At 43.1% G+C, this 54,237-nt stretch carries 37 protein-coding genes and 4 tRNA genes (1 of these 41 only partly in view); 18 read left to right on the top strand and 23 right to left on the bottom strand.

The window, feature by feature from the left end:
• The first annotated feature begins 529 nt into the window (after positions 1 to 529).
• Positions 530 to 4,339 carry a methionine synthase gene (gene metH / locus AC2FA3_RS05210; protein ID WP_490508631.1) on the top strand — a complete coding sequence of 1,270 codons (3,810 nt, stop codon included), beginning with the start codon at positions 530 to 532 and terminating at the stop codon, positions 4,337 to 4,339.
• Positions 4,340 to 4,661: 322 nt separating this feature from the next.
• Positions 4,662 to 6,194 (top strand): hypothetical protein, encoded by a 1,533-nt coding sequence (locus AC2FA3_RS05205; protein WP_490508630.1) that lies wholly within the window; start codon positions 4,662 to 4,664, stop codon positions 6,192 to 6,194.
• A gap of 75 nt (positions 6,195 to 6,269) precedes the next feature.
• Here AC2FA3_RS05205 and AC2FA3_RS05200 read toward each other — a convergent pair whose 3' ends face one another.
• From AC2FA3_RS05200 to AC2FA3_RS05190, 3 genes are read right to left on the bottom strand one after another with little or no spacing between them, the layout of a single operon-like run.
• The gene (locus tag AC2FA3_RS05200; RefSeq protein ID WP_490508629.1) at positions 6,270 to 6,416 is read right to left on the bottom strand and encodes a DUF2256 domain-containing protein; all 147 of its coding nucleotides are present in this window, start codon (positions 6,414 to 6,416) and stop codon (positions 6,270 to 6,272) included.
• A gap of 37 nt (positions 6,417 to 6,453) precedes the next feature.
• Positions 6,454 to 6,624 carry a DUF2256 domain-containing protein gene (locus AC2FA3_RS05195; protein ID WP_149490976.1) on the bottom strand — a complete coding sequence of 57 codons (171 nt, stop codon included), beginning with the start codon at positions 6,622 to 6,624 and terminating at the stop codon, positions 6,454 to 6,456.
• 56 nt (positions 6,625 to 6,680) lie between these two features.
• Positions 6,681 to 12,890 (bottom strand): DNA repair ATPase, encoded by a 6,210-nt coding sequence (locus AC2FA3_RS05190; RefSeq protein ID WP_490508628.1) that lies wholly within the window; start codon positions 12,888 to 12,890, stop codon positions 6,681 to 6,683.
• 176 nt (positions 12,891 to 13,066) lie between these two features.
• Here AC2FA3_RS05190 and AC2FA3_RS05185 point away from each other — a divergent pair, with 176 nt between their 5' ends.
• On the top strand, positions 13,067 to 13,189 hold the full coding sequence (locus tag AC2FA3_RS05185) for a hypothetical protein (RefSeq protein WP_490508627.1): 123 nt from the start codon (positions 13,067 to 13,069) through the stop codon (positions 13,187 to 13,189).
• Between the two features lie 30 nt (positions 13,190 to 13,219).
• On the opposite strand, the gene AC2FA3_RS05180 is transcribed toward AC2FA3_RS05185, so the two are convergent.
• The 6 genes from AC2FA3_RS05180 to AC2FA3_RS05155 form a co-directional block, all read right to left on the bottom strand.
• Positions 13,220 to 15,277, bottom strand: coding sequence for a flotillin family protein (locus AC2FA3_RS05180; protein WP_490508626.1), 2,058 nt, complete (start codon positions 15,275 to 15,277; stop codon positions 13,220 to 13,222).
• 159 nt (positions 15,278 to 15,436) lie between these two features.
• Entirely contained in the window at positions 15,437 to 16,093 is a 657-nt protein-coding gene (locus AC2FA3_RS05175) for a hypothetical protein (protein WP_490508625.1), read from the bottom strand.
• Positions 16,094 to 16,436: 343 nt separating this feature from the next.
• Positions 16,437 to 17,429: a hypothetical protein gene (locus AC2FA3_RS05170; protein ID WP_490508624.1), complete on the bottom strand. Its 993-nt coding sequence runs from the start codon at positions 17,427 to 17,429 to the stop codon at positions 16,437 to 16,439.
• 254 nt (positions 17,430 to 17,683) lie between these two features.
• Positions 17,684 to 18,178, bottom strand: a complete 495-nt coding sequence (locus AC2FA3_RS05165; RefSeq protein ID WP_201546314.1) for an META domain-containing protein — start codon at positions 18,176 to 18,178, stop codon at positions 17,684 to 17,686.
• A gap of 376 nt (positions 18,179 to 18,554) precedes the next feature.
• Positions 18,555 to 19,661, bottom strand: a complete 1,107-nt coding sequence (locus tag AC2FA3_RS05160; protein WP_490508623.1) for a lipase secretion chaperone — start codon at positions 19,659 to 19,661, stop codon at positions 18,555 to 18,557.
• Positions 19,662 to 19,833: 172 nt separating this feature from the next.
• Positions 19,834 to 20,904, bottom strand: coding sequence for a lipase family alpha/beta hydrolase (locus tag AC2FA3_RS05155; RefSeq protein WP_490508622.1), 1,071 nt, complete (start codon positions 20,902 to 20,904; stop codon positions 19,834 to 19,836).
• Between the two features lie 431 nt (positions 20,905 to 21,335).
• On the opposite strand from AC2FA3_RS05155, the gene map reads away from it, so the two are divergent.
• Positions 21,336 to 22,130, top strand: a complete 795-nt coding sequence (map, locus tag AC2FA3_RS05150) for a type I methionyl aminopeptidase (protein WP_201546311.1) — start codon at positions 21,336 to 21,338, stop codon at positions 22,128 to 22,130.
• 172 nt (positions 22,131 to 22,302) lie between these two features.
• Positions 22,303 to 25,023, top strand: coding sequence for a [protein-PII] uridylyltransferase (glnD, locus tag AC2FA3_RS05145; RefSeq protein ID WP_490508621.1), 2,721 nt, complete (start codon positions 22,303 to 22,305; stop codon positions 25,021 to 25,023).
• Positions 25,024 to 25,204: 181 nt separating this feature from the next.
• Here the strand turns inward: glnD and AC2FA3_RS05140 are convergent, their stop codons facing one another.
• Positions 25,205 to 25,873, bottom strand: a complete 669-nt coding sequence (locus tag AC2FA3_RS05140) for a hypothetical protein (RefSeq protein WP_490508620.1) — start codon at positions 25,871 to 25,873, stop codon at positions 25,205 to 25,207.
• 312 nt (positions 25,874 to 26,185) lie between these two features.
• Between AC2FA3_RS05140 and dapC the strand changes: the two genes are divergently transcribed.
• The 6 genes from dapC (at position 26,186) to AC2FA3_RS05110 (ending at position 34,022) form a co-directional block, all read left to right on the top strand.
• Positions 26,186 to 27,460, top strand: coding sequence for a succinyldiaminopimelate transaminase (gene dapC / locus AC2FA3_RS05135; RefSeq protein WP_490508619.1), 1,275 nt, complete (start codon positions 26,186 to 26,188; stop codon positions 27,458 to 27,460).
• A 271-nt stretch (positions 27,461 to 27,731) separates the two neighbouring features.
• On the top strand, positions 27,732 to 29,825 hold the full coding sequence (locus AC2FA3_RS05130; protein ID WP_490508618.1) for a DUF294 nucleotidyltransferase-like domain-containing protein: 2,094 nt from the start codon (positions 27,732 to 27,734) through the stop codon (positions 29,823 to 29,825).
• Between the two features lie 83 nt (positions 29,826 to 29,908).
• Positions 29,909 to 30,520 carry a 3'-5' exonuclease gene (locus AC2FA3_RS05125; RefSeq protein WP_490508617.1) on the top strand — a complete coding sequence of 204 codons (612 nt, stop codon included), beginning with the start codon at positions 29,909 to 29,911 and terminating at the stop codon, positions 30,518 to 30,520.
• Positions 30,521 to 30,585: 65 nt separating this feature from the next.
• The gene (locus tag AC2FA3_RS05120; RefSeq protein ID WP_490508616.1) at positions 30,586 to 32,703 is read left to right on the top strand and encodes a D-alanyl-D-alanine carboxypeptidase/D-alanyl-D-alanine-endopeptidase; all 2,118 of its coding nucleotides are present in this window, start codon (positions 30,586 to 30,588) and stop codon (positions 32,701 to 32,703) included.
• An 80-nt stretch (positions 32,704 to 32,783) separates the two neighbouring features.
• A complete protein-coding gene (locus AC2FA3_RS05115; RefSeq protein WP_490508615.1) occupies positions 32,784 to 33,314 on the top strand; it encodes an ABZJ_00895 family protein in 531 nt (176 codons plus the stop codon).
• A 150-nt stretch (positions 33,315 to 33,464) separates the two neighbouring features.
• The gene (locus AC2FA3_RS05110; protein WP_490508614.1) at positions 33,465 to 34,022 is read left to right on the top strand and encodes a DUF421 domain-containing protein; all 558 of its coding nucleotides are present in this window, start codon (positions 33,465 to 33,467) and stop codon (positions 34,020 to 34,022) included.
• Between the two features lie 118 nt (positions 34,023 to 34,140).
• On the opposite strand, the gene AC2FA3_RS05105 is transcribed toward AC2FA3_RS05110, so the two are convergent.
• Positions 34,141 to 34,587 carry a DUF2147 domain-containing protein gene (locus AC2FA3_RS05105; protein ID WP_201546302.1) on the bottom strand — a complete coding sequence of 149 codons (447 nt, stop codon included), beginning with the start codon at positions 34,585 to 34,587 and terminating at the stop codon, positions 34,141 to 34,143.
• 249 nt (positions 34,588 to 34,836) lie between these two features.
• Between AC2FA3_RS05105 and rlmH the strand changes: the two genes are divergently transcribed.
• Together rlmH and AC2FA3_RS05095 are read left to right on the top strand one after the other, a co-directional pair.
• Positions 34,837 to 35,325, top strand: coding sequence for a 23S rRNA (pseudouridine(1915)-N(3))-methyltransferase RlmH (gene rlmH, locus AC2FA3_RS05100; RefSeq protein WP_201546301.1), 489 nt, complete (start codon positions 34,837 to 34,839; stop codon positions 35,323 to 35,325).
• Between the two features lie 98 nt (positions 35,326 to 35,423).
• Positions 35,424 to 36,347, top strand: a complete 924-nt coding sequence (locus AC2FA3_RS05095; protein ID WP_490508613.1) for a DODA-type extradiol aromatic ring-opening family dioxygenase — start codon at positions 35,424 to 35,426, stop codon at positions 36,345 to 36,347.
• A 50-nt stretch (positions 36,348 to 36,397) separates the two neighbouring features.
• Here AC2FA3_RS05095 and AC2FA3_RS05090 read toward each other — a convergent pair whose 3' ends face one another.
• Positions 36,398 to 37,891, bottom strand: a complete 1,494-nt coding sequence (locus tag AC2FA3_RS05090; protein WP_490508612.1) for an amidase — start codon at positions 37,889 to 37,891, stop codon at positions 36,398 to 36,400.
• A gap of 261 nt (positions 37,892 to 38,152) precedes the next feature.
• Entirely contained in the window at positions 38,153 to 41,476 is a 3,324-nt protein-coding gene (locus AC2FA3_RS05085; protein ID WP_490508611.1) for a DNA translocase FtsK, read from the bottom strand.
• Between the two features lie 588 nt (positions 41,477 to 42,064).
• Here AC2FA3_RS05085 and trxB point away from each other — a divergent pair.
• From trxB to AC2FA3_RS05070, 3 genes are all read left to right on the top strand, one after another.
• Entirely contained in the window at positions 42,065 to 43,087 is a 1,023-nt protein-coding gene (gene trxB / locus AC2FA3_RS05080; protein ID WP_490508610.1) for a thioredoxin-disulfide reductase, read from the top strand.
• The gene (gene aat, locus AC2FA3_RS05075) at positions 43,088 to 43,936 is read left to right on the top strand and encodes a leucyl/phenylalanyl-tRNA--protein transferase (protein ID WP_490508609.1); all 849 of its coding nucleotides are present in this window, start codon (positions 43,088 to 43,090) and stop codon (positions 43,934 to 43,936) included.
• A gap of 164 nt (positions 43,937 to 44,100) precedes the next feature.
• A complete protein-coding gene (locus tag AC2FA3_RS05070; protein ID WP_490508608.1) occupies positions 44,101 to 44,538 on the top strand; it encodes a MerR family transcriptional regulator in 438 nt (145 codons plus the stop codon).
• 27 nt (positions 44,539 to 44,565) lie between these two features.
• On the opposite strand, the gene rimI is transcribed toward AC2FA3_RS05070, so the two are convergent.
• The 10 genes from rimI to AC2FA3_RS05020 form a co-directional block, all read right to left on the bottom strand.
• Positions 44,566 to 45,048, bottom strand: a complete 483-nt coding sequence (gene rimI, locus AC2FA3_RS05065; protein ID WP_490508607.1) for a ribosomal protein S18-alanine N-acetyltransferase — start codon at positions 45,046 to 45,048, stop codon at positions 44,566 to 44,568.
• Between the two features lie 197 nt (positions 45,049 to 45,245).
• Positions 45,246 to 46,436: an elongation factor Tu gene (tuf, locus tag AC2FA3_RS05060; protein WP_201547280.1), complete on the bottom strand. Its 1,191-nt coding sequence runs from the start codon at positions 46,434 to 46,436 to the stop codon at positions 45,246 to 45,248.
• A gap of 407 nt (positions 46,437 to 46,843) precedes the next feature.
• Positions 46,844 to 46,918: transfer RNA gene (locus tag AC2FA3_RS05055), tRNA-Thr, on the bottom strand.
• 101 nt (positions 46,919 to 47,019) lie between these two features.
• Positions 47,020 to 47,093: transfer RNA gene (locus AC2FA3_RS05050), tRNA-Gly, on the bottom strand.
• An 86-nt stretch (positions 47,094 to 47,179) separates the two neighbouring features.
• Positions 47,180 to 47,263 (bottom strand) — tRNA-Tyr (locus AC2FA3_RS05045).
• A 65-nt stretch (positions 47,264 to 47,328) separates the two neighbouring features.
• Positions 47,329 to 47,404: transfer RNA gene (locus AC2FA3_RS05040), tRNA-Thr, on the bottom strand.
• A gap of 438 nt (positions 47,405 to 47,842) precedes the next feature.
• Positions 47,843 to 48,871, bottom strand: coding sequence for an FHA domain-containing protein (locus AC2FA3_RS05035; protein ID WP_490508606.1), 1,029 nt, complete (start codon positions 48,869 to 48,871; stop codon positions 47,843 to 47,845).
• 115 nt (positions 48,872 to 48,986) lie between these two features.
• Positions 48,987 to 49,841: an RsiV family protein gene (locus AC2FA3_RS05030; RefSeq protein ID WP_490508605.1), complete on the bottom strand. Its 855-nt coding sequence runs from the start codon at positions 49,839 to 49,841 to the stop codon at positions 48,987 to 48,989.
• A 200-nt stretch (positions 49,842 to 50,041) separates the two neighbouring features.
• On the bottom strand, positions 50,042 to 51,637 hold the full coding sequence (locus tag AC2FA3_RS05025; RefSeq protein ID WP_490508604.1) for a peptide chain release factor 3: 1,596 nt from the start codon (positions 51,635 to 51,637) through the stop codon (positions 50,042 to 50,044).
• Between the two features lie 189 nt (positions 51,638 to 51,826).
• Positions 51,827 to 52,744, bottom strand: a complete 918-nt coding sequence (locus AC2FA3_RS05020; RefSeq protein ID WP_490508602.1) for a hypothetical protein — start codon at positions 52,742 to 52,744, stop codon at positions 51,827 to 51,829.
• 345 nt (positions 52,745 to 53,089) lie between these two features.
• Between AC2FA3_RS05020 and AC2FA3_RS05015 the strand changes: the two genes are divergently transcribed.
• Both AC2FA3_RS05015 and polA read left to right on the top strand, forming a co-directional pair.
• Positions 53,090 to 53,503, top strand: a complete 414-nt coding sequence (locus AC2FA3_RS05015; protein ID WP_201610384.1) for an organic hydroperoxide resistance protein — start codon at positions 53,090 to 53,092, stop codon at positions 53,501 to 53,503.
• Between the two features lie 266 nt (positions 53,504 to 53,769).
• Positions 53,770 to 54,237, top strand: the start of a protein-coding gene (polA, locus tag AC2FA3_RS05010) for a DNA polymerase I (protein ID WP_490508601.1). The gene runs 2,493 nt beyond the window's last position; the window shows 468 of its 2,961 coding nt (coding positions 1–468); the start codon lies at positions 53,770 to 53,772; its stop codon lies beyond the right edge, outside the window.

Here is a 54,237-nt window from a genome sequence, read left to right as displayed (position 1 = left end):
ATTGAGCTCAAATTCCTAAATACGATCTAAGTATAGCTTATTCTGAAATATCTATGCTAATTGATGACACGCCCTAGTAGCGCCAGTAGTGGCTTTTAACAATGCAAATCAAAGCTTTAGGTAATAATCAGTTGAAATGATATTCATTTGTACCAAGTCGCGTTATGCAATAGAATTTGAGGTGATAACGAGGCTTTCAAGACAGCGCTAATTTAACGCAACACTAATTTAATGGCATGATAATTTAGTGCAACGATGATTGGTCATGGCAATAAATTGTTAATATTTTTCAATGCTATGACTGTCAGTCATATTGCCGAAGCGGAATAAGCACAATCCCGCGAGTAATAGCCGTTTCGTGCTAGAATAATCCAGATTTGCTGATGAATCTTTAAGCCAACTTTTTATGAATCGTCTTGTTTTACACGCCCTATTCTATGAGTAAGCTAACTTACCAAGCTAACCCTAAAAACCTTGAACGACTTTACCTCTTTACTTTTATCATCTTCACTCTATAAGCAGCGCTCCTATGACTCAACAGACCACAACACCATCGACTTCCTCTTCCGCTGATAGCAATGCCGATTTATCAAATATGGCTGATGACTTTATTCTCACGCCGCCAGCTGTGTTTCCTTATAAGGCGCAGCAGCAAAACGCACGCGCTCGTATTACCGAGCAAATGGCGTCGCGGATTATGATGTTAGATGGCGCGATGGGCACGCACATTCAGAATTATAAGTTGGAAGAGGCGGATTATCGCGGCAAGCGTTTTGCTGACATTGAACAAGATGTACGCGGTAATAATGATTTACTGGTACTCACGCAGCCGCATATGATCAAAGAGATTCATATCGCCCATCTTGAGGCAGGTGCAGATATTATTGAGACAAACAGCTTCAATGGTACGCGCTTATCGATGGCCGATTATAATATGCAACATCTGGTGCCAGAGCTGAATAAAACGGCTGCCAAGATTGCTCGCGAAGCTGCTGATGAATTTACCGCCAAGACGCCAGAGAAGCCACGCTTCGTGGCTGGGGTCATAGGACCGACATCGCGTACTTGTTCGCTGTCACCTGATGTCAATGATCCAGCCTTTCGTAATATTACCTTTGATGAATTGGTGCTTAATTATCGTGAAGCGACGCTGGCATTAATAGAAGGCGGCGTTGATATCCTGTTAATCGAGACCATCTTTGATACGCTAAATGCCAAGGCAGCAATCTTTGCGGTAACAGGTGTTTTTGATGATATTGGTTTTGAATTACCGATTATGATTTCGGGTACGATTACCGATGCGTCAGGTCGTACTTTATCAGGTCAAACAGCTGAAGCTTTTTATAACTCGATTCGCCATGCCAAACCGCTATCGGTTGGCTTTAACTGTGCATTAGGTGCTGATGCGCTACGTCCGCATATCCAAACATTATCTAATATTGCCAATACTTATGTTTCCGCGCATCCAAATGCTGGTCTGCCCAATGAGTTTGGTGAGTACGATGAAAGTGCTAGAGAAACCACAACATTGCTTGAAGGCTTTGCCAAAGCCGGTATCTTAAACATCGTCGGCGGCTGCTGTGGTACGACGCCTGAGCACATTCGCCAAATCGCTAATATGGTGGCCAATTATCCACCGCGCGTGATTCCTGAGATCCCACCTGCCTGCCGCTTATCAGGACTTGAACCTTTTACCATCAATAAAGATAGTCTATTCGTAAACGTCGGTGAACGTACCAACGTGACGGGTTCAAAGAAATTCTTACGTTTAATCAAAACCGAAGCCTATACCGAAGCACTCGATGTCGCCCGTGACCAAGTCGAAGGTGGCGCGCAAATCGTCGATATCAACATGGATGAAGGCATGCTTGACTCTAAGCAGGCGATGATTCACTTCGTTAATTTGGTCTCGGGCGAGCCGGATATCAGCCGTGTGCCGTTGATGCTCGACTCATCAAAATGGGACATTATCGAAGAAGGGCTCAAACGTACCCAAGGTAAATGTGTCGTTAACTCTATCTCATTAAAAGAAGGTCATGCCGAGTTCGTTGAGCGTGCCAAGCTCTGCATGCGCTATGGTGCCGCTGTTATTGTCATGGCATTTGATGAAGACGGACAAGCCGACACTTATGAACGTAAGATTCAGATTTGTCAACGTAGCTATGATGTCTTGGTCAACGAAGTGGGCTTCCCGTCTGAAGATATTATCTTTGACCCCAATATTTTTGCCGTTGCCACTGGTATTACCGAACATAATAATTACGGCGCCGACTTTATCAACGCCACCAAATGGATTACGGAAAACTTGCCCAATGCCATGGTATCGGGCGGCGTCTCTAACGTTTCGTTCAGTTTCCGTGGTAATCCAATTCGTGAAGCGATTAACTCTGTATTCCTCTATCATGCGATTCAAAATGGCTTAACCATGGGTATCGTCAATCCAGCCATGCTTGAGATGTATGACGATATTCCAAAGGAAGCACGTGATGCCATCGAAGATGTGATGCTCAATCGCAACCAAGGTGAGAGCGGTCAAGATGCCACCGAACGGTTGATGACCATTGCTGAAAGCTATCAAGACGGCGGTAAGAAAAAAGACAGTACCGTCGATATGTCATGGCGTGAAGGCACGGTAGAAGAACGGATTGCCCATGCTTTAGTAAAAGGTATCACGACCTTTATCGAGGCGGATACCAAAGAAGCGTGGGAGAAATATCCCAAGCCGCTGGAAGTCATCGAAGGTCCACTCATGGATGGTATGAATATCGTCGGCGACTTATTTGGCGCCGGTAAAATGTTCTTACCGCAAGTAGTAAAATCGGCGCGCGTCATGAAGCAATCCGTTGCTTGGCTGAACCCATATATCGAAGCGGAAAAAGTGGAAGGTGAAAAGAAAGGCAAAATCCTGATGGCGACGGTCAAAGGTGACGTCCACGATATCGGTAAAAATATCGTCGGCGTGGTACTCGGCTGTAATGGCTACGATATCGTCGATCTGGGTGTCATGGTACCGTGTGAAAAAATCCTTGATACCGCTCTCGCTGAAGAAGTCGATATCATCGGGCTATCAGGTCTGATTACCCCAAGCCTTGATGAGATGGTCTATGTCGCCAAGCAAATGCAAGAGCGCGGCATGACCCTACCTTTGATGATTGGCGGGGCAACGACCTCTAAAGCGCATACAGCAGTCAAAGTTGAGCCGCAGTATCAAAACAATGCTGTCATTTATGTAGCTGACGCTTCACGCTCAGTCGGTGTGGTGACTAAGCTGCTGTCCAAAGAAAATCGTCAGGGCCTCATAGATGAGACACGCGAAGAGTACATCAAGGTACGTGAGCGCCTCGCTAAACGCCAGCCAAAAGCTGCCAAAATCTCTTATGCTGATTCGATAGAGCTTGGTTTTAAAGATGATTGGGACAACTATGTACCGCCAGTACCAAATAAACTTGGGCAGGTAATACTAGATGATTATCCCATCACTAACCTACTATCTTATATAGACTGGACACCGTTCTTTATCTCTTGGGGTCTAGCGGGTAAATATCCAAAAATCTTGCAAGATGACGTGGTTGGCGAAGCGGCACGTGATTTATTTGATAATGCGAATGAATTGATGCAAAAGATGATTGATGAGAAATTAATCATCGCCAAAGGTGTATTTAAACTCATGCCAGCTCGTCGTACTGGTGCCGATACCGTCACCGTCTATAACAAAGCTCCGACTGAGGGCGGTACAGCAGAATATCAATTTGAGCATCTGCGCCAACAAAGCGATAAAGCCAGCGGCAAGCCAAACTTTAGCTTAGCAGACTTTATCTCGCCATCGGAAGCACATACTGACTATTTAGGCGGCTTTACAGTTTCAATAGTTGGCACAGAAGCGCTCGCTGAACAATATAAAGAAGCTGGTGATGACTACAATGCCATCATGACTCAAGCCTTGTCTGACCGTTTAGCTGAAGCATTTGCTGAGCATTTGCATGAGCTGATTCGTAAAGAATATTGGGGCTATCAGGCTGAAGAGAGCTTAACCAATGATGAAATGATTAAAGAAAAATATGTCGGTATCCGTCCAGCGCCTGGCTACCCTGCTTGCCCTGAGCATACGGAAAAAGGCAAATTGTTTGAGTGGATTGGTACAGGCGATGCTATCGGTACGATATTGACGGAAAGCTATGCGATGTGGCCTGCGTCTTCGGTTAGCGGCTTCTATTACTCACATCCTGAGAGTGAATACTTTAATGTCGGTAAAATTAGTACAGATCAGTTAGAGAGCTATGCTGAGCGTAAAGGTTGGGATATGAAGACTGCTGAGAAGTGGTTGAATCCAAATTTGTAAGAAAACTCATTTACATATAAAGTTTATTCATACCGCCACACCTCCTATCTCATTTGATAAAAATGCTATAGGAAGTGTGGCGGTATTTTTTTATGTCCACTTTCTATCTGCTGACATTTAGTACTAACGTTACTTACCGACCTTTTTAACCTATTAAAATGAATAAATGCTTTTTCTAGTTGGATTGATGAAAAAATTTTGTTATATTCATAAAAAAACATTTATATATATCATGAATTAAACACTTTGAATAAGGAGGGACAAGGACGTCGTGTGTGTAGCTGCTAAGATTTTACATTTTTCATTCAAGGAGAGATAAAAAATGAAATCATTTAAATTAGCATTATTAGCCATCACTACCTCTCTGCTCTTACAAGGATGTAATGATGACTCCGATTCCTATCAGCCACCTCCACAGCCACCTGATATTAAATCTGAAATAACAGGAATTTGGACTAGCAATGATAGCGAAAGTGATCTTTTGGCTCTAGCTTTCTTCGAAGATGGTTCTTATATTCATGTAGAGGTAGAAAACAAGCCTGAACCTCTATTAAGACAAGCTTTTGCAATCCAGTCAGAAACCGATGCAGATGATGGCATGGAGTGGGGAAAATACACTATAGACAATAAAACAGGAGCATTGAAAGTTAATCAAATTTTCGATGACAATGGTGAAAACGGTCTATCAGAAAACCTGACTCAGTATATTTCAGTATCTGAAGGAATACTTACCATTCAAATTGATGAGAATAATAATGGCGTTATAGATAGCGATGAGTCTTTCAGTTTCTCAAAAGCTAAAAATGACGGATATTTAGGAATTTGGAGAGGCGAGGAAACAGAGGACGAGTTAGAGTCGGTCGCTTTTTTTGAAGATGGCACTTATATTCAGCTTAAAGTTGATGCAGAAAAATCATTAGATAACCCAGAAAACGGTATGGAATGGGGTAATTATACCGTTGACGCTAACACGGGTAGATTGGAAACCAGTCAAATCTTTGATGATAATGGTATCTCAGGATTTTCAGAACCTCTTACACGCTACCTTAAAGCATCTAGTGGCAAACTTACACTTGACGTTGATGAGAATCAGAATGGCGTTATAGATGAAAATGAATCCTTTGATTTTTCGAAAAACAAACCTATTGTAATGCCAACGTCTAAAAAACTTATAGGGCTTTGGCAAAATAAAGATACTAGCAATGATTTATTAGCGTTAGCATTCTTTGATGACGGCACCTATGTTCATATGGAAGTTGACGAAAAGCCACCTTTTGACAACCCTAATAATGAGAAGTCTGGTATGGAATGGGGTAAATTTACTTTAAATGATAAAACAGGAGAATTAAAAGTTAATCAGATTTTCGATAATAATGGCGACACTGGATTATCAGATTTTCTTCTCCGATACGCTCGAGTATCTGGTGACACCCTGACTCTGGAAGTTGATGAAAATAGAAATGGTACAATAGATAATGATGAGTCTTTTAAATTCAAAAAGGCCAAGTCTGAAAAAATATTAGGACTTTGGAGAAATAAAGACACTAACAATGAGCTATTGGCATTAGCATTTTTCGATGATGGCACCTATGTTCACATGGAAGTCGACAATGCACCACCTTTCGATAATATGGATAACGAAATATCCGGTATGGAGTGGGGAAACTATACTATCAATGGCACAACAGGAGCATTAACAGTTAATCAAATACTAGATAACAATGGTAGTACTGGATTGTCAGATGCTCTATCTCGGTATGTAAGAGTAAATGATAAACGACTGACGCTTGAAGTTGATGAAAATAAGAATGGCATCATAGACGATGATGAGTTTTTTCATTTTCAGCGCCACTAATGATCAAAACTAATTATGATTTTGAAAGTAAAGTTTAGCCACTTTAATTAAGTGGCTAAACTCTTTGAGTCATTCTTATTCATTATTTATCTTCCCCCGCCGACACTTCTCAGAACAATAAATCACCTGCTCCCAATCCTTTTCCCACTTCTTACGCCAGCTAAACGAACGCTGGCAGACGGGGCAGATTTTTTGCGGTAGGTTTACTTTTTTATGTGCCATCTTCTGCTCCCTTCTATCTCTACTTCACTATTAACGTTTATCTATCTTCTTTTTTATGGTCCAACCCTTCATACTTTTTCACGCGCCGACATTGGTCGGAGCAATAGACCATACTTTCCCAGTTTTTATCCAGCTTTTTAGTCCAACTAAACTCACGTTCGCAGACAGGACATTCCTTTTTGCGAACGTTTTTCTTTTTGTGCGCCATATTTTTCTCATTGGTTTGTTTGATGCATCAATAGTTTACCTCTATTATCAATACTACTACTCATAATCATCAAATATTTTGTTCAGCCTATTGAGGCTATTGACGATAAGCTTGCCCGATTGATCGGTACTGCTATCAATCGCCAGCTTCTCATCCAGACGCATATTGAGTGGGGCAAGCACCTCTTTGAGCGCATTTGACATTAGCGCCATCTGTGTTGTAATGTCAGGCACATCGATAGCTGGCGTTTGCTTCGCTATGTTCTCCTCATGCTTAAGCAGGCTGTCAGTTAAGCTATGAGACAAGCTATCAGCCATTTTATGTGCCAGTTGCTCAACCGCATCCACCAACTGCACCATCAGCTGTTTTTGCATCTCTTGGCTTTTTTTGAGCTGCTCGCCTTCCCCCTTTTCAGCATTATGATCATGCTTATAGATTTGCCTTAGCTGATTCATGCTCTTCTCAAAGCCATTATCAATGCTGTCGCTGACGACTTTGGCATTATCTACAAAACCCGTAATAAAGCTATCGGCGAGGATTTTTTGTGACTCTAGTTGCGCGTCTAGCTGAGTCTTTAACTGCGCTTTCTGTCCAGCTTGTTGTAAGCGGGCGATTTGCTCTGGATTGTTTTGGGTTAAATATTTCTCAAACTGGCTGCTGATGGCATTGAAGCCATTAGCCAAGTCAACCAACTGAGCGACAATGCGCGCGCCTGTATCACCGTCTTCGCCGCCCATCGCTTTGTTACGTAAGAAGTCAGCCTTGATTTGCGCCCAACGTTCTTTTTCTGCTGCCGTTAAGACAGCACGCATCTCGGCAAGCTTGAGTAAGTTACTCTCAGCGCCTTGGGTTAATAACTGCGATTCACCCAAATAGTGGTCATCTATCAGCTGATTGAGCTCGTTTTCATTCATGACTGCCGATAGTTTTTCGGTCATCTTATTCATATTACGATAACTGCCTTGCAGCTTAAATGTCGGCTCAACGCGGTATTTATCATCTTGCGAGGCGGACGCAATATAGGCTTGATTGACGTCGAGAATAACTTTTTGCACGGTAAACATATGGCGCAAAATAGCGATAATTTCGTTAATCTCCGAGGTGCTATAGGGATAAGTTAGCTCGCTGCTTTGTGCTTGGGCGAGATTAGTATTGTCTGCTTTCGCCATTTTAATGAGGCGGTGCACATCTGCCAAATCACGGTTGGCAAGTGGTGCTAATACTGCGTTTGAGGTGAGCGAGTTTTCGATATAACTGAGGGCAAATATCTCTTCCATGCCGCTCATGATATCGCCTAAGTTATAGATATCGGCACGGTTGGCGAGCATATCAGGCACTTTGAACGCCTCACCGCTTTCGGTATACGGGTTGCCTGCCATGACCACGCAGAACTTCTTACCGCGCATATCATAGGTTTTAGTTTTGCCTTGCCAAACGCCATCGATACGGCGCGTACCATCGCCGAGCGATATAAATTTCTGCAAAAATTCTGCATGGGTATGCTGGATATCGTCTAGATAGAGCATGACGTTATTGCCCATCTCAAAGGCTAAGTTAATCTTGTTCAACTCTTCTCGTGCGGTGGCATTCGGCGCTTTTTCAGGATCTAATGAGTTCACATCATGACCAAGTGATGGACAGTTAATCTTCATAAAGATGAGGCCCAGACGATTGGCGACATACTCCATCAAGGTGGTTTTACCATAACCTGGTGGCGATATCATCATCAGTATACCCATCAAATCGGTACGTTTATCTTCGCCGACCGTACCCATTTGCTTGGCGAGGTTGTCACCGATGAGTGGCAGATAGCTCTCGTTAATCAGACGGTTGCGCACAAAAGAGGACAAAGGACGTGGCATAAACTCATCCAGTCGCAATGTCTCTTTTGAGTCATGTAATATCTCTGAGCGCATAGCTAAGTAACGCTTATAAGCAGGGATAACTTGGGTGTCGTGGTGATGCAGGCGACTTAAAAAGTCATCGACAGCAAAGGTCAAGGTTTGCTGCTGGATACGGGGATGCTCGCCCAGTAAATGCTTGACCTGACTCTCAAGCGACACCTTACCTGTGCGACGCTCGAAACTTTGCACTTGATTGAGTGGGTTGTTAATACTGGTCAGCGAGGGCGCTGAAAACGAAGTGCTTGTTGCACCTTTATCAATATTATCAAAGCTTACCCCTGACTCGATAAGACCACGTACCAAATCTTCTCTTTGACCATCATTTAGCTGAGTAAGTAAAACAGCAATCGCTTCGGGCACATAATGACGACCACTTGCCAATTGCTGCTGGCGTAAGGTTTCTTTTTCTTGAATACTCGCCAGCTGTTCTTCACTGAGCGTGGTATTACCGCTTGAATCACCCTGACTGTCAGCCATTTTGTCATTGCCATACATTTGATCGAGGAGCGCATGAAACCACGTTGCCAATAGCTCATAAGCCGATTTGGGCTGAAAGCCAATCTTGCCGATTGATGATTGTAGTTGCTCAAAACCCATGTTATTTTGCGCATTAGCTGATGGACTATTTAGAGTGTTGTTCAGCAGCTCACATAATTGCTGTGCTTGTTGGCTAGTCTGCCACTCGATGTTGCTATTGGGCGTAGTAACTTGCCCCATAACGCTGACCAAATATTCACAAGCTTGCTGCACGTAGCTTTGCTGAAAGACAGTCGTGTTATTAACAATAGTGGCTTTATGAATTTGGCTAATCTCCGAATCTGAGCTGTTCTCTAAAGCAAATTTATTGGCGTTATAAGCGGCAACAAAGCTCTGCATCACATGCGTCATATCTTCAACTAGCAATGCTTTGGCAGTGTCACTGCCTAACGTACGGCGCAGTTGCTCGGCAGTAATGGCTCTATCTTGCCAGTTATTTACCCGCGTCAATACCAGCTCATTTAACCAAGCATCATAACCAAACTGACGTAAGGCGTCTAAGCCAAGTACTTGCACGAGGTTCAATTGCCAGTAAAATAGTTGCGCCAACGCTCGTACTTGCGGGGTATAAATTAATAGTCCAGCTTCACGTAGGGTGGGTAATATTTGCAGCAATAACAGCGTCGCATCATGGTCATGAATACCTTTGTCATAACCGAGCTGATAACGCGGTGTCGCATAGGCTCTGACGAGTTTAGGTAGCGGACTGTCCTCATCTATTTCACCCTTGCTATCAAAGGTTAACAGTGTCGCATCATAAGCCTGATATAAAAGCGCTTCAGTCAAACCATCTTGGCTTTTTTTAGCACTTTCGATAATGGTATACGCCAAGTACTCAGCGCGATAAACAGTATCAGACTCGGAGGCGATATTCATATCCCAATACGAGCGCAAAGCATTTAGCTCAGCATTATTGAGCAATTCATAATAATCGGTGCCCGTTAGATGTAAATTGAGAATGCGCTTGCCATCTGACTGCTGACGACTGAGTAATGTCAAATCGAGTGGCTGGGTATTGACTGAAAAGCGGTGCTTGCCTAATTTAATAATCTGACCGCCATCTTCGAATAAGTCAGACTTATCTTTTAGACTCTTATAACTCTCTATTTGTATGGCTTTTAGGCGGGCATCAATATCATCTGCTTTGACACTAAAGCCCATCGCTTGCAAGTCTTTGGCGATAGCACGTACTTTTTGTACCAGACCGTCTGCCGCAAAATAGGTGTTTAATGCCTCTTCATCGACAAAACCTATCACGCCTGTACTTTGGGTACGTTTTTTAATGCTCTCAAGTATTCGTAATGCACCATCACCTAAGTTCTGGGCTTTACGATTACGGGTATCAAGTAGTTGCTGCTTATGATTTTCAAAGGTTTCGTAAATCTCTTCACGCTTGGCTATGATATCCACTAAAAATTGATCACCACTACCGCTCTCTGGATCAGCGAACTGACTTTCCAATTCTTCTAACTGTACCAATAGCTTTGCCATTTGCTCATCTGATTTCTCAGGCGTATTAGCAATCGATAAAGCGTTAGCAATCGACTGACCAAACAGCTTAAACTGCGCACCAAACTGCGCAACTGCTTCGGCAGAGCCTAAGTTTTTGCGCTTATGATTGAGCTTGGCTTTGCTTTGATTGAAACTCGAATAAATGGTCGATATGTCATCGATAATTTGGGTGCGTACCGTGGCATCAGCAACATCTAACGTGCCTAATAGCTCAGTCAACAGATCTAAGCCTTGCGCCGTATCATCAATTTTTTTGAGTACTGGCTTTAGCTCAGCATTGGTCTCGGCCGTGTTTAAGCGCTCACTGACATCCACTAATATAGCTTCGTAGCTTGATAGCGCTTTTTCCCCGCTTAAAAATAGGACGGTTTTTTCGGCAAGCTCGCTTTCTGCCTCTTCTAACTGTATCCGCAATGCCTTTAGCTTATCGCTATCTAAATAACGCAAGTCCTCCAAGCTGACCAAGCGGCCTTTTTGTCGTCTTAACGCCGACAGCTGCTCTACATAATCACCGGCAGACTCAAAAGTAGTCACACGTATTTGCCGTAATATCTCATTTTGCTGAGTGTCGGCATCACTTAAAGCGGTTTGGGTTTGCTTTTGGATGCTTTGTACTTTTGCAAACTCATCAATGACCAATTCAGCTATCGCCGTTACTTCCTTGATACTACTGGCGACGTCGTTAAGCTCAGAATCGGACAACCAGTAATAGCTATCAAATAGGCGGCTAGTATTATCCGCTAGCTCTTCATAGAGCTTTTGTGACACGCTTTGATTATCAATCAGGCGGGTAATACTATAGAGATCAGAGATACCACGTACCAATTCTTTATTGCCGATTTTTCCATAAAAACTGGTGCTTTCAGGCAACTCACTGACATATTCAGGTGACGCATAAGGCGTATGCCATACCTGCATCGGGTGAATACGTGACGGCTCACTTTGGTCATTAAACAGTACCAAACGCCCATTGTCAGCCAATGCCATACCATTGCAGTAAATGGGATTTGCCAGTTGTTTTTTAATGAGGTTATAAGGAAATAATCCTGTGATGCCTAAAGCGACATCGTAAAATAAAAACAACACGTCTTCACCATTAGGCGATACGATTTTACGTTTAAACTTTAAGTCTTTGGCACCGACGCTATTGGCATCGAACAGCTTATACTCACCGGTTTGCAGATAATAACCACCGGGAAATATAATACCGTGATCTTCTGGCAGCTGCACACACGACTGCCCAATCGCATCCAAACGCAATACGGCTTCGGTCAAGGTGTTATAAACAAAATAACGATAACTGTCTTCGCGATACGGCCGTATTTTCAGCAGTATTAAACTGCCAACTTTGGCATAAGCAATCTCGGCATCGGTCAGCGATTGGGTGCGATCATTCACAGGCTCGCTATAGATACCCTGCCCTGATTGAGTGTTATCCTCAATCTTAATGGTCAAATCGCCACCAATGGTTTCCACAAATATGGTATCTAAGATATTCATATGCGGATATTTACCATTGATCATCTGATCACGGGTGGTATCTACCCAATCAAAATCGTAAGCAGGAGGCAATTCGATATCACGCTCGCCTCGATTGTCTACGTAGGCAATTTGAGCTGACTCTGGTATGCCTTGGCTAAAATCTAGGGCAAAACGAAAGACGCGAATATCGGTGATACGCTCGCCAATTTGAAACGCCAATAGCAATTTGCTGTCTTTGACGGTCAGCTGAATCAGGCGCGTTTGCTTGTAATATCGATATAGCTCGTTAAAATCTTGTACAAATGCTTCTTGATCTAAAAAGGTATTTTTTAAATCTACTTCTTCCAGCTGATATTCTTGCTCAGTATGTTCGCTGCTATTACTATTATCGGTAGTACTTTGGGCGTTTGCTATAGTTGCGCCGTTATCAGTATCAACAACGCTTTCGCTATTATCACCAATTTTATTATTAGGATGTATCAAGCGATATAGCGACAACACATCTTTGATATTACTCGCCCGCTTTAGCCCCATAAAGACATTGTAGCCAAACAACAGATAATCGCCAACTTGCACCATATCTTGCGCCACACAGTTGTATTCGGTACGAATACGGGTGCGGGCGATGACTTGCATCTGCGTGCTGCCAAACTCTTGCAGACGCGCATGATTCAGCTTAGCGGTCTGTTGCTCTAGCCGACTACCCTGCTCAGTAAGACGTTTTTTAATAAGCTCATAAGCATTACCTGAAGCGACCGCTTGATCCGTTTGCTCGGATTGGTTCTGGCTATTGGTATTATTTGAATTGGTTGCGTTTTGCGTATCCGCCATCGTTGCTCGTCCGTTTTATTTTCAGGCAATAAGATAAATCTAAGGTTTTTTGTATTAAAGAAGCACTTGGCTAATCCAAAAAAACGAGTGGTCACCGCTGGTTTTCTTAGATTAGCCAACTCATTGTCTTAAGTTGGCAAAACCACTTCATAGAAATGCTATTTAAAGAGTTTTCCTTGCAAAGCTATGAGCTAGGAAATAATAAAGGTCTGAAAGAGCTTTATACTAATGCAAAAGAAAATTCATCCTTTTCTAGTAAGGTAATCTTAGCTTCTAAGGATAAAAAATCTGCCGCATAAGCAACAGATTTTTTATGAGCCTCAAAATGACTAGTCGTTATATTGAGCCGTTTTATTAGACTCATCATTCGCTTTGTTAGCATTATTGGCGTTATTGGTATTGTTGGCTTTGGTCATTATTTGATTGGCCATCATCGTATTGATAATGCCGCTCAACGTATCTGACTTACCAGCGAGACCATCAATGGCTTTACCGATAGATAGCGACTTGGCAAAGTTATCGAAGAAGTGCGCTTCACCGCCAACGATATCGATTTTGGCTTTTTGTAGCGCCACCGCCAAGACTTCAGCGTTTTCTTTGGCAATCTCTTTACCGGCTTCGATAGAGGCCATCGCTTCTTGTAGCGCGGTCTCAAGACCCATACGGAACTCTTCATGTTCGCGCGCTTCTTTGGTCATGCTACCCATGGCATTGAATTTCTCGACCAGACCATCGGCTTCGGCTTGGAAATGCGCACGGGTAACTTCTGCTTTTGCCAGTCCAACTTCACGTTCTGCCTTGGCATTTGATTCACCACGAGCAGCAATCACTTGCGCATTTGCCATGCCGATATCACGTTCGGCTTTGGCATTAGACTCACCGCGAGCGGCGATAATCTCAGCATCAGCCATACCTTTTTCACGTTCTGACTGTGCTTCCGCTTGTCCAGTGGCTTTAATGATATTAGCCTTGGCAATGCCTTCTTTTTCTAAAGATACTGACTTAGCTTCTTGAATGGCCGCTTCAGCAAAACCATGCGCAGACTCTTCAGCCTTGATACCTTCAGCCATTTTAATTTTGGCTTCCGATTCCTTGGCAGCTGCATCAAGATTGGCCGTCGCAAGCGTGGTAATCTCAACCGCTTTATGCTTAGCAGACAACTCTTCTGCTTCGGCTTTTTTGACTTGACGCACTTTGATTTCTTCGGCATCGGCTTCGGCGGCTAGGACGCGCGTTTGCTTAGAACGTTCGGCTGCACTGATTTCACGGACTTCTTTGATACGTTCTTCTTCTTGTGCAACCGTTTTATCTACCGCAATACGCTCACGTATGACGTTCGCAATTTCTTTTTTCTCAAGCTCAATCGCGCGTTCAGCTTCGATACGTTGCAAATCAACTTCCCGCTCACGCGAGACGATTTCTAAATCACGAGCGCGCGTGACTTTTTCTTCTTCAATGACGACAGCACGTAGACGATTCTGTCCGGCCACTTCAATTTCACGCTGTTGATTTTCACGCTGAATCGCTAAATCTTGCTCAACCATGATAACGGCTGTCTCTGACTTTTTACGCTCTTCTTCTTCAATTTTGCGCGTTTCAGCCGTTTCACGGGCAATCACTGACGCGATTTCACGGCGCTGTTTGGCTTCAGCATCGGCTTGTTGACGCTCAAGCTCAAGCATCGCCTCTTTAGTCTCGACGTTTTTCTTCTTAACAGCCAGCTCTTCGTCACGCTCAAGCTCATTGGTAATGATGTTTTGGAAGGCCGTTAGCTGCGTAATCTTTTTGATACCTTCAGCATCTAAAATATTGTTTGAATCAAGTGACGCTTTTGGCGTTTGTTCTAAGTAATCAATCGCCACATCTTCTAAGACATAACCATTAAGATCATTACCTATTTCTTGCACGATACTGTCACGGAACTCGCTGCGATTTTCAAAGAGTTTGATAAAATCAATCTGCTTGCCCACTGTTTTTAATGCTTCTGAGAACTTAGCATTAAACAGCTCATTGACGGCAACTTTGTCTGAAGCTCTTTCAACCCCAACCGATTTGGCAACTTTAAGGACGTCTTCTTCGGTTTCATTAACACGTAAGTAAAACGCCACCGTGATATCAGCACGCATATTGTCGGCGCAAATCAACCCTTCTTTACCGCGTCTATCGACTTCTAAGGTGATAAGGGAGATTCTCATCAATTCTTTTTTATTGATGATTGGCCAAACAAAACCGCCATCAAAACGTACGGCGATTTTACTCACGCCGTTGATAATCAGTGCTTTGCCCTGCTCAACCTTAAAATAAAAGGCTTTGAGCATCAAAAGCGCTGCCATAATAAAAACAAACGCCAGCACCACAACCACGCCGACGATAATCAGTATATCCATATTCATTCCTTTAATTAAAACATTGCAACCAAATTTAAACAGGTAATACGACACTTAAAAACAAACTATTATCTATCTCTACATCGCCAATCAGCCAACTTATAAATCTAATGTATAAAGATTATTTATTTCAATTTTAAAATTATTTATAGCAGCGGTTTATGGCGATTTTTCTTTTACAGGAGCGACTCGGTAGGTGTTGGCTTCTTCTAAATACTCTACCAACATCACTCTATCGCCCTGTCTTAGCAAATCATCCTTGATGTCTGAACGAATTTTGAGTATCAAGCCTGCGCCGCCATCATTTAATTCTGCTTCACCATGTTTGTCAGTCACACTCAGGGTACGTACCACGGCGATTTTACCGATATTACTAGACGCATTACGCTTGGGGATTTTGGCGATATTTTTGCGCATGGGTGCAATGATCATACCTGTCAGCCACATGGATACGACCAATACAAAAATGAGCGCCCCTGTACCGAATAGGTAATACAAAAGACCAGAGTCAAAATATTGATGTAAAAAGCTCGTATATAAGTAGCTTAATAGCCAGCCGATTAAGCTGATTAAGCTTAGTATGATGATGAGGGGCACACCATAAAGACCAAATTTGAGCATGAGACCGGTAAAAAAACCCGTCGATGATAAGGTAGAAACATCACCATCTGGCTCACCAAGGTCTACGCTATCCATATCTACCATGCCGAGTAAAGACACCAGCCAATATAGAGTCACGAACATGACAAGCCCCGTAAAAATAATCGTGGGGTACAAACTGATTTTAGTGATAAAAACTAAAAAAGACTCTTGCATGAACCGCTCTCTCCTTTTGTTTGCCTAATCCAACATTTTGATGACTCGGTTATACAATTTGTTATTATATGACTGAAATTTACTCGACGTTTCTTTACTGAGATTTGCTTTATTTAGATTTATTCTTTCAGCTTTGGTCTATCGCCTTTGCTCCAAAAACTTTGTTCCAAAAACTTTGCTTGTTGTACTTTAAATACTAAGAAGGTATTGCCATACAATCATTGGCTCTAAGGAATTTAACCTACGACTATGCCACCTCTAAATTGCAGGCTATTTAATCAACTTATGTTTCTTTGATAGTGATTATATATACATTCCATTACATAATACATAGGTTTTGCTCTTACCGACCCCAAATGGGTGAGCGCACGACTCCGCCTGTTTTACTGCTAATCGCGTAGCTTGAATTGCCTGTTAAAGAATGAATCACTAAGCTACCACCATTTTGACCGCCCACTTGCGAAAGCTTTGTGGGATAAACGGCATACTGTGCAGAAGGCGACAGACGCGCGGGCTCATCGAGTCCTGTCTCTGCCAGATTAATTACCTGTTTTGTAGCAAGTGTCATCACCGCTGCCTTGCGACCATTAAGGTAGGCTAAATACTGACCATCTAAGCTCAGTTGTGGACTGGCCGCATAGCCTGCGGTCGGTATCAGCGCAGCATTGCCAGTGGCAAAGTTATAGCGATAAATACTTGGCCGACCAGCGCGGACTTTATCGCTGGTATAAACAAAGCTTTGCCCGTCGCTGGCGTAGCTTGGCTGCACTTCCGTGCTCGGTAGCGTGGTAAGCTGCTTGGTATGACCGTCACTTAGGCGCATCTCATAGATATCAGCATTACCGCCAACGGTTGAGCTATAAAGCAGTTTTTGCCCATCAGGCGAAAATGACGCTGATAAATTACTGCCCTCGGCATTGACGATTAGATTTTGGGTATTGCGTTTACGATCATAAATATAAATTTTGGGATGCTGGCGCGCTTCTTGTTTACTATAGGCGAGCATTTGACCATCGGCAGACCACGCCGGCGCGTAGATATAACCATTGAGCTGATCAATCAATTGGCGGTCGCTACCATCAGGACGAATGCTATAAAGCGTCGATATCTTTGCAGCGCCAAACCCTTGTTCCTCGACATAAGCAATGTGCCCTTGCCGATCTATCACTGGCATGCGCGCCGTTAGCGGATTACTCGCACTCATATCAGCAGGCGTTTTAGTGAGCGTGCTCGGCAATGTCTGACAGCCCGTTAACAGACTAAAAGCCGTTATCGCCATGACACTACTTATCATGCGTATATTGACAGATGGCTTTGATACAAAGGTTTTTAACATAAGATGACGTCCAATAAAGCGTTGATTATTGCGGGCTGAGAATTTCGATAAAAAAGATTAAAAATTAATAGTATAAAAAACATCATAGCAATCTGAATATTTTGCCTCAGTAGCCAATGACAGTGTAGCTTAAAGCGTCACAAATTTTAGATAAAAAAATGCCCCACTGATTAGTGAGGCATTATTTATATTAGAATTTAAACACTTATATTTAATAGTTATCTATTAAACAAATCCGTTATTTAAAGGCTGCTTTATTTAGAAACAGCTTTGAAATGAGCAACTTGATTACTATTGGTAATGGTCAGAATAGGCGTGTTATTGGCATTATTATTGATGCTGTATTTACCTTGTACCGTTGCCATTGTAGCTGTATCAAAGCTGGCTTGTGGCTCAGGGCATGCCATCATCGTTGACATCACATTACCTAGTACAACATTGCCATTCACTACGCTATAACTTGCGCCCATGTTATTACAAGTATTAGCAAAGGTTACACGGTTGTTCGTACCGTCTTTAAAGAATTTTAGCGTTAATGGTTTGCTTGGATCAAAGAATAATTGGCTGACTTTGTCGCCATTGGTACGCTTAGCATCGACAAGCTGCCAGTTATACGCCTGTAGCGCATCAACGGTAATTGGTTGCGTCACAGGTGCAGTGACACTAGGGGTAGTGGTTTGGCAACCTGCTGCAGCAAGTGTACCAACAGCAAGGGTCGCAGCCATCATCATTTTAGTCATGTTTTTCATATAAACTCCTAGAGGTTTCAAGTATAAAAGTGCAAAGGTAAAAAATATTGTTTTTTATCATATTAAGCAGCATTTGTTCAGGTTAATGTCCTGATTAATGCGCTCTGATTAATATGTTTTTATCATTAGTCTAAACAATGCGGTTATTATGCCCATTTTTCATAAGCCTGTCATGATAGATTGAGTACCAATTACCGCTATATTTGTTCTACTTTATAGCTTTTTTGCTAACACACCTTGTTACAATCATTATTCCCTGCTAGCACTTTAGCTAAAAACACTATTTAGATCATTGATACTTTAGACCTTTGATATTTCGATTTCACCCTTAATTGCTCTTTTTATCTACCTAAGAGGTCGTAAATTTCTATAGAATTTAATTGGGGCTTGCCGTCTTTTCTTGTTGCAAAGCCGCATAGCCTGCTAAGCGTTTGCGTTCCGTCTCATTAAATAATTGCTGCTCCATTTGAGTGATTTGGGTTTGCGCTTGGGCCTTATCGGCATTTTGACTTAACAGCTGCTGTTTTTGGGCTTGATACTGCTTAAAACGCTGATCAAAATTAGCATCTTGCTGATCGACTTGGGCAAGCCTTGCTGCTGCTGGCGCGCCAACCAACTCACGACGCATACTGTATAATTCTTCAGCCGTCGCGCCCTTAGCTTGCATCTGTTCGGTACGACTGATTAACTCATCTAAATTTGCCTGCTGAGCGATATTGGCTTTGGTCGCATTATCAGGCATACGGCTGATATAATCCTGTCTAGCTGCTTCTCTTTGTGCATCAGACATCTGCTTATCTTGATTGATTTTCACCATCGCAAGACTATAGTCATCATACTCATCCTCTGCACCAAAAAAGGCTTTAATGGTTTCCTTAGAAAAGTGCTGCTGGCGCAATTTGGCGACATCTTGCTGCTGCTGTGTCACTACATTTAAATCCAGCTCGCCATTCTTTGTTGCTTGTAATTGCAGGTTGCCATAACGGCTTTCTATAGCAGGAATCGCTTTAAGATAGGCCACATATTGGTCAAATATCGTCACCGCTTGGCTGGCGGCAGGCTCTGGCGTATGACTACGAATATAACTCTCCACCCGCGCATAAATGACCGCTTCATCCTCTTCACCTAGCGCCGATAAGAAATAATCAAATAATCGCCGTAGCCCTTCGGTGACGACCAACTGTTTATTTTCATCAATGATAATCTCACCATCGACATCCGTCCCTTGCAAGGAGCGCGGTAGATTTTCAAGGCCTGTCGTAAATTGAGAAGCGTCTTGCTTAGATAATGCGCCAACGTCATTATTAACATTCTCATCATTTATCGAGCTGGCATTAGCTTGGCTATTCAGCGCCGTAGAATCTGTTTGAGAAGAAGGTTTACGAGCATTATCAGGTTTAAACCACCAAATAATCGCAACGACTAAAATGATTATCACGGCGATAATAATGAGCAAAAATGGCGAACGGCGATTATTTGACATAACGACAATATCTTATTTAATGAATCGATTTAATAGGAAGTGACTATCTATAAAATGGGACAAAATAAAAGGGCCAGTTAAGTAGTGACCCTTTTAGGTAAAGGCAGTTAATTTGCTAATTTATATTCAAATCCCAACCACTAGATTTAGAAGCTAGCTTTTTAAATTGGCTTTATAAATTGGCATTTTTTAAACGGTTAACCTGATCGCGATAGACAGTTTTAGGATTAGGTTGTCCCCATGCAACTAAGCCTAATAGTTGATTGACCGAATCCATATGGTTCATTTTGTAATCATCGCGGATGACATAACCTAGGCGGCTCGAGCAAGCGGAAACCAGCCCATCATTTGGGTCATTTTTAAACACTTGTGATGTCGCTAATAGCACATAATCTATAGGGTCTAAGACATTGGTCACTTGACCAACACCACTGAATGAATAGTAATTGATGCCGTTCACCTTGGTGTCTTTTGGTTGTCCACAATAGCTTGATGGCATGGCAGCAGGGAACTCACGGTTAAAGTCGACCATATAGTCAGTCGTTAGCGCTGTAACTGCACCAAATCCGTCTTGTTCTTGCAGCTTATCGATAGGGATACCAGCGTTCAAATCCATGAAGTTACCTAAGAAGCCAAACAAGCTAAGCGCGGCTTTGGTGGCGGTATTATACTCGCCATTGACTCTGTCATTATCAATCTGCTCAACCACCCAATCCGCTAATGCCGCCCCTTGCTCTGGACTGGAAACCGCCGTCACTGACGCCACGTATTTTGGCTCAACGGCAGCGACATAACGAATATCATGACCGCCATGACTATGACCAATTAAATTCACCTTGGGGCTACCAGAAATCGCACTAATGGTTTTTACTTGTTGTAGTAGCTGCTCACCGCGCACCCGACTGTCATTAAAAGAAGAGGTTTTGGTAGCATAGACTTTTGAGCCGCCGCTCATGAGGGTTTGCGGGATACCATAAAAGTAGTCGACACCGAGTAGCTTGGTAAAGCCGACCAGACCATGAGTCATGACAATGGGATATTTGGTATCGGTATGGTTTGAGGTGAAATATTTGCTATCGACCATCTTACAGCCCGTGGCATTGGCACAGTTATAATACTGTCCAGCTGCTTGAGCAGAAGTGGTTTGCAATGTCATCATCAGGACACCGGCAGTAATAGCACCCAGTGAGGGTAAAAGTGCGCTAGGCGTTAAGGCGGCGCGAAAACGGTTTTTGAGAGTCATAACAACGTCCTTGTTATTTCGAGAGTTATTGTGAAGAAAGGGAGTGTAAATGGCTTGCTTGATGCTGATGGCACCAGTGTCATGTCACTATTTTCATATCACCAGTTCCATATCACTATTTTCATGGCATGGATTTTATAGCGCTTAACTATTGCATCCTGCATTAAGCACCAAATCCCTACCAATTTATTTAGCAAACAAAATTACAATACTTATATATCCTGCAACATTCAACTGCTTTTTTGCTTATAAACGCTATTATAATGACTCTATAGTCACGTATATGCATATAAATAAGCTGAGACGATTGGTATCAGTATATTATAAGGATTTAAAAAAATACCTATAAAGTTGCTAAGTGTTAGCAAAACAGCGCCTACTACATTTATGGTATAATTGACAACCTAAATTCTATAACTATAAGTACGACCATGATGACAAAAAAATCCCTTATCCAATCTCCTGAAGCCATAGAAAAAATGCGCGTAGCCGGTAAACTTGCCAGTGATGTGCTTGTGATGCTCGACGAACACGTCAGAGTTGGCATTAGCACTGAAGCATTAAACCAAATCGCTCATGACTATATCGTTAACGTGCAAGAAGCCATTCCTGCGCCCCTTAACTATAACGGCTTCCCAAAATCTATCTGCACCTCGATCAACCACGTGGTTTGTCACGGTATTCCAACCGAAAACAAGCTGCTCAAAGATGGCGACATCATCAATATCGATGTCACCGTCATTAAAGACGGCTATTACGGCGATACTTCAAAAATGTGGATTGTCGGCAACGGTTCTATCATGGCGCAGCGTATTTGCAAAGTGGCACAAGAAGCCCTTTATGCTGGCATGAGCGTGGTCAAAAATGGCGCGCGCTTGGGCGATGTCGGCGCGGCTATTCAAGCAGTGGTTGAACCGGAACGCTTTAGTATCGTGCGTGAGTTCTGTGGTCACGGTATCAGTAACGAGTTCCACCACGAGCCACAAGTGATGCATTACGGTAAAAAAGGTACGGGTTTTGAGCTAAAAACAGGCATGACCTTTACCATTGAACCAATGATTAATGAAGGTAAATGGCAGACCAAGATTCTACCGGATGAATGGACGGCAATCACCAAAGACCGTAAGCTGTCAGCGCAGTGGGAACATACCATGGTGGTGACGGACAATGGCTGTGAGGTGTTTACCACACGCCCAGAAGAAGACTTAAGCTTTTTGACCCAGTAATATCATAAAAGATCGCCTAGGCGGTCTTTTTTTTGCCTGATAATTCAGGCATATTAACGATGCCCTTTATTGAGTTGCTACTTTGAGAATTTCAATAATAATATTCTTTATATTTTCCATGAAATATTCGCTTTAATACCACTATCTACAAACTTTTAACTGGATAATCCTCATGTTTAATTGTGATGTCGCTGCTATTGATTTGACACCCATGCCACTAGTGTCAGACCATCGCTCGACCACCAATACGATGGATATAGCACTATCTGATATCCCTGATTGGCTGCTCCAAATCAATGACGATATCAGCCGCGCGCTCGAACGCGGTGTCAATATTCGCCAACTGGTTGCGGCACGTGCCTGCGTCATCGACGACTTACTGATTGCTTTGTTTAACTGGTTTGAGCTTGATAAAACAGATTTGGCATTGTTTGCCACTGGCGGCTATGGTCGTGGCGAGCTATCGTTACACTCAGATGTGGATATTTTACTGCTGACACCCAACGATATTGACGCGCATAGCAGAGAAAAAATTGACAACTTAGTGGCGCTACTATGGGACATTGGACTTGAGCCTGCCCTATCAGTACGCAGCGTCAGTGAATGCTTGGAAGCGGCGCTCGACCACACCGTTGCCAGCACTTTGTTAGAAGCGCGGCTGTTAATTGGTAATGAAGAACTAGAAGAAGTACCGCATAAAATTGTCAATACGCAATGGTCGCCACGTGATTTTTATGAGGTGAAAATCGCTGAAGCAAAAGCGCGCTATTTACAGCACAATGCCACAGAGTACAATCTTGAGCCTAATATTAAAACTGCGCCCGGTGGTCTGCGTGATATTCATATTATTGGTTGGGTGACCAAGCGTTATTTTCGAGTCAGTAAACTGTATGACTTGGTACAACAAAACTTTTTGACCGAAAAAGAGTTTGATGAGTTAAATTTTGCCGAAGGTTATTTATGGCAAATACGTCATTACTTGCATGAGCTGACCGGTCGCAATGAAAACAAGCTGTTGTTTGATTATCAGCGTGAGATTGCTCAGCTGATGGGCTATGAGACACAGCCAGATGACCAGCCGAATGCTGCCGTCGAGCGCTTTATGCGCGACTACTATCGCTGTGCCATGCAGATATCGACATTGTCTGAGATGCTGACCAATCATTATTACGAGACGATTATAGAGCCGCAATTGCCGGATGAAGAACGGCCGAAAAAACATCCTATCAACGCCCGCTTCAATCAGGTCGGCGAACAAATCGCGATGTCACATCATCGCGTATTTGCTCAGCACCCAGAGGCGATTTTGGAGATGTTTTTACTCATGGGTCAATATGGCATCAAAAATGTCCGCACCCATACCCTGCGCGCACTAAAGATTGCAGCCCGCGGTATCGATCAGATTTATAGAGACAATCCGACCCATCAAGCGCTGTTTTTAGCCAATTTAAAAGAGCAAAACTATTTATTTCATCGTCTGCGTACCATGAATCGTTATGGCATTTTGGGCAGCTATATTCCAGCTTTTGCTCAAGTAACAGGGCTGATGCAGTACGATTTATTTCATCGATATACCGTTGATGCGCATACGTTATTTTTAATTCGCATTTTACATCGCTTTACTGATCCGCGCTTTTCTGAAGACTTTCCACTGGTCAGCGCTATCTTCCAGCGTATTGAGCGCAAAGAGATTTTGGTGTTGGCGGCGATGTTTCATGATATCGCCAAAGGTCGTGGCGGCAATCATAGCCAACTTGGCGAAACGGAATCGATTGAATTTTGTCTTGCTCATGGCATGAGTCAGGCGGACGCCCATTTGGTTGGTTGGCTGACTCGCTATCATCTATTGATGTCGATGACAGCGCAGAAAAAGGATATCTCAGACCCAGAAGTGGTGACGCTGTTTGCCGATTTAGTTGGTAACGTGACCCACCTCAATCATCTGTATGTACTGACGGTTGCCGATATGAATGCCACCAATCCACAGCTTTGGAACAGTTGGCGCGCGACCTTGATGAAACAGCTCTATTCACAAACGCGGCGTATCCTGCGCGCTGATATCGATGCCCCAACCAACCGCCAAGATATGATTAAAGCCACGCGTAAACAGGCGCTAGCGATGCTTGATAATGTCAATAACCAGCATATGAATCGCGAAGAGGTTTTAAGATTGTGGGATGACTTGGGCGATGAGTATTTCTTGCGAGAAATTGCAGAAGATATCTTGTGGCATACCGAAGCTATCTTAAATCATCCGCCTATAGGCCGCGCCTCTGATGCTGATAGCGCACCACTTGTGGTGTTACGTGAGCACCGCGAGCTGGCGCTTGATGCTGTGCAAGTGTTTGTTTATACCCAAGATCAAGTCAATTTATTTGCCGTTACTATGGCAGTGTTTGATCAGATGAATCTCGATGTTTTAGATGCGCGCATTATTACTGCAACCCGTGATTTTGCTTTGGATTCCTACGTATTGCTCGATCGCAGCGGCACGCTATTGGTCGATATAGACAGCCAACAAGAGCTTAAGCAGCGCTTAATAGATGCCTTTAAAAATCCAACAGTTCCCAAGCTCACGCATCGAAAAATCCCACGCCAGCTACGACATTTCGATGTCGCAACGACGATTAATTTTGAGTTCAATGAAGCCTCAAATCAGCATATCATGAGTCTAGAAACCCTTGATCAGCCAGGTCTACTTGCCCGCGTTGGTCAGGTATTTTTACAACAAAAGATTGAGGTGCATGCCGCTCGCATTACCACGTTAGGCGAGCGTGCAGAAGATATGTTCTATATTAGCGATCAAAATGATCAGGCGTTGTCTGCGGATAAACTTGAGACATTAAAGGCGGCATTGATAGCAAGTCTTAGCATTCGTAAAGAAGACACTTAGCCTGTATTTAGACATTTATGCTTTCAAACCTTACTGTTAAAACCCTACCGTTTAAGCTTTACGGATTAAACCTTAAAAAAACGCTTGCTAGTTAAACCTCTAACTATTAAGCGTTTTCAAAAAAAGCTAACGTATATTTTAAAACAGCATGTCTAATAATTGTTTTTATAAACACTTCACGCTATAACATACTTTTATACACCATCTCACTTGCATGGTCTTTCAGCTCCTCATCGGCAAGCTCCAATGGCAAAACCTCTGCTCCTATCTGCTGCTGCCCGAGTATCAAGCGCCCAGCTTCCACTTCTTTTTGTAGCAGACGATGCAAACTGGCTAAATGAAATTCGGCATCGTAGTACTCATAGATTTTCTGTAAGGAAATCGCTGCTTTGGCATGAACATCAGGATACAGGCTATCGGCGGCTAAAATAGTCATTTCATTAAGTGCTTCTTCACGCAATACATCGGCTTGGTTAATCTTATTTTGTAGATGATTGGCAATACGACCTTTAAAACTCAGCATCCCAATAAAAATCAGCGTTTGGATGGCAAATAAACTCATATACTGCCATAGATGCAGTGACATATTTAACAGTTTACTCAGTAGCATCAGTATCATCGCTACCACGACATAGCTGACCAATTGCCAAAGTAGCCACATCATAAAGCTGTTGTCCCCGAACCAAAACATCTGCCGCTCTTTTAACAACGTCAGCTGTTGCCGTGCTTGCCACCAATTTTGCTCGCGCTGTTTTAGTTGCTCATATAGCTCAACACGCTGACTGCCATCAAAATGTTGCACAGTGATATCTTTAGCGCCACGCTCATTGGTTTTTACAACACTAGACATATCAAGGTTTCCTTAAATAATCTGTCGTTGCTGCTGACAGTTATTTTTACTTGGTAAATAAATGACACTGTTTTAATTTTATCCATGTTTAATATCATGATAAAAATTGGCTAGACTCAAAACTCGTTACCATTCAAAAAACAGCTATATGCCCAGCTTAAAGCGATATAAATTGCTTTAAGCGCTTGTTTTAAATTGACAATAAACAGCTTGAGAAGAAAAAAGACAAAAAATAAGAGAAGTGCTACACTGCTCAAATGTAATTTTTCTTTATCACTTTATTATTAATTGTCTATTATAGTTAGCCTACTTATGAATCACAACTTAACGACTTTGCACCCTTACCCGTTCGCTAAGATGGCAACCTTGCTTGCGGACAGTACGCCAGCCCATAACTACAGTGAAATTAAGCTGGGTATTGGCGAGCCGAAACATGAGCCACCTGCATTTGTGTTGGACGTATTACGCGAAAACTTGGACAAAATAAGCCAATATCCAACCACTAACGGTATTTTTGAGCTGCGCCAGACCATTGCCCATTGGCTGGAGAAGCGTTTCTTTTTAAATCATCTCAGCCCTCATAGCCAAGTATTACCGGTTATGGGTACGCGCGAGGCGATTTTTAGCTTAGTGCAGGCGGTTATTGACCATTCACAAACCGAATTGTACGAAGCTGAATCCAATCAACTGGCGCTTAATAATCAGCCAGCAGCTCAACAATCGCAAAAAGCAGTTCAAACACCCACGATTGTGATGCCCAATCCGTTTTATCAGATATACGAGGGCGCCGCCATACTGGCACAAGCAACGCCGTATTTTATGCCTTGTACCATTGATAATGATTTCAAAGGTGACTATCGTTCGGTACCAAAAGATATCTGGACAAGCACACAGTTATTGTTTGTCTGCAGCCCGAACAATCCAACCGGTTCCGTCATGACTATGGACGACTGGGAGTACCTATTGCGCTTATCAGACCAATACGGCTTTATCATTGCCAGCGACGAGTGTTATAACGAGCTGTATTTTGATAGCGCACCGATTGGTCTATTACAAGCTTGTGCTGCCCTCGGTCGCCATGACTTTAAAAACTGCGTGGTATTTCACTCTTTATCCAAGCGTTCAAACTTGCCCGGTTTACGCTCAGGCTTTGTAGCCGGTGATGCCAATATTTTGCAGCCTTATTTGCAATATCGCACCTATCAAGGCTGCGCGATGCCGATACCGCATCAGCTGGCTTCCATCACCGCTTGGGAAGATGAAAAGCACGTGGCGCACAATCGGGCGCTCTATCAAGAAAAATTTGCCTTATGGATGTCAGAGCTCGGTGAATTACTTGATTTACGCATGCCAGAAGCGGGTTTTTACTTTTGGATAAAAGTCCCTGAGCAGTTCGATGGCGACGACGAAATTTTTGTCAAAGCCTTGTACGAGCAAGCAAATATTCACGCGCTGGCTGGGCGTTACTTGTCACGTGAGGTCAATGGCAAAAATCCAGGACAAGGTTATGTGCGTATTGCCTTGGTTGCTAGCGTTGAGGAAAGCCGCGAGGCCATCAGTCGCATTCGTAAACTGCTTGGCGCTTAAAAGCTAGTTTTAAAACATAGCTTAAAAAGCTGTCTCAAAAATTAGCCAAAAAATCTAATTATTAAACGATAAACAGCACCTTATACTCAATATAATATCAGAGAACCGCATATAACCATGATAATATTGTGGTTATATGCGTTTTCTCGCTATGCTGCTTGTCAAACAGTGTTATAGTAGAAATAACGCTACGCTATTCTTATATTTCTTTATCATTAATACATCCCTTTCTCCCAGAATTTTTGCTAAATGTGCCATCAAGGATGATGCCATGCCCCATCTCGATTTTACCCAACCGCCCTTTGATGTATTGAGCGCAGCTGAACGTCAAAGCATCAGAAAAAATACCCAAATCCGTTATCTTGCTAAAGACGAGCGCTTGCCTGCCGACGATTTAAAATATTTTTATGTGGTCATCAAAGGACAAATCGAGCAACTGCTTGCTGATGAGTTTGTCGCGACTTATTTAGGCAGCAATCATACCGACCATCTAAATAGCAATGATTGGTTTGATAGTCGGCGACTACCAAAATCGCTTATAGAAAATGATTGGCAAGAAAGCAGCCATTCAACTAGCGTACTCCAGACTAATACTACCCCTCCAAACGAAAACACCCTATCGCCCTACGAGTTTCGCGCGATTGAAGACACGCTGCTGCTGCAAATAAATGGCGCAACGGTTGATAAAATCAGTGCGCAAAACCATCTGGTGCGCCAATTACTCTCAGAAGATTTACCTGAACGACTAAAAGCATTGCAGCAGCGGCGTAGCGGGCAAAGCTTAGATGCTAGCTATCATGGCTATAATGAGCAGCAAGAAGTCCAGCAAATCATGATGCAGCCGGTAATTGACGTCAGCTTATTACCCGTGCATATCATTGACGCCACTAGCAGCCTATATGAAGCGGCGCATATTATGACCAAGGCAGGGCTCAAGCATGTGTTGGTGCGACCGCTCGACCAATTAAATCCTGCTGAAAAGCAAACATTAGATAGTGATTTAGACAGTGACTTAGCCAGTGATTTAGATACCAACTTAAATAGCAGCTTAGATACTGATAGCGCCAATGCGCAAACTCCTAGCCGCTACTCTGGTCGTACATTAGGTATTTTAACCGATACCGATATCTGCCGTGCGGTGAGCGAGCAGCAAAACCCTGCGACGACGCCTTGTCAGCGTTATGCGAGCTTCAATCTGCGTACTATCGATGCTGACGATGAGATTGGCGATGCGCTATTGACGATGACGCGCTACCGCATCCATAGGTTGCCAGTGATTGATGCCAATGGCGAGGTTGCAGGCGTACTTGGGCAAAGCGATATGCTCGCTCATATTGGGCATCATTCACAGCTGATTAGTCTGCAGATTGAACAGGCAAAAGACTTGCCTAGCTTAGATACTGCGGTTGAGCTCATTGGGCGTTATATTCGCGCGCAGCATCAAAACGGTATCAAAATCGGTAACGTCAGCCGCATGGTACAGACGCTTAACGCCCAAGTATTTACCAAACTGTGGCAACTTATCGTGCCTGATGAAGTGATGACAAATACATGCGTCATCGTTATGGGCTCAGAGGGTCGCGGTGAGCAAATTATGCGTACCGACCAAGATAATGCACTTATTATTCGTGATGGTTATAGCCATCCTGACTTAGCCCAGTTCGCTGAAACCTTTAACAATCATTTAGCAGCCTTGGGTTATCCGCTCTGTGATGGCAATATCATGATGACCAATCCGATGTGGCGACAGCCGCTCAAGCAGTTTGAAGCGCAAATTAGCTTATGGTTTAGAAATACCGACCCGATACACAGTATTTATTTGTCCGCCATATTTGATGGCGAGTACGTCTGCGGTGACGAGTTGCTACTGACTAGTGTCCGCGAGCATTTAAAAATTGCTCATCGCCAATCAGATCTGATGTTTGTACGCCAGTTCGCCCGTGCCGCTCTACAATTTGGTGATGTCGGACAATGGTGGCAAAAGTTTGTGCCACTACTCGGCGGTAAACCAAGCTCCTATGATATAGACCTTAAAAAAGCCGGTATTTTTCCGCTGGTGCATGGTATTCGTACTTTGGCATTAGAAAATGATATTTTTGATGCGCCCAGTAGTAAAGGACGCCTCAAAGCCTTGGTGCAAGCGCGCGCCTTGAACCAACAGCGCGCTGATACCTTGCTTGAAGCATTAGAGTTTTTTATGGCGCAGCGTTTATCAGTGGCGCTATCGACAGATGATAAGCATGCACGGCAAGTTGATCCGACCACTTTATCGGCACTCGAACGAGATTTATTAAATGAATGTTTAGCAGTGGTCAAAAGCTTTAAGGGTCAACTGAGTCGACATTATCAGCTAGAATTTAATTAGAGCACGTTTATCAAAGTACGTTTATTAAAGCAACTGGGTCAACGTTTAGCAAAAAGGCCGTAAAAGAAAGGAGTCGAAATAAGATGCGTTGGCTAAAACAATTATCGTCTAATTGGCAAAAGACCCATTTGCAGCGCCCTGAGCTGGCATCGATGTTTAATGAGCCTTTGGCTGGTAAATGGGTAGCGATTGATTGCGAGATGACGGGACTTAATCCAAAAAAGCATCACCTGCTATCTATTGCTGCGATTCATATCAACGGCGATAGCATTGATACGGGCAACGGTCTACATCTGGTTTGTCGGCCGCCTGTGATGCCTGACCGTGACACCATTGTGATTCATGGGCTGCGTACTGCCGATGTTGAGCATGGCATGAGCTACGATGAGATGCTAGCGTTACTGCTACCCTTTATCGACAATCGACCGATAGTTGGGTTTTGCCCGCAGATAGATACAGGATTTTTGAATCCTTTAGTCAAGCGCTATATGGGAACTCTAATACCGAACAGGGTTATTGATATACGGCAATTATACAGTCGGCGTATGGGCGATCGTACGCAGGGCATTCCCAATCAATCGCAGCATTTAACCAATATTTTAGCGCATTATGATATTCCTGAGCTCGGCACGCATGACGCTTATAACGATGCTATCATGACAGCAATGGCGTTTTTGCATCTACGCGAACGCTGACGCTACGCGAAAATAGCAACTCATGTTACCATAGGCTGTTTTTGCCACCTGATGATAGACTGCTCATGCTACCCACTTCTAAGACTGATAATCGCCCTACCACTATTACCAAATTAACGCCTTTTACTAAGCAACTATATACGCTAAATAAGCCAGCCAAATGCTTACCCACATTATCCTCGCTTGCCTTATTTGTTGGTGCTATGTTGACGCCGCTATATGCCCAAGCTGCATTGCCAGAAGCGATACAGACGGCGCTTACGCATGCACACTTAAGCACCGCCGATATTAGTATTGTCATCACCCCAGTAGGTGATAAAAACGCTAGCCGCTTACCTGCGCCTATACAGGTAATTGATAGCACTAAATCCGCTAATCAGCCAGAATCTTTAAGTACTAACGATGGCACTGCTGAACCTAGTAGCATCCAAAAACAAGCGCTTAAAAACAATAATGCTAACGCTAAAGAAGTAAGCGTTCATCAAAGCCCATTGATGACTATCGAAAAACAGACGATTAAACAACATGCAAGACAACTCCATGCTTATACCGATGATCCTTATACGTATCAAAGTATAGAAAGCATTCCATCGCTACTGCCAGACAAGGCTTTAGTAAGCGCTAAAAATCATAATAGCAATGTTAAAGAAAATGAAAGCAGTAAAAATAATAACGACAAATCGACTGCTCACAGCCCTGTTATTAAAATCTCTTTTTCACCGTTATTAAGCCATCAAGCCGATATTGCGCGCACGCCTGCCAGCACCATGAAACTGGTACCAAGCTTTATCGCTTTAGATACTTTGGGCGCTGACTTTGTCTGGCATACTCGTGTCTACCATACGGGTATTATCATTGGCGATAAGCTCTATGGCGACTTGATTATTCAAGGCAGTGGCGACCCAAAAATGACCCATGAGCGCTTGCAGCAATTGCTTTATAAAGTACAAACCGCTGGTATTCGCCATATCAACGGCGATATTATTGTCGATAGCGCCGTCTTTAAAAATGTGACAAAAGACCCTGCCGCCTTTGACAACTCACCGCTACGTCCTTATAACGCCAGCCCCGATGGTTTTTTGGTCAATTTTAGCAGTATCGGTATTCAAAGCTATCCGCTAGATAATACGCGCGCGCAGCTGACCTACACGCCGCAATTGGCAAATTATCAATTGCCCAGCTTGATAAATATACGCTCCGCTGCTTGCGGTCAAGCGCGCTATAGTATTGCCCCGCAGTGGCAACCGACACAATTAACGCTTAATACCAATTTACCAGACAGCTGCGGCGAGCATGCTTTTTATGTCGCCTACCCTGACGCCAAAGATTTTGCTGCCCGCGTCATTGCTTCTAAATGGCAAACACTTGGCAATACCTTAAGCGGTAAAGTTATCAGCCAAGAAACGCCTTATAGTGCCAATAACACTAGCGATAAACAGACAAAATTGCCCCGTGGTTTAGCAGCTATTGCTATGTCACCTTTGCCCATTGTCAGCTATCCTTCTTTAAACCTTACTCAGCAGATTTATGATATCAATCACTTCTCTAATAATGTAATGACAGAGCAAGTGGCACTATCTATAGGCGCTTATAACAGTATTAATAATACTATTAATACTGTTATAAGCAATAAAATAAACAGTGATAAAACGAGCACCAATAAAGAAAGCGTTAATAATAAAAGCAGTGATACGAATAAAGTCATTAACAATCAAGCAACGAGCTTATATCAATTTGGCCAGCCAAAAGCGACAGATTATCCACAAGCGCTACAAACGATTAATCAATGGTGGCAAACCAAGCTGACTACCCCGCCGCCGCATCTAAGCAACGGCTCAGGACTCTGCCGCGACTGTAGCATCAGTGCCGCCAATTTAAACGAGCTATTGACCTACGCTTATGAACAACCGAGCTTTGATGCTTATGTGAGCTCATTAGGCATTGCTGGGGTCAGTGGCACCATTAGCGCCCATAGTGACCGCTTACCCAAATCGCAAGCCATCGGTCGCGCTTGGATAAAAACAGGCACGTTAAATAACGTCACCTCGATGGCAGGCTATGTTAAAGGGCTGTCTGGGCAAGACTATGTGGTGGTCGGAATGATTAATACGGATCAAGCGCTCAACGCTTATAACGCCCGAACCGTATTAGATATTATGCTAGATTGGACAGCGCAGCATTAAAGGTGGTTCATTAACTGCTCTTTTTCTATCGCTATTTGCTTTAAAAATCTTATGCTCACCCCTTTATAAAGGTCTTTTTTATGTCACGCAAACCAATGCAGCTCAGTGAGTCTCCTAATCCGTCAAAAGATGGTCTGGCGGCCGGCAATACTCAGCCTAGTAGTCCAAAAACAACACAATCTAAAATGGCGCAATATGTCGGATTCTTTGCGGTTGGTTATATTCTGGCTAGCGCCATATTTATGATGATTCAAACCAAATTTACCTTAAACTCTCAACTGGTCACTGTCATCTCTATCGTCATCGGCGCTTATATCGCGGTGCATAAATTTATTAAGCATCAACAGCGCGCGCTAGATAGAAGCGAGATTAACCGTTTAATGTTTGGCGGCGTTGCGGTGGTTTGGCTGCTTACCATTATCTATTTCTTAGGTATCTGGTTTTTCTTATTTGATGCGGTGAGCCGTGAAGTATTGATAGAGATGACCATACAGCAGCCGCTACCTCTACTTTCGGCATTGGTGATGATATTGGTGCTGAGCTTAGTCAGTGCGCGCGTTAGCATTTGGGTGATTAATCACTTACTTGACCCCAAGCGTAAAACTGTTTAATTATTATTTAAATGTTTAACGCTTTTAAATAGACAGTAACCTGAATTATTTATACCCATCCAAGCGCATACAAAATTTTGTCCTATACCTGAATAAATTACGTTACGCTATCTTAACGCTAATGAATTTTGCTAGATAGGAGCGCAAGCAATGGAGATGCTTTTTTTCGACAATATAGACAAACTCGGACGTATCATTTTGACCGCGGTCATGGTTTACGTTTTGATTGTGATTACTACCAAAGTCTCTGGAAAACGTTCGACCTCGCAGCTTAATAACTTTGATTGGATTGTCACCGTGATGATTGGCTCACTCGGTGCCAGCACTATTTTGCTTAAAGACATCCCTTTTATAGAAGGCGCTTCTTCTATTGTGGCGCTGTATGTCATGCAGTTTTTGGTCACAAAATATGCGTCTATTTCACCAGAATTTAGCAGTTTTATTTTGTCCGAGCCGCGCATTGTCTTTTATCAAGGACAGTTTTTACCCGATGCGATGCGTGCAGAGCGCTTAACTCGTCAGGAGATTGAATGTGCGATGCGTTCTGAAGGCGTGAATAGTTTCGATGATATTGAGGCGATCGTTTTCGAATCAGATGCTAAGCTGACCATTATCCCAAAACCTACTTCTTCTGATAACAAAGACAATCATCAAAACGCAGAGAACACGATATCGCAAACCATTGCACCGCTTATGCAAGGTGACTGATAAAGGTTAAAGCATAAAAAAGGATAGCCGATATAAACCGACTATCCTTTTGCTTTTATCTTCAATTAATACTAACCGCTATAATCGTTATTTATCAATAACAATCCTAGTGCAAAACTTACTTAATACGCTGCCACGTTTGCGAACGCCCAAAGACTGGGGTACCGACAAAGCCGCGTAGTTTTAGGCTTTGACCATTATCACTTAAGGTCAGCTTGCCAGAATAGGTTTTTCCTGACTCAGGATCGACCAGCTTGCCGTCACTCCATTGATTATTACCATCCGCTTTGAAGCCTGATAGTATCTGCAAACCTTCAACCGGTTTGTTTTTTAAGCTGCCAGGACACTTGGTACAAAGCGCATCTGACTTTTCTTTATCAAGGACCTTTAGGATTTTTCCTGTGACTTTACCACCGCTTTCAGTTAACTGCATGACGGCCTTTTTTTCGCCAGTTTTATCATCGATGGTTTGCCATTGCGTGCCATTTAACGAAACAGCAAACACAGAAGTAGAGAGCAGCGCACCTGCGCTAAGAGCAGCTAGACTTAATATAGTACGTTTCATGAACGACTCCTTTCGTTTAAAAAAATATTTCAAATTGTCTTTTGGTTTATCATAAAGACCTCACAGTGTTAGGCGTTATCATATTATCGATAGATTTATCATTAAGAAAAATCAGCATAATAAAGAACAACTGTTTGTCGAATGCTAGTAAAGCATAAAAAAATGCTTTGTAAAAGGTCTGTTTGTTACAGCAACTTAAGCGCAGAATTCTTTTGTTACATTTAATCAATAATCAAAGTGGTAGGTATTATGAAAGTAAGAATATTGACCGTCGGTAATAAAATGCCCAAGTGGGTGCAAACCGGTTTTGATGAATATTTCAAACGTATTCAACCGATGCTCAGCACCGAAATCGTAGAAATTGCGGCGGCCAAACGCGCCAAAAATCCGTCAGACGCCAACTTGGCGCAGTACCGTGAACAAGAGGGTCAGGCAATATTGGCTGCTCATGCGGCAGGAGGGCGTGAGCAATTGTGGGTGCTAGATGTAAAAGGTAAGATGCTCTCTACCGAACAGTTGGCCGATAAATTGGCGGGTGGCATGCAGCAAGGCGACGATATTGCCTTGGTCATTGGCGGCGCTGACGGCGTATCACCAGAGGTATTGGCAAAAGCCGATGTAAAGTGGTCATTATCCGCGCTGACCTTACCGCATCCGCTGGTGCGAGTGGTGCTGATGGAGCAGCTATATCGCGCCATGAGTATCAATCACAATCATCCTTATCATCGCGGTAATTAAAACGCTTATAAAGCAGCTCTTACCTTATAAAAAACCAGCTTGTTATTAGTAATGACAAAACAGATTGAAATATAGCCGCGCGCCCTAATAAATGCACCATGAAACATCCTAAACATGCAGTACCTAAAGTCTCAGGCACGCATCCGCAACCTGATGACAAACGCCAACCTCTAACGACCTCAAAGCCGACGCCTATCACGGCAGCGGCTGCTTGGACAGATATACCTGCGATACCACCTAGGGCAGCGAAAGTATCGAAGCGACCCAAATTGCCCGCGCTATTTATCTCGCATGGAGCGCCAACGCTTGCAATCGAACAGTCAGCGACAACCAGCGCGTTGGCACGTATGGGTCAAAACTTACCTAAGCCGCGCGCTATCGTCATTATGTCGGCACACTGGCAGTCGGCTAAACTTGAAATCAGCAGCAATCCACAACCAAAAACTTGGCATGATTTTTCCGGATTTGCGTCTGAGCTGTATGAGTTGCAATATCCTGCAGCGGGTCAGCCAGCACTTGCCGAAACCCTGGCGCACCAGCTAACGGCGCGTGGTATCACCTGCCGCGTAAATCCTTTGCGTGTCAGCGACCACGGCGTTTGGGCGCCGCTTTTGCATCTGTATCCAGAAGCCGATATTCCTATCGTGCAAATATCGCTACCACGGCATTATGACAGTGTCGCTTGTTATCAATTGGGTGCGCAACTGGCGCAATTGCGTGATGAGCAAATCCTCTTGATTGGCTCAGGGAATATCACCCATAATTTACAAGCACTACGTTGGCAAGCAGAGAGTATTGATAAAACCGCTAAAGACTTTAAAGTTTGGCTGCTGCAACAGCTCAAAACTGACATTCCAAGCGCCTTAGACTGGCAGCAATATCCTAATTATCAAAACGTACATCCAAGCGATGAGCACCTATTGCCGTTATTCTTTGCCTTAGGTGCCGGTCAACGTGTCTCTGTGGTGCATCAAAGCATGGCGCACCATAGTTTGGGTATGGATATTTATCGTTTTGATTAGCTCTACCTTCTAATGCAGCATGTATCAAAAATCATTTCGAGCATATAAAATTACTTCTCAAAGGCAGGCTTAGTAAACATTCCAGCGCGTTCCATCTCGCCAGCAATGCTAAATAACGTCGTTTCATCATTTATACGCCCAATCAACTGCATCCCAATCGGCAGACCTTTTTTGCTCATTCCGAGTGGCAATGACATTGCTGGCAGCCCCGTAATATTACCCAATAAAGTAAAGCCCATTTTACCAAGTACGGGTGCGCTGAGCTTTTCAATCACGCCCGAGCTAAAGGCAAATCTGCCCATATCAATGCCTTTATTAAGCACCCCTGCGCTACGCATGAGCATCTCATCCATAAGGCTTGGCGGCAATACACCATGCTTAACCGCAGGTGTCGGTACGGTCGGGCACAAAATCATATCGTAGGTCTCAAGCAATAAACCTGTTTGATATTGGCTATCATGCCAGCCATGCTTAGCATGTGCCAAATCAACGGCAGATAATGAGCGTCCGAGCATCGCCATATTATAGGTTTGCGGCTCAAGGTTTTGGATATGCTGCGCGCCGTGACAGCGCTCGATATTATCAATAGTAAATGCCGTATGGGCGCAGACCACCACCAAAAAATCATGCCAAAACTGCTCAATATTAATATTAGGCTCGGCGGGCACCACACGATGACCCATTGCTTCTAGTTGCTTAGCAGTCTGCTCTAATACAGCAAGTACTTCTTTATCGACGACCGTATTGGCAACCAATGGCTGTTGATGCAGCGCGATGGTTAATTGCCTCGGTGCTCGCATCGCTGCTTGCAAAAATGTCCCATCGGGTGGCGCAATGACATAAGGCGCACCGATTTCTGCACCGCTGGTAGCATCAAGCATCGCCGCACTATCACGCACACTACGAGTAATCACATGGTCAGCAACCGCCCCTTCCCAACCTTCGCCAAATTTAGGTCCCATAGGGTTACGACCACGGCTAGGTTTAAATCCAAACACACCGCTCCATGCCGCAGGAAAGCGAATCGAACCACCACCATCACCTGCGCCTGCCATCGGCACGATACCACTTGATACCGCCGCTGCACTACCGCCCGATGAACCACCAGAGCTATAGCCTTTTTTAAATGGATTATGGGTGGCGCCATGAGCTTTCGGCTCGGTAGTGATAATTAAACCAAATTCTGGCGTATTGGTTTTACCAAAAGTATTCACACCGGTGGCTTTCATGCGTTTAACGATTTCGCTATCGTCATCAGGCACGATATTGACGCTACGGCTACCCATGGTAATGGGCTCATCCGCAAAATAAAATGACAAGTCTTTAAGCAAATAAGGCACACCGTTAAAGATACCCGTTGGTAAGCCTTTTTCTGCTGCGGCATAAGCGCGCTCATCAAAACGATGGATAATAGCGTTTAATTTGGGATTAAGCTGATTGGCTTGCTCAACTGCCGCATCGAGCAATTCTTTGGCGCTGACTTCCCCTGCGTTGACCAATGCCGCCAGCGCTATCGCATCGTATTGGGTGTATTCTTTAAACATAACCGACCGTCCTTGGAAAGTAATTTAATTGGCAAGTATTTTTAGAATTTATGGATATTTATCTGATATAACAATCACCAGTTTAGTCTAAAAAACTACTGTTTATAATTGATTAACAAACTCATTGGTCATTTGAAAACATAAGTGTCTATTATCAATAATGAAGGTAATCGTGAATAACTACCTATATTCTAATAACAAAAAAGCGAGCTACTTTATTGAGTAACTCGCTTTTTTAGTATTCAAGTATGCGTTATCTGTTTACATCAACAGTTCACGCTTGCCACTTTTCCCCATCGAGCTGACCAAGCCAGCCTCTTCCATCGAGTCGACAATACGCGCGGCACGGTTATAGCCAATGCTGAATTTACGCTGAATACTAGAAGCAGACACTTTGCGCGTTTCCATAATAAAACCAACGGCTTCATTATAAAGGTCATCATCTTCGCCAGAGGCGCTGGCAGTACTACCGCCACTGGGACTAGATAATTCAAAATTACCAGCCATATTATCAATATAATCAGGTGCACCGCGCTCACGCCATGCATCACAGACGCTATTAACCTCTTCGTCGCTGACATAGGCACCATGCACACGATCCGGTTCAATCTGCCCTGGGCCTAAGAACAACATATCACCATTACCAAGCATATCTTCGGCACCACCACTATCCAAAATAGTGCGCGAATCCACTTTTGAGTTCACACGTAGCGCCGCTCGTACTGGAATATTAGCTTTAATTAAACCAGTAATGACATCAACCGATGGACGCTGAGTTGCAAGGATTAAGTGAATCCCTGCGGCGCGCGATTTCTGCGCCAAGCGTGTAATTAATTCCTCTGCTTGCTTACCAACTTGCATAATCATATCGGCAAACTCATCGGCGACAATGACAATCATGGGTAAGGTTTTAAGCTTTGGCGCTTGACTGATACTCACGCTGTCATTGGGTCGCCATAGTGGATCAAGCATTGGATTACCCAATTTTTCAGCAGCGATGACTTTTTTGTTAAACTCGTTAAGCTTACGAACCTTTAATAAGCTCATCAGCTGATAACGGCGCTCCATCTCTGCGACGCACCAAGACAAGGCACTTGCCGCTTCAGTCATATCGGTAACAACTGGCGTTAGTAAATGCGGAATATCATTATAGTTGGCAAGCTCAAGCTGCTTAGGGTCAATCAAAATCATCCGCAGCTCGTTCGGGGTATATTTAAGTAGCATCGATAGTAACATGGCGTTGACCAAGACTGATTTACCAGAGCCTGTCGTACCAGCAACCAACATATGCGGCGCGCGAGCAAGGTCAGTAATAATCGGCTTACCGCCAATATCTTTACCCATTGCCATGCTGATTTGCGCTTTAGGGTCTTTAAATTTCTCGGTATCTAATAGCTCAATTAAGCGCACCATTTCGCGCTGCTTGTTAGGCACTTCGATGCCAATATAGGGTTTACCAGGAATAACTTCCACGACACGTAAAGATGCCATTGATAATGAGCGTGCCAAATCACGTGAAATCCCTGTAACTTTACTGGCTTTTATTCCGGGAGCGAGATCTACTTCAAAACGCGTTACGACAGGACCTGGAATAGCATTGACCACGTTTGCTTTGACATTGAATTCTTGTAGTTTAATTTCTAGCAGCTCTGATAACTGTTCGAGTTCAGCCAATGTATAGCTCGGCTTACGGTCAGGGTCAGGCTTATCTAAAATAGAAAGTTCTGGAATTGGTGTCAGACTACTACGATAGGCAGCCGTTTGCATCGAGCGTGATTTTTGATTGAATGCAATATCATCACTAATATGCGGCATAACAGGCGCAGCAATATCGTCAGCGATGTGGTAATCATTGTCGTCTTCCGGCATCATATCGGTAATATGATTACTGCTATCGCCTTCTGGCACCGCAAAACTCATGGTTGGTTTAGTGGCAGCGATTGGTGCAGTATCAGATTGTGCAACGCTAGCAGTCGCTGTAATGCCCGTTGATTCTGTAATACCAGTTGTTGCAATACCAATATCCGCTGTCGGCGCGAGTTTAGGATTGGCAGGTGGCGTATTGGTCGGCGTCATCTCGGTAACTTTAGCAACGTCACTAAATGTATCGACTGGCGCAGCAAACTCTACTGCCGATGTACTGATTGTTTCAGTTTCAACTAAAGGCTCAGCATTATAGGAAAAGTCTGGTTGTTCGATAGACCAGCTTTCAGACAAATCATCTATTGAGTCAGCAACCATATTATTTGATGAATTATCGTTTAATAAATTATCAGTCTTCTGTTCCTGTATCACAGTGTCAAACGAGGTTTCTAATACTGGCGCTTCAATCAAAGTTTTATATTCTTCTAACTCAAGCGCTACTGGAACCGCCGCATGTTCTGCTAGCCAAGCATCAACGCTTTCTGTCATTTTATCTTGATTAGCAGCATCATTAATAACATAATCAGAAGTATCAGAAGACGCAGCAGATTTATCAAAGCCTTGGACGTTAGTGTTTGAAGCAGCAGTTGCATCATAAACAAGCGTATCCTGTCCAGCAATTGCCTCACTTGCCAATAAATCATCGACCGTATTAGCATCATTCCAAGCAAAACTTGGTTCAACTTTGCGTACAGGCGCCATAACTGGGTTTGCTGCAGGCGTTGCAGCTTGCTGTTGGTTAATATGATTAAAACTGCTTGCATTAGCCGAAGCGGTCTGTAATTGCTCATCCTGCGCTGTGCTGCTAGTTGCAGTTTGTGCCACTGCTGCCGCGGCTGACATAGAGGCTTTGACGCTAGCACCTAGACCCGATGTCGCTAAAAAATCTTTCAATACGGTATTAAAACGACCACTTTTATCTGCCGTTTGGGCATGATTAGTAGCTGGCAAATCTAGTGGTAACTGCTCAAAGCCTTGCGAGGCTTTTTCATCCGTTACACTGTCATTATCATTTTGCTGTTGCGCAGCCGCCGCTGCTTGCGCCACTTGTCTATTATCCTGTTCGCGGTCATTACCTTTAACCGCAGCATCGCGCCATGACCACGTTTTAACTTTCTGATAAATCGCCAGCCAATGAATATTAAAAGCAAAAGTGGCGGTAATAATCACAAACACCGTTAAAAACGTCACACTGCCCCACTGTGATAATAGCTGTGCTAAACGTGCTTGCAGCTCAAGGCCAATAATACCACCAGCCACGCCTTTCAGACCTGACACCATAGGATCGGCCACTTGCTGTACTAAGGCTACCAATTGCGCAAACAAGGCACTGGCACTTAATAGCAAAAACACATAGGCAACTAAGCGTAATAACCAAAACGTTGGTTTATTATCCCACCAAATCAGCACTGACTCATAGACCAAAAACGCCAGCAACCACCAAGCACCAAAACCAAAGAAGCTATAGAGCAAATCTGACAGCCACGCGCCCATCTCGCCGCCCATATTATTCACGGTAGTCATATCACTACTGATGTGCGACCAGCTCGGATCATTACCGGTATAAGTCATCAAAATGACGAATAAATAAACCGCCAGTATTAATCCAAGCAGGGTAAATATGCCCTTTTTTAAATACTCAATAAGTGGTGCTGATATCACGTAAGATCTGCCTTGTCGTTAATACTCGTTATTAATACTAAATGGTTGTCAGTTGATGATTAACCCTAATCATACTGACTATGCTGAACTGGTTTTATGCTTTGAGTGGCAATATACATTAAGCGCTTATTCCTGCTACCACTCCCGCATAACTTCTTATAATAACAAATACATAGGCGTAGTGGCGACAGTGTTATCAAGAAAGAGCGTAAGAAAACAAATCCCTCAGTGATTTAGCAAAAAATGCGGTCATTAACCGAACATTCGCCACACTTTTGCGTAATAAATAGAGGCTTAATGAAAGAAATACAGTCATTTTAGGTATCCTGTTATCATACAGCTTGTTGTTATAGACCATATTTTTAGGCAGCATTTTTCAAGCTTATGGTGCTTTAATTCTAATGATACCCATATTCATTTTAGCAAACTTGCACTTTTTGCCCTCTGAGCTTATGTTATTATCACACAGCAAATAAGAAAAACCATATTCATCGCTACTTTTAGCGACTATCTTTTATAACATTTATAATTTGTACGACGTATTTTAATTCTTATATTTCTCATTTAGATAGCGAGCAAGGAAATTTTATGGCAACTAATAATACGGCTCCACGCCACGAAAAATTGATTATTTTAGGTTCAGGTCCTGCCGGTTACGCCGCGGCCGTTTATGCTGCACGTGCCAATTTAAAGCCTGTGATGGTGACTGGTATGGAAGTGGGCGGTCAGCTGACCACCACCACTGAGGTCGATAACTGGCCTGGCGATGCTCATGATTTAACCGGTCCTGCGCTTATGGATCGTATGAAAGCCCATGCCGAGCGCTTTGGTACTGAATTGGTCTATGACCATATCAATGAGGTCAATCTTAATGAGCGCCCTTTTACCCTAATCGGTAATAACGGCAGCTATACTTGTGATGCCCTAATTATCTCAACGGGTGCCTCTGCGCAGTATTTAGGCTTAGAGTCAGAAACCAAATTCCGAGGCCTCGGTGTATCGGCTTGTGCCACCTGTGATGGCTTCTTTTATAAAAACCAGAAAGTCGCCGTCATTGGCGGTGGTAATACTGCTGTTGAAGAAGCATTGTACTTATCCAATATCGCCTCTGAAGTCACTTTGGTCCATCGCCGCGACAGCTTACGCTCTGAAAAAATTCTGCAAGATAAGCTGTTTGAAAAAGCCAAAAACGGTAACGTCAAAATCGAGTGGAATCATAAAGTCAAAGAAGTGGTCGGCGATGATATGGGTGTCAATGGATTGATTATCGAATCGATGATTGATGGTAGCACCAAGCAATTAGACGTGTTTGGCATGTTTGTCGCTATTGGTCATAAGCCAAATACAGATTTATTCAAAGGTCAGTTGGAAATGAAAGACGGCTACCTTATCGTTAATAGCGGTCTAAATGGCAACGCCACCCAAACCAGTATTGAAGGCGTCTTTGCCGCAGGTGATGTCGCCGACCATGTTTATCGTCAAGCCATTACTTCGGCGGGCACTGGCTGTATGTCAGCGCTTGATGCTGAAAAATACTTGGATGCTATTGGTGAAGTTGTTGCTCAAGACCATACGTATGCGTCAACATTGACTGCTGATAAAGAAGCATAAATGAGCAACTTTACTAAAGACGACGGTCACATTGATATTAATATCGATATCAATGCGGCTGACATAACGCCTGAGACCTTCTGTAAACACATCAGAAATCTCGGGCGTTATAATTTCCCAGATCCTACGATGGTTGATCCTGATGGCATCGGTATCGTTGCCGTTGGGGGAGATTTAGCATCTACAACTCTGATTTCTGCTTACGCGCAAGGATTATTCCCGTGGTTTAATGAAGATGAACCTATCGCATGGTGGTGCCCTGAACCGCGCTGTATCGTGCTTCCTGCTGACTATAAACCTAGTAAATCGCTACGTAAACAAGCGAGTCGCAGTCCTTGGCAATTGACCCTGAATCAAGCGTTTGATGATGTTATACATGCTTGTAGTTTACCGCGTAGCGATGCTCTCAATGATGACCTGCCCGAGGGCGAACATACTTGGATTCATAGTGAGATGATTGAAGCCTATACTGAGCTGCATGCCCAAGGCTTTGCGCATAGCATTGAAGTTTGGGATGATCAGCAGCAGTTGATTGGCGGGTTATATGGCCTAAAGATAGGCGGTATTTATTTTGGGGAATCGATGTTTCATGTCGCATCGAATGCGTCAAAGCTCGCCTTTTGGGGCTTGATGCGTTTATGTGCCCAAACCAATGTCGAATTGGTAGACTGTCAGTTGCCAAATGAGCATCTGCTGAGTTTGGGGGCTGAAACCTTACCGCGTGCTGACTTTTTAGCGCAGTTAGATACCCTTATTGGCAGCCGTTCAGTCAAATGGCAAAAGGACTCTCATCAACCTTTAGCCGTATCATTACTCGATAAACCACAGCCGTGGCAATTAAAAATATAACGCAAATTAACAAGGCAAAATAGCTTGGTTAAGAAGTACGCTTATTTAGTACCTTCCAATATCACTTCAAATAAAATTAGCTTTAAGAAAACATACCTTTAAACAGCGCTTCCAATCATCATTTATACAATAAGTAAGTTAGATATTGTACTTACGAGGTTAGCATGGCACCTGATACCGCATTTTTATTGATTGGTACACTGGCAACAAAAGCCAATACCACCAAAGACACGATTCGTCATTACGACCAATTGGGGCTACTAAAATCTCGCAAACGCCAAGCGGGCTCACGACTTTATACCGAGTTTCATCCAGAATGCGTTGAGCGTATCGAGCTGATTAAAAGTGCCCAAGCGATTGGCTTTACTCTGACAGAAATCAAAGATAGCCTTAATGATTATTATGACGGCCAGCTCGATATTGATCTACAGCTAAGCCTTACTCAGCAGAAATTAACCCAAGTTAAAAAGCAACAAGCGACTATTAGCTTAATGATAGAGATGTTGGCTGAACGCATTGAGATTCTTGAGCGCATGCAAACGGATGAAAAGTATCTATCCAATATTGATATCTGCAAAAAGAGAATACCGCCACAAGTATAATTCAACTATCTTCTAAACAACCAACCCCTAATGATAAATTTTCTGCATAATCAAAGCATCAGTGGCTGGCTGATGTGGCACTTGATAATAGCCCTTTCGCGTATGAATCACGGCAAACCTTTGCTGCTCATATAAAGCAATCGCAGGCGCATTATCTGCCCGCACCTCTAACAACAAACTCTCTACCTGATTGTTCTTTAACTCTGCATTTAATTTGGCAAAAATCTGTGAGGCGATACCTTGACGCTGATAATCAGGATGGGTACCGATACGCAGTATTTCTGCTTGCTCAAACAATACTTGATACAAGCAATAACCAATTACCTTGTCAGCTCTCCCCTCAGCCGCATAAACGAGCAGCATGCTAACACTGTCTTGCTCAAGCATCTCAACTAGCGTTTTATAAGTCCATGCATCTTGTGTCTGCACTAGTGACTCAATATTTGCAACTGCTTGAATTATTTTTTGCAGCTCTGATGCTTTATTTGGTAGTTTTTCGATAATAAACACAGCGTTTCCTTTTATTGTTCTTATTCACGTGCAGTTAGACCCGATCGCATCTATTTTATCTTAAATATTTATCATCATTATTATTTAACTACCTGCTTTTAAAATAAAGCGCAAAAAAAAGCCACCCTTTATCAGGATGGCTTTTTCTTAGAGCTTAACACTGTCAGATTGCTCTGATAGTATTAATGCATCAATGCTTAGCTAAGTACGTTAGCAACAACACCAGCACCTACGGTACGGCCGCCTTCACGAATAGCGAAGCGAAGACCTTTGTCCATAGCGATTGGGTGGATAAGCTCTACGCCCATCTCAACGTTATCACCAGGCATAACCATTTCAGTACCTTCTTGTAATTGGATTGCGCCAGTTACGTCAGTGGTACGGAAGTAGAACTGTGGACGATAGCCGTTTAGGAACGGAGTGTGACGACCACCCTCTTCTTTTGACAATACGTATACTTCTGCGTCAAACTTGGTGTGAGGAGTGATAGAACCTGGCTTAGCTAGTACTTGGCCACGTTGTACGTCTTCACGTTTAGTACCACGTAGTAGTACGCCACAGTTTTCGCCTGCACGACCTTCGTCAAGCAGTTTACGGAACATCTCTACACCGGTACAGGTGGTTTTTTGAGTGTCACGGATACCGACGATTTCGATTTCGTCACCAACTTTAACGATACCAGATTCAACACGGCCAGTTACAACAGTACCACGACCTGAGATTGAGAATACGTCTTCGATTGGCATTAGGAATGCTTTGTCGATGTCACGCTCTGGCTCTGGGATGTAGGTGTCAAGAACGTTTAGTAGTTCTACGACAGCTGGTTGGCCGTATTTTTCTTGTGAGCCTTTTAGGGCTTCAGTAGCAGAACCTTTGATGATTGGGGTGTCGTCGCCTGGGAAGTCATAGTCGTTCAATAATTCACGAACTTCCATTTCTACTAGCTCAAGCAGTTCTTCGTCATCAACCGCATCACATTTGTTCATGAATACGACGATGTACGGTACGCCAACCTGACGTGAAAGCAGGATGTGCTCACGCGTTTGTGGCATAGGGCCGTCAGTTGCTGATACAACTAGGATGGCGCCGTCCATTTGGGCTGCACCGGTGATCATGTTTTTAACATAATCGGCGTGACCTGGGCAATCGACGTGAGCATAATGACGTGATGGGGTGTCATATTCTACGTGTGAGGTGTTGATGGTGATGCCACGTGCTTTTTCTTCTGGTGCTGAGTCAATAGACGCGTAGTCTTTGGCTTCGCCACCAGAGGTGATTGCTGCTACGGTTGCGATAGCGGCGGTTAGGGTTGTTTTACCGTGGTCAACGTGTCCGATGGTACCGACGTTGACGTGTGGCTTGCTGCGTTCAAACTTGGCCTTTGCCATGGGTATTTCCTCTTTTTTTGATGAATCTTTAACAATCAAAGATCGGTAAATAGCTGTTTGACGGCTCATGATGCATAAAAACCATCAAACCGTTGACGCTATGGTTTTACTACTAAAGCTTATTTATTAACAAGGATTGATAGCGGTAATGTTGATAGCGGTAATAATGCCTACAACTTTATATAGAGACATTATACTTGCTTTTCAATCTCTTGCACATTGCCGCGTATTATAACGCACATTGGCAAGCTACTTTATTTTCAAACTTCTTATTAATAACTGAGTTTATTAATAAACTGACAGCACTAAAAGGCAACACCTCAGTGTCACCCTTAAATCATTATCTGCCACACTCTATTTATAATTTTCAATATTCTATAATTTCGATAAAACACTTGAATAATAAATGGAGCTCATATTGAGAATTGAACTCAAGACCTCTCCCTTACCAAGGGAGTGCTCTACCGCTGAGCTATATGAGCGTATTCTAGCCAACCACTGGGTTGCACTAAAAAAAATATCACGATACAGCAATAATAACTGACTGTCGTGATGATTGATAGTTGCTGCGATGGTGCATATATGGAGCGGGTGGCGGGAATCGAACCCGCGTCATTAGCTTGGAAGGCTAAGGTGTTACCATTATACCACACCCGCATTTACTCTTATGCTGTTTGACTCTGATAGCGAGTCGTTAAAGATAGAGAGTATGCTTGGCGCTAGGACAAACTTTGAAAAAAATATGGTGGTGGGAGAAGGATTCGAACCTTCGAAGCTTTCGCGACAGATTTACAGTCTGTTGGGTTTGACCGCTCCCCAATCCCACCTAGATTGCTTGATATAAAATCACTTTAATTTAAAGCAAATTTATAAAAAGCGACTTTGAAAGAGATGGTGCCGACTGCCGGGATCGAACTGGCGACCTACTGATTACAAGTCAGTTGCTCTACCAACTGAGCTAAGTCGGCTTGTTCTCTCAAAGTGGTGGCTATTCTATCAAATATTTTGACAGACGCAAGCTATTTTTTGGTTTTTTTAGTATTATTTTCATAAGAACCGTCAAACGCTTGATTACGTTACTGTTTTTTCTAGCATTAAATCGCACTTTTTATCGTAATTAATATTATCAGCCAAGCAGCAAGCTAACTAGCTTACCGCTATCTTCTCTACTACCGATTATTTTTACTACCTAAATCAATAATAAAACCTTTTAATTAACTTTATATTTTATGACTTCTAACAAATGATTCATAAAGTTAATCTATAAACGGACAATTTATGCAGCAAATTGGCAAACTGCCAGTGATAATTTAATAACCTTTAAAAGTTACAAGTTATATAAATATTATCAGCTGGTAGATGCCTTTTTTAAGGAATTTTATAAACGATTGGTGGCGCTAAAGCAATTATACGACGCCCATATTAAATAACCATAATGCTAGGCCAATAATTAAAACTGCCACAAATACCCATATAAACCAACTGCCGCTGGGCTTTTTCTCGATCTGTCCAGCATTAGCAGGGTTATCAATGGCTTGATCCATGGCATTATTGCCAGTGGTGCCAAGGTCGCGAGGTTGACCCAAATTGGCAGTACCTGAAAACTGCCCAGTAGCAGCTTGCTTGGCACGTAACACATCAGGGTCTGCTTCTTCTTGTAGGGCCGTTTTGGTGGTTTTGTCATGCTTTGCAGCGTCTGCTGCTTCTGATGCTTCTGATGCTTGACGAGCTGCAGGCTGTGTTGGTTCTGGTTCCTGTACAATAGAGGCGCTCGTTGGAGCTGGTGCTTCTTTAGGCGTCACTACTGTGTGCTCAGTTGACTCAGTGATAACAGGATTCGCTTCAGTCAATGTCGCTGACAAGACTTCATTAATTCCTGTTTCTTTAACGACTGGCTCGTCTAATGTATTTGCAGTTTGCACAACTGCTGCGCTAGGGGTAGCTTGTAGATTGTCCTCAATAGGCAATATCTCTTCGATAACATTTTTTTTAACGACCGGCTCCGCTTCAACAATAGGCGCTATTTCAGTATCAGGACTCAACATCAAAGTTGGTTTATCTGCAACTACTTCCTCATTATCCATAGCAGCCACTGGCGCGCTTACCTGAAAGCTAAAGCTTGCAAAACCTAGCGTATCATTGGTAGCAATATTTGTAGATTTATTGGCCTCAATACGCTGGTCGTTGATAAAGGTACCGTTTGATGATTCTAAGTCCTTAACGTACAACTGACCGTTTAATACGCTCAGCACCGCATGATTGCGTGATACCTGCTTGCTACCGAGCACCACATCATTATCGCTACCGCGTCCCACAGACAGGCTATCACTGACTGTCAATGTCAGAGCACCCAAGGCTTCGGTTAAGGCATCAAGCTGCCATGCTGCACCATTTGTGGCTACTGGTGTATTGGCATTTTCTGTATGGTTCGTCATGCTATCACTCCTTATTTTTATTAAATATTCAATGGCTGTCTTTACTTAATCAGTTTCTTTAAATTACCATTTTTAAAATGATAAGTTCAATATTAGCTAAAATTTATTGTTTGCATTATTTAGGTATAAAGCGCGGTTTTATAATACCGCCAAGTTTCTCGTAAGGAATGCTCAGCACGGGCATACCATATGCGTACGGACTAATAGAGTAATGCTGATAACGAATATCGACTCCTTTATCGGTCAACGTTACGTTATCACTTAAAGTAAACGGCCAGTTCTTCTCATAATTTTTGACGTCGTTATCGACCGTTTTCACCCACTTTTTATAAGCATCATAAGCTAAGGCTTTAAAGCGAGGTTTTTTATTGGGCTGCAGCATATCTGCTAATTGGATTTTTTTTTTGCTCTGCTGGTCAAATATAAGATATTCACTATATGGCATGCCGTGAGCGCCACCCGTAAAGACATAGGAGTTTATCTCAAACATCTCGAAATCATTCACATGACCCAAATATTCGGGCGTCACCATTAAGTTATAGACAAAAATGCTGTCTTGCGGCAGATCAGAAAATTGCGAGTTAACAAAACCGTCGATAGCAGCCTTAACTTCTGCTGGGCTACTTTTCTTAGTGATGGGCGCGGATTCAGTTGGTTTACTATTAACGACCAAATGATTGATACGCGCATTGGTCAGCGTATTTATCCAACCATGATTGGTATTAAGGTACTTAACCTGAATCTCTGGACAATTATCACGCGACGCGCATTTTTCTTCTATTTTTTTGGGCAGCTCATACTCTAAATATTCAGTGTGACTAATGAGGTTCCCAGCATGCGCTGATAGGCTTAATGCGCCAAGCAGCAACCCACCACCTAACGAGGTTATTAGTCTCAGCCAATCGCCGTGTAGGACAGAATTTTGAGGCAATCTTGACTTATTAGCATGAGGTTGGAGTGCAGCTTTCATAGAGCCTCTTTAATATACAGATAAGGTATCTTGATATTCTACCGTAACCATTCTGTAGTATTGTAGGTACACTGTTTGTGTTTTTAAGTACTTAATGCTGATACTAAAGCTGATATTTAGTTGCAACTGAAATCTCTTATAATAAAAAAGACACGATAGCGTGTCTTTTAAAAGTAAGCAGGAAGATTAAAAAACTGATTTTAATGCTCGCGTGTATTACTAAAGGTCACTTCTGGATAGCGGTCTTGCATCAACTGCAAATTCACCCGTGATGGTGCTAAATAGGTCAAATAGCCGCCGCCATCTATCGATAATTGGTCATGTGCTTTTTTCTTAAACTTCGCCAATGCCACTTCATCATCGCAATGAATCCAGCGTACAGTCGCAATCGATACTGGCTCAAAGATGCATTGCACTTTGTACTCTTCTTTTAGACGATGCGCGACCACTTCAAACTGTAGGACACCCACCGCGCCCAAGATTAAATCGTTATTAATCTGCGGCATAAAGACCTGCGTTGCGCCCTCTTCACTTAACTGCTGCAAACCTTTTTGTAGCGCTTTCGATTTTAGTGGATCTTTTAGAATGACACGGCGGAACAGTTCAGGAGCAAAATGCGGAATACCCGTAAAATTCAGCTCCTCGCCTTCGGTAAAGCTATCACCGATAGAAATCGTCCCGTGGTTGTGCAAACCAATAATATCACCCGGATAGGCTTCTTCTAGCGTTTCACGGTCACCGGCAAGGAAAGTCAAAGCATCTGCAATACGTACGTCTTTACCCAAGCGCACATGTTTCATCTTCATGCCTTTTTCGTACTTGCCTGAGCACACCCGTAAGAAAGCAATACGGTCACGGTGACGCGGGTCCATATTGGCCTGAATCTTAAACACAAAGCCGCTAAATTCGGTTTCGGTTGCTGCCACTTCGCGCTCATTGGTCGGGTGCGATTTTGGCGGCGGCGCATATTTAATGAGGGTATCTAGCACCATATTGACACCAAAGTTACCCAGCGCCGTACCGAATAATACTGGCGTCATCTCGCCCGCTAAGAAGGCGTCAACACTAAACTCTTCAAGCGCCATTTGTACCAGCTCAAGCGACTCTTCAAAAGAATCAAACATCAGCTTGCCCAAACGCTCACGAATATCAGGATAATCATAGCCTTCGCGCGTCTCAGCGACCGTCATGTCACCGCCGTGACCTTTTTCATATAGATAAGTTTTGTTTTCGGTTAAATGATAGACGCCAACGAAATCTTGCCCCATACCGATAGGCCAAGTGACCGGAATACATTTAATCTTTAATACCGCTTCGATTTCACTGAGTAGCTCAAGCGGCTCACGAATTTGGCGGTCAAGTTTATTGACAAATGAGATGATGGGCGTATCGCGCATCCGGCAAACTTCCATCAATTTGATGGTACGTTCTTCGACACCTTTTGCGCCATCGACCATCATCAGCGCACTGTCTACAGCGGTCAGAGTACGATAGGTATCTTCACTAAAGTCGGCGTGACCCGGTGTATCTAGCAGATTAACCATATGTTCTTTATAAGGGAACTGCATAACCGAGGTGGTGATAGAAATACCACGCTCTTGTTCCATACTCATCCAATCAGACGTCGCATGGCGGTCGGTTTTGCGCCCTTTAACTTCACCAACTACTTGAATCGCTTGCCCCCATAACAGAAGCTTTTCGGTCATGGTGGTCTTACCCGCATCGGGATGCGAGATAATGGCGAAGGTGCGGCGCTTGGCGACTTCTTTGCTTAATTTCTTTGGATCTACGCTCATAATTTCGGCTTCAACGGTTGTGTGATTTAGAAATCAATCTAAATAAATAGGATAAATAATGGACGTATTGTAGCGGATTTAGCGTCTGGTTGCAGAATTAGCGCATAAAAAAACACTCTCTGAAAGCTAAGTAGAGAGTGTTGATATTTTTAAATTTTAAAAACTTTTAAGCTTTAGGCGCTCTTACCTTTAATAATAGCGCTTGATTTCTCGTTCTAAAAAGTCAGCCGCGACATCATTGACTATCGTGCAATCGACCACACCGCGAAAGCTGTTGGTATTTGGATTACTGCTACCTTTGGCCACATAAACGGCTTCATAAATATCTTTACTATATTCCACACCATTATACTGATAAGCCGGTTGGCTTTTATATTCAAAAAACATCACTTGCGCCGCTTTTTGCTTGTTATTTATGCCGACGCCAAAGTTTGAGGTACTATAATCTCTATCATCATTAAAACGCGCTTCGGCTGCTTCAACCCACTTATCAAGCGCGGTATATCCGGTTTTGTCTTTTTCATTAAACGCTAAAAAAGCGCGCTCGCTGGTGACGACTGGAATATAACAAACTGAGCCTGCTGGAAATTCTAGGGTGGCTGGAATGTTAGGATAATTATTTAAGCCAGTAATGATGCCGCGACTACTATTTACCGTATTACCTGCGCTATAACTGTCCGCTTTTAAACCTGATAAATCCAAGGTTTTATAAGTGGTTTCATAATTAAACTTGTTATTAGTATTTTTTTCATAAACTGGGCGTTTCACGGTGCGACCATTAACTTCGATATTTTTATGTTCCAGTCGTCCTTCGAATTTATCCGCCAATACTGTTTTATCCAAGGTATTCAAACTCTGATTGCTATAACTATTGACAAGGTTTCTGCTCTGAATCTCATACTTGCCAGTACGGTAGGTTTCATCGATACGTGCAATCGCAGTCGCGCTAGCTTGGCTGTCATAGCTATTAGCAAAGCTCGTCAGCGTTATATTATTACTACCGCCTGAGCCAAAGAATACGTCCTCTTCTTCGCAGCCGACGAGCGCAAGAGCCATTAAACAGACCATACTCGGTATCACAATTCGTTTATTCAGCCAGCCATTCATTAAACGGTATCCTTATTAGGTGTCCTTATGATTAAGTGCCCTTATGGTTAGGCTTCTTTATCACCCATCCTGAAGATTTTAGTCTAAGACTATTTATTATTAGTTTACATTAATACAGTCGTTATTTATACACTAAAGTCCTGTTGCTGTCGCTACCATAGCCACTTATCAAGCAGGTTTATCAAGTTACCATATACAAACTTGCGGTATACGTTTAGCGCTGTCCATTATGCTAATCTAATGGTTTGCTATGTGAGAGTGCTTTTCTATGGCAGGTTGCATAGTAAAAAACTGCATAGTGAATAACGTAAATTGATTATAAAAACCAACAACAAAGGATATGTTATGAAAACATTGTATTCTACTCAAGCAACCGTTACTGGCGGTCGTACTGGTAAAGCAAGCCTGCAAGATAGTGATTTGACGATTAATATGGTCGCACCGGGTTCTGGTAAAGACGGTAATAATCCAGAGCAATTATTTGCCATGGGTTATGCGGCTTGCTTTGATGGCGCGCTTGCGGCAGTTAAAGGCGAAGAAAAAGCAAAGTTTGACTCGACTACTGAAGTATCAGTAGATTTAATGAAAGGCGAAGGTCTAGACTTTAAATTGGCAGTGAAGATTCATGTTACTGGTGAAAATACAGAACTGTCAGCCGATGAATTTCAAAAGCTGGTCGAAAAAGCCAATAAAGTTTGCCCATACTCGAAAGCCACACACGGTAATATCGATAGTGAAGTAACCTCAGAAGTAAAATAAGTCATAAAAATATTAGTTAGTAAAAAGAAGACTAATCAAAGAACTCAGCTGGTCTGGGTTCTTTTTTATTGCCTATGCATTGGCTGTGATTTACGTTAGTACGCATAGTAACTGTTTACTATTTTCACCATCTATTTATTAGTTCGCCATCTATTCGGCAAGAAGGTATTTTATCGTTATAATGAAGGTATCTTTTTATCCAATGTTTTACTAAATATCTGTTTTTAGCCAATACTTGCTGCTCAATATTTGATAAGTGACTTTCTATGACCGACAACGATCACAACTCGCACTCGCCTATTAATCCCAATACGCTACCAAACTTTGCGACCATGCCAAATGTAGCGACCATGGATACCAGCCATGTCAACAAAGAGCAGCCACCTTTTATCTTGGTCGACGGCTCTTATTATTTGTTTCGCACTTATCATGCCTTGCCAAAAACCATGCAGAACTCGCAAGGGCTAGTGACCAACGCCATACGCGGTACATTGAATGCGCTATTAAAGCTGATGCGCCGCTATCACCCAACCCATATGGCGGTTTGTTTTGATACCAAATCACCGACTTTTCGTCATGCGATGTCGGAAGACTATAAAGCCAATCGTCCAAAAATGGATGTCGAGCTTGCCGAACAAATTCCTTATATCCACAGTTTAGTTGCTGCCCTAGGAATCCCGTTATTACGTATTGAAGGCGCGGAAGCCGATGATATTATTGGCACCCTCGCCCAT

It is taken from the genome of Janibacter sp. CoH_79_TC_3 (assembly GCF_058197955.1).
This window is presented reverse-complemented; position numbering and strand designations above follow the sequence as displayed.

Coding starts and splice junctions, on each gene's coding strand:
- AC2FA3_RS05070 (WP_490508608.1), top strand. CDS start 44,101: ATGGCACCTGATACCGCATTTTTATTGATTGGTACACTGGCAACAAAA.
- AC2FA3_RS05025 (WP_490508604.1), bottom strand. CDS start 51,637: ATGAGCGTAGATCCAAAGAAATTAAGCAAAGAAGTCGCCAAGCGCCGC.
- trxB (WP_490508610.1), top strand. CDS start 42,065: ATGGCAACTAATAATACGGCTCCACGCCACGAAAAATTGATTATTTTA.
- AC2FA3_RS05035 (WP_490508606.1), bottom strand. CDS start 48,871: ATGACGAACCATACAGAAAATGCCAATACACCAGTAGCCACAAATGGT.
- AC2FA3_RS05190 (WP_490508628.1), bottom strand. CDS start 12,890: ATGGCGGATACGCAAAACGCAACCAATTCAAATAATACCAATAGCCAG.
- glnD (WP_490508621.1), top strand. CDS start 22,303: ATGTTTAATTGTGATGTCGCTGCTATTGATTTGACACCCATGCCACTA.
- AC2FA3_RS05170 (WP_490508624.1), bottom strand. CDS start 17,429: ATGTTAAAAACCTTTGTATCAAAGCCATCTGTCAATATACGCATGATA.
- AC2FA3_RS05125 (WP_490508617.1), top strand. CDS start 29,909: ATGCGTTGGCTAAAACAATTATCGTCTAATTGGCAAAAGACCCATTTG.
- map (WP_201546311.1), top strand. CDS start 21,336: ATGATGACAAAAAAATCCCTTATCCAATCTCCTGAAGCCATAGAAAAA.
- AC2FA3_RS05020 (WP_490508602.1), bottom strand. CDS start 52,744: ATGAATGGCTGGCTGAATAAACGAATTGTGATACCGAGTATGGTCTGT.
- metH (WP_490508631.1), top strand. CDS start 530: ATGACTCAACAGACCACAACACCATCGACTTCCTCTTCCGCTGATAGC.
- AC2FA3_RS05115 (WP_490508615.1), top strand. CDS start 32,784: ATGTCACGCAAACCAATGCAGCTCAGTGAGTCTCCTAATCCGTCAAAA.
- AC2FA3_RS05090 (WP_490508612.1), bottom strand. CDS start 37,891: ATGTTTAAAGAATACACCCAATACGATGCGATAGCGCTGGCGGCATTG.
- AC2FA3_RS05200 (WP_490508629.1), bottom strand. CDS start 6,416: ATGGCACATAAAAAAGTAAACCTACCGCAAAAAATCTGCCCCGTCTGC.
- AC2FA3_RS05175 (WP_490508625.1), bottom strand. CDS start 16,093: ATGCAAGAGTCTTTTTTAGTTTTTATCACTAAAATCAGTTTGTACCCC.
- AC2FA3_RS05140 (WP_490508620.1), bottom strand. CDS start 25,873: ATGTCTAGTGTTGTAAAAACCAATGAGCGTGGCGCTAAAGATATCACT.
- AC2FA3_RS05195 (WP_149490976.1), bottom strand. CDS start 6,624: ATGGCGCACAAAAAGAAAAACGTTCGCAAAAAGGAATGTCCTGTCTGC.
- AC2FA3_RS05120 (WP_490508616.1), top strand. CDS start 30,586: ATGCTACCCACTTCTAAGACTGATAATCGCCCTACCACTATTACCAAA.
- AC2FA3_RS05165 (WP_201546314.1), bottom strand. CDS start 18,178: ATGAAAAACATGACTAAAATGATGATGGCTGCGACCCTTGCTGTTGGT.
- AC2FA3_RS05205 (WP_490508630.1), top strand. CDS start 4,662: ATGAAATCATTTAAATTAGCATTATTAGCCATCACTACCTCTCTGCTC.
- AC2FA3_RS05110 (WP_490508614.1), top strand. CDS start 33,465: ATGGAGATGCTTTTTTTCGACAATATAGACAAACTCGGACGTATCATT.
- AC2FA3_RS05105 (WP_201546302.1), bottom strand. CDS start 34,587: ATGAAACGTACTATATTAAGTCTAGCTGCTCTTAGCGCAGGTGCGCTG.
- AC2FA3_RS05155 (WP_490508622.1), bottom strand. CDS start 20,904: ATGACTCTCAAAAACCGTTTTCGCGCCGCCTTAACGCCTAGCGCACTT.
- AC2FA3_RS05180 (WP_490508626.1), bottom strand. CDS start 15,277: ATGGATATACTGATTATCGTCGGCGTGGTTGTGGTGCTGGCGTTTGTT.
- aat (WP_490508609.1), top strand. CDS start 43,088: ATGAGCAACTTTACTAAAGACGACGGTCACATTGATATTAATATCGAT.
- dapC (WP_490508619.1), top strand. CDS start 26,186: ATGAATCACAACTTAACGACTTTGCACCCTTACCCGTTCGCTAAGATG.
- AC2FA3_RS05095 (WP_490508613.1), top strand. CDS start 35,424: ATGAAACATCCTAAACATGCAGTACCTAAAGTCTCAGGCACGCATCCG.
- AC2FA3_RS05030 (WP_490508605.1), bottom strand. CDS start 49,841: ATGAAAGCTGCACTCCAACCTCATGCTAATAAGTCAAGATTGCCTCAA.
- AC2FA3_RS05160 (WP_490508623.1), bottom strand. CDS start 19,661: ATGTCAAATAATCGCCGTTCGCCATTTTTGCTCATTATTATCGCCGTG.
- tuf (WP_201547280.1), bottom strand. CDS start 46,436: ATGGCAAAGGCCAAGTTTGAACGCAGCAAGCCACACGTCAACGTCGGT.
- AC2FA3_RS05015 (WP_201610384.1), top strand. CDS start 53,090: ATGAAAACATTGTATTCTACTCAAGCAACCGTTACTGGCGGTCGTACT.
- rlmH (WP_201546301.1), top strand. CDS start 34,837: ATGAAAGTAAGAATATTGACCGTCGGTAATAAAATGCCCAAGTGGGTG.
- AC2FA3_RS05130 (WP_490508618.1), top strand. CDS start 27,732: ATGCCCCATCTCGATTTTACCCAACCGCCCTTTGATGTATTGAGCGCA.